Origin of the sequence: Phocaeicola abscessus CCUG 55929 (assembly GCF_000312445.1) — a bacterium.
GTDB lineage: Bacteria > Bacteroidota > Bacteroidia > Bacteroidales > Bacteroidaceae > Phocaeicola > Phocaeicola abscessus.
This window is the reverse complement of sequence record NZ_HE997182.1, coordinates 878,867-936,537: the sequence shown is the minus strand read 5'-3', so window position 1 is coordinate 936,537 and position 57,671 is coordinate 878,867. Positions and strand designations below refer to the sequence as shown.

Sequence of the window (57,671 nt, the reverse complement as noted above, 5' to 3'; positions counted from 1 at the left end):
TCTTCGCTAACGACAAACTCTTCCCGGAACCCATTTCCTCGGGCCGCCTTATTATAGGCCTCCGTCAGATTTCCGACGGTGATCGACTTCGATCCGTGAACGCTTCGAATCCAGTTGGAATTGGGCAGGTTGATTCCTATCGCCGTGGACGGATACAGGTCGCCGCCCAAGATGGCGGCCGTAACGACTTTGGCCGAGACGCCCTTCACCGTCGATTTCCGAAACCGCTTATCCACCGGCGAATGGTCTTCAAACCACTGGGCATTAGCACTCAACACTTCGGTGCGGTGTGTGGCTTCCAGGTCTTTGAAATCGACAATGGCTTCCCAACTGGCCTTCAGGCCCAACGGATCGCCATAAGTCTCGATGAACCCGTTGGTAAAATCGACCCTCGCATGCAATTCGTTCACCCAGCGGATGGCATACGTATCGAACGTTTTCAGATCACCTGTTCGATAGAACGCTATCAGCGTATCGATCACCGTCGCTTGTTCCGCCGTATCGGTTACCTCTTTCGCTTTTTCCAACCAAGAGACAATCTTATCGATAGCCGTTCCGTACAAGCCTCCCGACTTCCAAATCCGTTCGAAAATCTTTCCGTCTCTCTTCACCAGTCTGCTGTTCAGCCCATACATCACGGGCGTTTCATCGGTCGGGTCTTTCAACTGCTTATAAAAATCTTCCGCTTCCTGCTGCGTGACACCTTCGTAATAATTGGCGGCCGAAGTAAGCACCAAATCCGTTCCATCCGCCTGGTTGACCCGTTTAGGCAGAACTGTCGGATCGAAAACGACCGGAAAAATATCATCGCACAACTGATCTACTGTTTGGTCATCGGCCAAAGGCAATTTCGTCCGATCCACGCTTTTCAAGGCGGCACGGAAAAACTCGGGCGAAAAACGAGGAATGAACTTATCTGCGGCATAATGATGATGAATGCCGTTAGCAAACCAAACCCGTTTCAAGTAAACAACGAGTTGGACGAATTCCGAATCTTCGCGATCTCCTCGATAATCCGTATAGACCGCTTCCAACATGCTGCGAATCCGGAGATTATACTTCCCGTTCTGGTCGTAAAGGATATCACGCCCTTCCAAAGCCGCTTCGGAGAGGAAATAGATCAGCTGTTTCTGCCTCAGCGACAAGTTTTCAAAATCCGGTACCTGGTAACGCAATAACTGTATATCCGCAAACCGTTCGTCAGAATGTCGAAAAGAACCGTTGTCCATCACAAATACCCATTTTTTAAAAAAACTCCGTCGATGCTCACAGGAGCTGCCGAAAGACACAAAACAATCCCTCTCAGCAAAGACACCGTCTCCTGATACCTCTTCGTTTTATGAATCGACTTTTTATTTTCTATGCTTTTTCCGGAAACCGTTCGGCGTTTCACCCATATTCTTGTAAAAAGCCGCATAGAAAGACTGACGATTAGCAAAACCCACCATCGATGCAATGTCTTCTATGTTTTTATCTGCGTACCGTTTATCCACCAACATGTGCTGAGCCTCTTTTATTCTGTATTCGTTCAACAAGCAAGAATAATTTTCCCCGAAGCGGGAATTAACCACTGCCGACAAATAACGCGTATTCGTTTTTAACTCTTTTGCCAAATCTTTAGCCGAGAAATTCGGATCCCTGTATTTCTTTTGAACCACGATGAGATTCAAAATCTTATCGTAAAGCGCATCGGCTAACTCCGCCCTTATCAAAGATCTGTATGCAGCACTTTTTTCTTTTTTCTCTCTCAGGTTATAGGGCCTTTTCTTGGGTATTTTCACCTGATTACTTTCTATTCTTTCCTGTTTATCCATTGGTTATATGTTTGTTTGGTTATGTATAAGAGTTTTTCGTGTTGACAAATTTGATAAATGTTTTTATTTTGTGCAACTATTTTTACTTATTTTAAATTTTATATGATTCTAATTTAGATCTGATATCCATCATACCCGAAAGAAAGAATAAACAGATATTATGGAAGGCTTCGAGCATCTCAGCAGGTATCAACACGAACGAAAAGAACGCTTTAACTAACGTAGCAAAGGCAACGGAGAATTCAGCCTTCAACGACTCGCCTTCAATCGGTCTTGGATTTCCGGTCGCGGGATTCCGAAGGTCACGGCTTTTTCAAAGGCGGCGTAGGCATCTTTCTTCCTTTTCAGCCGCAAGAGGATGTCTCCGAGCAACAGGTAAGCGTCAGCATCCTTTCGATCGATCTTCAATACCGACTCCACGTCCAAAAGTGCCATAGCCGGCGTATTCATTTCCAATTCCAAGTTCGCTCGAGCTTTTAGCAGAGCGATGTCGTTCGAATAACTGGTTATCAGCTGGTTGAACTCCTCCAATGCTTCGTGAAGACGTCCTTCTTTTTGGTTAAGAACGGCCAGTCCCATTCGTCCCATCTTGTGATCGGGGTTCTTTTGCAATAAGGTATTGTAATCGATACGAGCCTCTTTATAATTCCGCCTCGTCGCATAGATATAGGCTCTGTACAGCAAGGCCTCCTCATTCTTGCGGTCTACGTCGAGCACGTTGCAATAGTCGATATAAGCCTTTTCGTAACTATTTTTCTCCAAATACAGAGAGGCCCTGTCCAATAAGACGGGTACGGACAAAGGGAGGCTATTCAGAGCCAAGGAATACGCGTCGATGGCCTCGTCCGATTTCCCGAGACGGCGTTCGACGGTTCCGAGGTTTGCAAACAGCATCGCGTTGAGCGGGTTGCTCGGATCTGTTTCCAATGCTTTTTTTAACAGGTATTCGGCCCGCTCGAGGCTATCGCCTCGGGCTGCTTCGATAGCCCTCAGCGCCAATTCCCGATAGGTCTGCGCACTCATCGAGGCGCCGAGAAACAAGAAAACGAGTATGCCGCCGATCCGTTTCATCCGTCTCAGGCTTTTCGGATATAATCGACAATCCACGCTCCCACTTCCTTCGTTCCATAGGTAGCGACGCCTTCCACTTGAATCTCCGGTGTACGGACCCGGGCGTCCAACGAAGCGTCGACCGCTTTCCGAACAAGCAAGCCTTCCGCTTTCAGATCGAAGTATTCGAAAAGCATGGCCACAGAGAGTATCTGTGCCAAAGGATTTGCAATGTTTTGCCCTTTCGCCTGCGGCCACGATCCGTGCACAGGTTCGAATACGGGAGTGCCTTCGCCCGTGGAAGCGGAAGGCAGCAAACCCATCGAGCCACTGATCACGGAACCTTCGTCGGTCAGGATATCACCGAACGTATTCTCGGTAACCATCACGTCGAAGAACGTCGGTTCCTGAATCATACGCATAGCGGCATTATCGACGAACATGAAATCAGTTTTCACCTCCGGATAGTCCGGAACCATTTCCTGGGCGATTTTCCGCCACAGGCGGCTCGATGCCAACACATTCGCCTTATCGACCACCGTGAGATGCCTGCGTCGCTTCATCGCATATTCGAAGCCGACTTTCAGAATACGTTCTATCTCCGGACGCGTGTAGAGGTTGGTATCGTAAGCTTTCTCATTGTCCTGATACTTCGTACCGAAATACATTCCTCCCGTCAATTCACGAATGCAGACGAAGTCGGCATGCTCCACCAATTCGGCGCGAAGCGGAGATTTATGAATCAAACACTTGAAGGTCTGAACCGGACGGATATTGGCAAACAGCCCCAACCTCTTGCGCATGGCCAACAAGCCTTGCTCGGGGCGCACTTTCGCCGTGGGATCATTATCGAATTTCGGATCGCCTACGGCCGAGAACAATACGGCGTCGGCATTTTTACACGTCTGGAAGGTTTCTTCGGGGAAAGGATCCCCCGTCTTGTCGATGGCATCGGCCCCACAAACGGCATACGCATATTCCGGCGTATGTCCGAATTTCTCGCATACGGCACTCATCACCTCCACGCCCTGCGCAGAAATCTCGGGTCCGATACCGTCGCCCGGCAACACTGCTATTTTTAAATTCATACCTAAATCAATTATTTCTTTTTCTCGCAATAATACGCAATAATCCGTAGGATAGCCTTCTTTCAGGCTACTTTTTCATAATCTTTTTCAATCATATTGAGCATTTTAATCGTCGCCTTCATCGCGGCCACCGTCTGGTCAGCATCGAGCCCACGAGTACGGAATATCTTTCCGTCGAAGCTCCACGTAATGATGGTGCGAACGAAAGCATCCGTCCGGCCACCCTTCGGGATATTGACCGTATAGTCCACCAAAACGGGGAATGTCCTGCACAACGAATCTCTATAAACCTTTCGCACCGCCCGGACAAAAGCATCGTATTGCCCATCGCCGTTCGACATGGCTTCGTATTCCTTTCCGGAAATCTCGATCTTGACCGTAGCCGTCGGGCTCAATCCCTGAGCCGAAGAAATGACGTAACTCTTCAAAGAGACGGAATGTTCGGAGGTTCCGAGTCCCGTCACATCGGCAACGATATACGGCAAGTCCTCCTTCGTGACCACTTCTTTCTTATCGCCCAATTCCACGATTCGTTCGGTCACTTTTCGCATCGTTTCTTCATCGAGCTTCATCCCTATATCTTCTATATTGCGCATGATATTGGCTTTGCCACTAGTCTTTCCCAAAGCGTATTCCCGTTTACGTCCGAATCGTTCGGGAACCAAATTATTGCAATACAAATTATCCTTATTATCCCCGTCGGCATGGACGCCTGCCACTTGTGTAAATACATTCTCGCCGACGATAGGTTTGTTTACGGGCACCTGTATGGCCGAATACGATTCGACGACGCGACTCACATCGTACAACCGATCTTCATTGATGTTGGTAATCGCATTGAACTGATCTTTCAAGATAGCCTGCACGCTGGCCAAGGGAGCGTTCCCCGCACGTTCGCCCAGTCCGTTAATGGTAGTGTGAAGGCCGCGCACTCCGCTCAAGACCGCAGCCAAGACGTTGCTCACAGCCAAATCGTAATCATTGTGCGCGTGAAAATCGAAAAAGACGTCCGGATAGCGTTTTTTCATTTTCCGCATGTACTCTATTACCTGCAAGGGGTTAAGTATGCCCAACGTGTCCGGCAACATAAAACGTTTGATATTCGTTCGCTGCAAGGCATCCATCATCTGATAGACAAATTCCGGCGAATCCTTCATACCGCTGCTCCAATCTTCCAGGTAGACATTCACAGCCACTCCTTTTCCTTCGGCATAGCGGAGCACCTCGCAAATATCGCGGATATGCTGTTCGGGCGTTTTTCCCAACTGATAAACACAATGTTTCAAAGAACCCTTGCACAACAAGTTGATGACACGACAACCGGAATCGTAAATCCAATCTACCGACGTATGTCCGTCGACAAATCCCAAAACTTCCACCCGATTCAACAGCTTATGCTGCGAAGCCCATGAGGCGATGATTTTAGCAGCTTCGAATTCGCCTTCGGAAACCCTGGCTGACCCTACTTCGATGCGATCGACGTTCAAGTCTTCAAGCAAATGTCTGGCAATGACTAATTTTTCATGAGGGACGAACGATACGCCGCTGGTCTGCTCTCCGTCGCGCAACGTCGTATCCATAATTTCTATTTGGACACCTGTTTGTTTTCCCATGATTCTATTTTATCTTTATGGCTCAATAAGAAGTCGATATCGTCCAATCCGTTCATTAGGCAATGTTTCTTATAAGCATTGATCTCGAACTTTTCACTCCGTCCCGTCGCCTTGTTTGTAACCGTCTGAGCGGGGAGATTCACTTCCACTTCTGTCTTAGGATCAGCGCTGATCGACCGAAACAACTCCCGCAAGAATTCTTCGCTGACGACTACGGGAAGCACGAAATTGTTCAACTCATTATTTTTATGTATATCGGCGAAGAAACTGGAGATAACCACCCTGAATCCGTAGCCCGCAATGGCCCACGCCGCATGCTCGCGGCTCGATCCTGAACCGAAGTTCTTGCCGGCGACCAAGATTTCTCCCCCGTATGTGGGGTCATTCAATACGAACTTCCTGTTTATCGAACCATCCGGGTGATACCTCCAATCGCGGAATAAATTATCACCGAAAAATTTTTCATCCCGCGTAGTAGCTTTTAAAAAACGTGCCGGTATAATCTGGTCGGTATCTACATTTTCCAAAGGGAGAGGTACGCACGTACTGATTATTACCTCGAATTTTTGCTTCATCACTCTATTTTTTACAACAGATTATATTAAATCTCTCGGATCGGTAATTCTACCGGTAATGGCAGCGGCGGCGGCCACAAGCGGACTGGCCAACATCGTTCTCGATCCGGGTCCCTGTCGGCCTTCGAAATTCCTATTGCTAGTAGAAACGGCATATTTCCCGGCAGGTATTTTGTCGTCGTTCATAGCCAAGCATGCCGAACATCCCGGCTGACGAATTTCGAATCCCGACTCGTGCAGTATTTCATCCAATCCCTCGGCTTCGATCTGTCGTTTGACCATCCACGATCCTGGAACCAACCAGGCCACCACGTCCGCAGCCTTTTTCTTTCCCTTCACCATGGAAGCGAATATGCGGAAATCTTCGATTCTACCATTGGTACATGCACCTAAAAAGACATAATCAATCTTTTTCCCCAATAATTTCTCTCCGGGTTTAAAGCCCATGTAATTCAACGATTTGGCGAAAGAAGCTGAAGTGTTATCCGTCGGGATGGCATCCGTTATCCCGATTCCCATTCCCGGATTCGTGCCGTACGTAATCATGGGCTGAATATCTTCGGCCCGGAAGATCACTTCTTTATCGAAGATCGCATCCTCCGTACTCTTCAACGTTTTCCAATAAGCGACGGCTTTGTCCCAGACTTCGCCTTTGGGAGCGTATTCGCGTCCTTTCAGATAAGCGAAAGTCGTTTCGTCCGGAGCGATCATGCCGCCACGGGCTCCCATCTCAATACTCAAATTACACAGGGTCAACCGACCTTCCATCGTCAAACTGCGGACTGCGGAGCCAGCATATTCGACGAAATAACCGGTAGCACCTCCGGTAGTCATTTTCATCATCATATACAACGCCATATCTTTTGCCGTCACGCCTTTGCCCAATTCGCCGTCAACGGTCATACGCATCGTTCGGGGTTTTGCCTGCAAGATGCATTGGGATGCAAGCACCATTTCCACCTCACTGGTACCGATACCGAAAGCGACAGCCCCTACGGCGCCGTGAGTCGAAGTATGCGAATCGCCGCAAACGATGGTCATTCCCGGTAGCGTCAATCCTTCTTCCGGGCCCACCACATGGATGATGCCGTTCTTAGGGTGCATCATACCGAAATAATTCAATCCGAAATCGCTTGCATTTTTCTCCAACGTATCGACCTGTATTTTAGAAATCGGATCGGCAATGGTTTCATGCTGATCGTGAGTCGGTATATTATGATCGGGTATACAAAAGATTCGTCGAGGACGGAAACATTTCAACCCCCTGGCGCGCAAGCCGGCAAAAGCCTGCGGAGAAGTGACCTCATGACAATACAGCCGATCGATATAAAGTTGCGTAGGGCCATCCTCTATCAGTTGCACGACATGAGCATCCCATATTTTATCAAATAACGTATTGGCCATTTTCTTATCCTTTAAACTTATTGATACAATCGATATAGGCTTCGACCGAGGCCGCTATGATATCCGTATTCGCACCGAAACCGTAATATTCGTGCCCGTCGTACTCTACTTGCATGTGCACCTTCCCCATGTCATCGCTACCCTTGCTGATGGCTTGGATGGTAAATTCTTTCAAAGTCATCTTCCGATCAATGATTTTTTTCAACGCATTAATCGCAGCATCCACCGGCCCGTTCCCCGAGGCTGCGGCCTCAAAATGTTCGCCCGAAATATTTAAACCGAGACTCGCCACGGAATGTACACCGATACCGCTCGTCACCTGAAGATAATCGATCTTGATATGATGGTTGACCGATCTGTCCGCTCCCGCCAACACCAGGATATCATCGTCATTGATCTCTTTCTTCTTATCGGCCAATTTCAGGAATTCCTGATACACTTTATCCAACTTGTCCTGATTCAATTCGACACCAAGCACCTGCAACCGATACTTCAATGCCGCCCGACCACTTCGCGCTGTCAATACGATCGCATTGTCGTCGATCCCCACATCCATCGGATTAATGATCTCGTATGTCTGCACATTCTTCAATACGCCATCCTGGTGAATGCCAGACGAATGAGCAAACGCATTCCGTCCGACAATGGCCTTGTTCGGCTGAACAGGCATATTCATCAAGCTGGAAACCATTCGACTCGTCGGATAGATCTTAGTAGTATTGATATTGGTCTGGATATCTAACCCTTTATGACATTTGAATATGAGGGCTATTTCTTCCAACGACGTATTGCCTGCGCGTTCGCCGATCCCGTTGACAGTCACCTCTACCTGCCTTGCGCCATTTAACACCCCGTTTACCGTATTAGCCGTAGCCATGCCCAAATCGTTATGGCAATGCGTGGAAATTATCGCCTTTTCAATGCCTGCGACATGCTCCATCAAATAGTTGATCTTGGTGCCGTATTCATTAGGTAGACAATAACCGGTAGTATCGGGGATGTTTACGACGGTAGCGCCGGCCTTTATGACAGCCTCGACCACTCTGGCCAAATATTCATTCGCCGTCCGGCCTGCATCCTCCGCATAGAATTCTACATCTTCCACATATCTCTTGGCGTATTTCACCGCGGCGACAGCCCGCTCGATAATCTCTTCGCGCGTAGCATTGAATTTATATTTGATATGGGAATCGGAGGTGCCTATTCCCGTGTGAATACGTTTGCGTTTGGCATATTTCAGGGATTCGGCCGCCACATCGATATCTTTTTCTACCGCACGGGTCAACGCACAAATCACAGGCCAAGTAACGGCTTTCGAAATTTCGACTACCGAATTGAAATCCCCAGGACTCGAAATCGGGAAACCAGCCTCAATGACGTCTACGCCGAGCGCTTCAAGCTGTTTAGCTACCTGAATCTTTTCTACGGTATTCAATTGGCAACCAGGCACTTGTTCCCCATCCCGAAGAGTGGTATCGAAAATAAACAATCTATCATTCATTGTCTTCCATTTATATAATTACAGTCTTGTATCTAATAAAAAACCTCTCGCACAGGGAAGTGAAAGAGGTTCGAACTATCATTTTCAATCTTTATCATGCACGACAATCACTTCCCATCGATCCTCATCAATAGAATAATAATGCCGGTTAGCAACATATTTGAATTTATCGCTTGCATGACTATTTGCTTTTAAAACGACGCAAAGATATGTATAATTTTATAGTCAACAAATAAAATCAAAACTTTTTTCGCGAAAAAAACTAGAAATTAAAACAAATTCTCCCCTATTAAAGGAGAAAACAAAAGTATCTTGCCGATGTCACACGTTTATTTTACTGAGTTTATAAGGAGCGATTAAGTAAAACAAGACGAAGCGGTAACACGTTTGACAATCGGAACATTCATGCTCGTCTTCCTGCCCTTGCTCCTCCTCTCGGGGGAGAGAAAAGCCATAACTCTTTCCCTGGAGGAAAGAGTTATGGCTTTTCATACACCCGCCGGCTTCGTTCCGACTCATATTCCGGTGAAAACATCTAACGAGCAATGTAGTTGGTATAATACTTATCGATGTATCCTTTCAGCATCTTGATACAGGAGGGAACCGCCGTGTCGGGATTTTCTTTTCCTTCAAACTCAAGTGTCAGATAGCCTCTGAATCCTACATCGAAGATCTGCTTGATGATCCGGTCGTAATCCAAATCGAGCGTATACCAAGTACCGCCTCCATTATAAGTCTTCGCAGAGATAAAAATCGCGTCCGGCAAGACTTGGGCCAACTTGTCGTAAGGATCTTCGAGAAAATTGCCTGTATCGACCAATAATTTCAGCCAGTCGGAATGGATATCATTTTTGATACGAAGCATACCTTCGGGCGTACCGGCAATTCCCCAGTGGTTTTCCAAAGCAAGCGTTACCCCACACTCTTCGGCTACCGACAAGCACTTATAAATCGCATCTTCCACCCATCCGAACGCATCGTTTTCGGTATATCCTTCAATCGGTTTTTCCATCCCGCGCGCTTTCATCAGGTTATCGAAAGAACCACTGGTTCCCCACGTTCCCGAATTGATCCGCAAAGCTGGAATACCCATCTTATAAGCCAGATTGATACAACGGATCGTATGATCTACCATCCGCTGACGATACTCTTTATTGGGGTTGACCCATCCCTGATGAATACAAAGGCAAACCAACGCCACTCCATTCCGGTAGGCCAACTGTTTCAGTTTCTGCACATAAGCGTTGTCTTCGTTATCCATCTGACGGTGTAAGACATCCACGCCCTCGATCCCCATCTCGGCAGCCTTCAGGATACAAGACTCTATCGAATCTTTCCGTTCGCGGAACCCCCAATAGGAATAAGTCGAGACCGCTAATTTCAAACGCCCGGCCAAATCATGTTCACTTGCGGTTACCGTATCAGAAGTTCCGAATGCACCCTCTTTCGCCATACCAGACATTCCCATACCGGCCATTATGCCGGCAGCGCTTGTAGTTAAAAAAGAACGACGTGATAATTTCATACGATTTTCTTTTTAATATCCATAGTTTTGCGTCAAATTATTGTTCAAAGAAATTTCGCTATCGGGAATCGGAAGTACATTATCTTTTTTCAAATCATACCCGTTCGGGAATTTCGTTTCCAATTTCTCTCCCAGTGCGCCGTATACGTCACACGGATAATATTCGGGGCCGGCGTTCCATCGTTTGATATCATCCCAGAATTGTCCTTCTAATGCCAGTTCGATGCGACGTTCATGGCGTAGTACTTTCCGGGCTTCGGCCTTGCTCAATCCTTTAGGAACAAGCGGCATTTTCACATCCTCACGTTCCGTACGGATACGGTTAATCAGATCGATGGCGCCGTCGATGTTCTTATCCAGCTCGATCATGGTTTCGGCACGGCATAACAAGACGTCTCCATAGCGAAGAATCATAAAATCCAGTGGAGACTGGGTACCCACCACCGGCATGGTCTCGATCGTGTATTTACGGATTCCGAAACCGACCTTCTGTCCCGTATGGTTCATGATCTCTGTCGGATAGAGCTGTCCTTGAAAGTAAGCTCCCGGACGCAAAACGGTAAAGTCCAAACGCGGGTCCCGGTTCTTATACGGCTCTTCCTTATTGACCAGGCTTCCGTCCAACGTTTCATACTCGTCGACCAACAACTGGGTAGGCGCCACTGAATTAGAACCGTCGATACCGTACTTCAGATTTTGCGGTTGCCAGTACCGGTCGAAGATACTTCCCTGCTTGAATACACCGTCCATAAAACTCAGGGCGAAGAGTGTCTCCGCATTCCCTTCGTTTTCATACTGGAACAAGCCGTGATAGCTTGGGAAAAGTTGATACTTCTTCAATTCGTCTATCTTGTCACAATATGTCAACGCGTTCTCCCATTCGGAGGTATACATGTACGTCTTCATTTTCATCCCCAAGGCCGCTCCCAACGTAGCTCTTCCGTTATCCGGAGAATCTTTCGGCAAACGTTTGATGGCCTCGTCGTAATCCGAACGCACCTGTTTCCAGATATCATCGGCCGAAGCGCGACTTAGGGTCCGCCCCTCTTCCGGAGTTATCGTTTTCAGAATCAAAGGAACTCCTCCGTAAGAGCGTACCAACAAATCGTAGAACAAAGCACGCAAGAAATAAACCTCTCCTAACATCACCTCCTTAGCGGCGGTATTCATATTCGGAATCTTATCCACATTTTCCAGAAAATAATTGGCCCGATAGATTCCTTCAAAACAATACTTCCATCGGTTGGACACAATCCCTCCGATGCCGGATGTGATCGTCCCATTCCCGACTTGTTTCTGCTTACCTTCCCAATGCGCCCACTGATAAGCATTCGGCGTGCAGGCGTCGTAACCGCCTCCGTAGCCGTACACGTAATTATTTCTCAGCACGCTGTATATTCCGTTCAGGGCGAGTGTCGCATCCTCCGGCGACGTCCAGAATGTTTCACTCGTAATCTTATCGTCCGGCAATATATCTAAATAGCTTTCGCATGCGTTCAATCCTGTCAGGACGGCCGCAACCATGATATAGTTCATTATTTTTTTCATTATTCATTCATTTAGCAGATGAAACATCAAAAACTCAAATTAAATCCGAGAGAAAATACCCGAGGGATCGGATAATGATAGTCGCCCCTGTCGAACGTATCCCGTTCGGGGTCGAATCCCTCGTATTGATCGCTTACGATAGTGAACACGTCGGTCGCATTCAAATAGATATACAGCTTTTGCAGAAATAAGCTCTTGGCGATATTTGTCGGTACTTCATAGCCCAACTGCACGTTTTTCAGTTTGAACCAGGACATATTGCACGACCAGAACGAAGATTCCTGACGATGCCAGTCGGCATCGAGCGTAATCATCGGTATTTCGTTGTTCTTATTCTCCGGTGTCCAGGCATTTTCCCATTTCTTGGTAACGACGCCTCCGGAAACTCCCAACGGGACAGTCCAGTCGTTACGGAAATAGCCGTGAACTCCTGCAATGCCGGAAAATTGAAAACTCAAATCGAATCCTTTCCACGCAAGACTGCCATTGATACCATAAGTAAATTTCGGGATGGTATTTCCGATCTCCTGTTTATCCTGATAATCCAATTTCCCGTCGCCGTTCACATCCTTATAACGAATATAACCGGCTTTCGGGGTAAAACTGTTATTCTTCATGTGAGTCGCCGCTTCTTCATCGGTCTGATAAATTCCCTCCTGAATAAAGCCGTACAGTGTTTTATACGAATAACCCTCCCGAATCAGGAACAATTGATCCGGAGACTTTCCTCCTCGGAACTTCGTCACTTTATTATTCACGTACGTCAGATTAGCTCCGATGCTGTACGCCAGTCCCGAGGCCTTATTCCGGTCTTGCCAATTCAGATTCAATTCCAAACCGGTATTCTTCATCTTTCCTACGTTTTCAAACGGTGCTCCCATATTACCCAGAACTGAAGGGATGGGTAATTGCACGATAATATCGGTCGTCAAACGTCGGAAATAGTCGGCTTCGATATTCAGCCGATTATTCAGGAAGCCCATGTCTATTCCTACGTCGGCGGAAGTGGTGGTTTCCCAGGTGATATCGGAATCGACCAGTGCCGTGATCGCTGCTCCCGGAGAAAGAGTGTTGTTAAAATTGTAACTGTTGGCATAGTCCTGCGTAATTACCGTCAGATAAGGAAAATAATCGGCATTACTCGATTTTCCGATATTCTGATTACCCAATTTGCCCCAGGAGGCCCGTACTTTCAGATTATCGAAGAGTCCGGTATTTCTAATGAAAGCCTCTTCCCCCAAACGCCATCCGGCTGAGAAAGACGGGAAAACGCCCCAACGGTGTCCTTTGGCGAAACGCGAAGAGGCATCGGCGCGCAAATTGACTTCGGCCAAGTACTTTCCCTTCAAGGCATAATTGATTCTTCCGAACCAGGAGAGCATCCTCCAGCGATATTTATTACCGTCGGCAAAAGGATTCTTCGTACCGGAAACGACCTGGTGCAAATCTGCCTTCGACGGATCCGTAGTCTTGGCTTTCGTATAACGGCTGGTCATCTCTTCCTGTTGATATCCCAGCAGAACGCTTAAATCGTGCACATCGTTAAATACCCGATCATAATTCAGGTTGGCGAAGAACGTCGAATAATACTCGTCGGTTATTATTCGAGCAATTTCGAGGGTAGAGGGATAATCCAACGGTTTAGTCGGGTTGGATCCGTCCAGATCCGTATAACAAGTCGCCAATTGATTGTAATTATCGATATTCTTGCTCCAATACTGCCCGTTATATTGGGTGCTTAAGGTGAACCCCTCGAACAAACGAAGGGTGGCGTATACGTTTCCTTTCAGGAAGTTCGTCGTCGTTTCGTTCTTTCCGTTATACAAATCGGGGAACGGATTCCGCGTATCGACAATAGGTAATCCCGCTTTCGGACCGGACAGGTACAAAGCCTGCGTACCGCCGTAGGTTTTACCGTCCCGTAAATAAGGAGTAGAAAACGGATGTCCGTTCGAGATCATATAGAAAACCCGTTCGATGCCGGAGTCATAACCGCCATCATAGTCGACGAACGACTGGTTGGAAACCGTTCTCATCACTCGGGCCCTCCCGCCCAATGTCAACCAATCGCTGACTTTAGCCTCGCTGTTTAGCGAGAGGTTATAACGTTCGGAATCGGTATTCTTTATGATTCCGTTATTTTTCAAATATCCCACCGAGATATAGCTGTTCGACTTCTTTCCGCCGAAGGTAGCAGATAAATTGTGCTGAGTGGTAAAAGAGTTGCGAAACACTTCGTCGAAATAATTCGTGCTCGGATATTTATAAGGATCGTTGCCCGAGGCAAACGCATCGATCACCTCTTGCGGGAATAACGGATCGCCACCTTCGTTCGTTACGGCCTTGTTCCAAAGTTGCATATAGTGCGGGCTGTCGGTGATCAGATCGTACCGGCGTCCCAATTGTTGTACGCCGAAATAGCCATTATAATTGATACTGACCGTCTCTCCTCTTCCTTTTTTCGTTTCGATCAGCACTACGCCATTCGCCGCACGAGAACCGTAGATGGCCGCCGATGCCGCATCTTTCAACACCGTCATCGAGGCGATATCATTCGGATTGACGTCCGACATGCGTCCTTCAATTCCGTCGATCAGAATTAAAGGATCGGTATTATTCAACGTGCCGTATCCGCGAATCCGGATGGTAGCCCCGTCGGAACCTGGAGCACCGGAATTCTGACTGGCCCATACGCCGGAGACTTTCCCCGAGAGCGCTTGGGAAGGATCCGTAATCGGCCGGTTCTCCAATTCCTTATTATATTTGACCGTAGACACCGATCCGGTGAGATTGACCTTCTTTTGCGTTCCGTAGCCTACAACCACTACTTCGTCCAACGATTCCGCATCTTCTTTCAGGACGATATCTACGGTTTGCCGGTTTCCGGGTTTGATTTCAACGGTAGTATATCCGATATAAGAAATAACCAGTGTCGGGTTGTCGGAGACATGCAAGGTAAAGTTTCCGTCCACGTCGGTAATAGTCCCGTTCGTGGTTCCTTTTTCGAGGATATTTGCTCCAATGATAGACATTCCCATGGAGTCGACTATTTTTCCGGAAATCTGTCTCTTCGATTGCTGCGGGACCTCAGCGATCACGTCGGCCGGCTTCTTGTAAAGAGAAATATAGTTATTATTGAATACATAGCCGATTTCACTCTCTTGCAAGGCTTTGGCGAGAATACCGGCAACTGTGTTGTTATCTGAATCGATTTTTACTTGCTGATTGAGTTCCACATCATCCTCGTCGTAAATGAACAAATAGTCCGTTTGATCCTCTATCTGCGAAAAAAGTTCGCTTAAGGTAAGCGTAGCATGTTTCAGGGTAATTGTGGAGGCTTGCGAATATATGTTCTCCGCATATACCTGAAATACAAATAAAAAACTAAAAAACAGTGTGAACTTCATGATAAGCAGCTTTTCTTTCATATTTTTGAAATAATAAAATGGTTAACTACTAATTGTTACGCAAATGCTCGTGATTAGGGTGATAGCATGCTATTACAGGAGAATAATTGCTGCTACTCTCCTGTTTTTTGTCATGCATCAATTCTTCCAGAATTATTTAAGGTCGATCTCTATTTTTCATTTTATTAGTAATTAAGATTCATATTCGAGGTTCCCCCTATCTACTATTATTAAATACGAATAAAACAAACATCGCCACCAAAGCAAGACGGAGAAAAACAATTATTTAATGTCCATTAACAGTTATGGCTCCTATCGCGAATTCGAGGTAGGGTTTATCCCCTCGGATAGGTTGCACAACGTAGCTGGATACGTCCACTAACGTGTCTGGATACGTCCACTAACGTAGCTGGATACGTCCTATAACGTGTCCGGATACGTTCCCTAACGTAGCTGGATACGTCCTATAACGTGTCCGGATACGTTCCCTAACGTAGCTGGATACGTCCTATAACGTGTCCGGATACGTTCCCTAACGTAGCTGGATACGTCCTATAACGTGTCCGGATACGTTCCCTAACGTAGCTGGATACGTTCCGAACCCCGTCGGCGAGGTTGTTTATCCCGTCGGATAGGTTGTACAACCTATCCGGATACGTCCCGAACGTCAAATTTGAGGTTATGCAACGTATCCGGCGAGGTCCCGAACGTCGAATTTGGGGTTGTCCAACGTATCCGGCGGGGTCCGGAACGTCGAATTTGGGGTTGTCCAACGTATCCGGCGGGGTTCGGAACGTCAAATTTGGGGTTGTCCAACGTCAACGGACCTATCTTGGACGTCAACGACGGGATCGGGAACCTGAACGGCGCTATATTTTACCATATCGAACGCGTACAAAATCCCTCTAACGAATAAAACCTCAGTAAACCTCGATATGTCGCTCGTCGATAATCTTGAAATCGAATTTACCGGTATAGACCTGTGCGACAATATTCTTCCTTTTGATGGCAAATTTCACATCGTACCACAGCTCAAGTCGTTCCAGAAGTTGACCGAAAAGGATTCCGGTAAAATCGAAAATGCCTTCGTTTTTCAATTGTTTCTGCTTATAGACAGATTCGATTTTCTGCAGCTTCCCCTGCAACTCGAACGCTTTCTCATTCGGTTTCAGCCAGATTCCCTGCCGGTTGCCACAGGAAACGGCTATGCCGTTCCTGCCTTTTTCCCTTTTTCCAATCCTTTAATTTGTACGTGGCATACAAGATATCGCCTTGCTGCTCACTTGCCCGTAAAACGGCAAGAGTGTTCTGCCATTTGACAAACTTTTTTTTGAGTTCCTCATCTCTTTTCATCGCGTGGAAAAGTTCTTTCTTCTCCGCTTCCGTGATGTCCCCAACGAAGAAGTACTTCATTAACAGTCTTTCCATTATCTTCTTATTGTGTCACATGAATAGTACGAATAGGGGCACGCGTACCACCAAACGAGCATTCGATTTAACTTTATTTAATCCCGCTATTCGAACTGAAATTTCAACAGAAAAGGAGCAACAACGGTATATGATCTTTCAATTTCATTCGCAATTTTTTCAATGCGATACTTATCTGGTTTTCCACCGTATTCGGCGATATATTTAGTTTCCTGGCTATTTCCCTGTTGTTCATTCCGTGAATGCGGCTCAAGCGAAAGATCTCTCTACAACGTTCGGGCAGCACTTCGACAGCAAGGGTGACAGCCTTCTGTAATTCGCTGAAAGAAAGTTCGTCCGTATCGAATTCTTCCAACGAATAAAGCTTATAATTCAGTTCTTCGCGCTGAATATCAGAAAGCGAAGTCGAGGAATTCCGCACATTCTTCCGAAGTATATCGATGCATCGGTTCTTCAATATAATAAAGAGATAGGCGGTCACATCGCCGTGAAAAGGAGTTTCCTTCCGGTGTTCCCAAAGAGACATGAACATATCCTGCACCGTATTCTCGGCTTCTTCCCGATTCAACAAATAAGTCTCTGCAAAACGTATCAATCGTGGAAAATATGTCACATATATTTGCTCGAAGGCAATCTCTTCGCTATGCATCCGTCGAATTCTCGCTCTCATCCAATCGTTTTCATATACTTCTGAAATCGAATCGACATCGGCAATACTGAACGGAACCGTTCAATTGACTTTTATCTTGTCGAATCCTTCGCCAAATACCCCGATAACAGCGCTCTGCGAAACGAAAGCATTCGGATCGATATCTTTGATTAATCGAAAGATCGTAGTCGATTCCCGTTTCTTGGCTAAAACGAACATCAATTTCACCCCCTGCCCGGTATAAGCGCCTACGCCGTCCAGAAAGGTCACGCCGCGATGCAAATCTTTATTGATGCGATGCCCTATTTCTTCGTACTTCTTAGAAACGATGAAAAACTGAACCGATTGGCGGGCGCTGTTCACTACCTGATCGACCATAAAGCTGCAGATAAATAACGTAGCATACCCATACACCAGCATTTCCCAATTACGAAGGACAAAATAACTCGAAGAGATGATGATCACGTCGGTGAGCAAGATAACCCGTCCCAACGTTATGTCCCGGTATTTATTCACGATGGCTGCAATGATATCCGTCCCGCCCGAGCTTCCGTTATTGGATAAAGCGATGCCGACGCCGCTGCCGCAAAAAGCGGCTCCGATCACACAAGCCATAAAGGGTTGATCGTGCAAGAGCTGCCACCCTTCTGTGGCACTTTGAATAAAGGGCAAGATGGCGGTCATCCAGAAAACGGCAAAAATAGTCTTCACCACAAACTTCCACCCCAAGATGATCAGGGCGGCAACCAACAACACCCCGTTAATAGCGAAATAAGTATACTGAACATTAATGCCCGTCGCCCAAAAAACAATGGAAGCAATACCCGGCACGCCACCCGTCGTTATATGGTTCGGTAAGAGGAAGACCGTCCAACCTACGCTGTAGACCACCATCGCCAAAGCGATCATCAGGTAGTCTCTTACCTCACGCCACGTACGTTGTGTTTTACTTGTTACGAAGACTGAATCCATGTTCTCTCTCCATTTAAATCATAATCGACAGCAAAAGTACAAAAAGATTGATTCCCATCCTTACTTTTCAATTTTTTATTACGGTTCGAAGGATAAGGAGCCCCCTCCTCAAATTGTCCTTATCCGCTCCCCCTCTCGGCACGGAATTATTCTTTTTTCTCCGCTTTCAGAGCGACTTTTTTCGAGATCGATTTCTTCGTCGTTCTTTTTACCGGCTTTGCAGTCTCTTCGTATTTATCCAACTCGCTTTCGGCCTTTTCCAACTTCTCTTGCAGCTTGGCAATTTCTCTATTCATGGCCGTCAATTCTTCGTCTTGATTCTTGATGGTAGTCAACAACGAATTCAGTTCCTCGTTGTCCATATCGACAGGAAACAGGGAATTCACCCGACTGATGAAATCGCCGAGGATATTCATATAATTGGCAAAGGCGTCGTACGGAGAAGAATAAATGCCTCTATCGATTTCAATGCCCGTATTTTTCGTGGTCATGTATCGGAAATTATTACTTGCCTGAAGATAGTCCCAATCCTGTTTAACCCGATTATCGGTACATAAGCGAACCCTTTCTCCCACGCTGTATAATTTATTAAAAGCCTCCCGTTGCAGCAGATTGCCCAACCATGGACTGATATCGCGTTCCTCGTCGGTCCACGACATGGGATACGGGCAATCGATCTGGTCGACGGACTTCAGCTTCAAAATGATCTCGCTGGGAGTAGAGAAGGTAATGCCGCGATTTTTCGCACAATTCGGGAACGCTTTCAGGAATTCCAGGATATTGGACGATAAGGGTTGCGCCATGCCCAATGCCGATAATTCCATGAAGATGTTGATCACTTGTTCTTCCGCTGGCATTTCCGCAATCCAATCCATGTATTTATCCGCGAAAAGCGGATACTCATTCCATTCGGAGTTCGAAAAGCGCAAACTGATGTCATCCGACAATTTGAAATCGCGCAGCAATAATTTCAATTTCGGCGCTCCTGCACAATGATACAGGTAATGCGGACTCTTCCATCCCAAAATATGTTTGGCACCTTCGGTGAGCATGCCTTTAAATCCCATGCTTGCTACCTGAGCGCCAATCTCGTTGTCGTAAATCAAACTGGAATTACGGAACACCTTGGGAGCTTTGCCGAAGAGTACTTTGATTTTCTCTTGCATCCGCGAAACCTCTTCCCGGAAACATTCCTCGTTCGCCAAAGAAGATAATCCATGCGAATAAGGCTCGCAAAGGAATTCACAGCCGCCCGTATCGTTCAACTCGTGAAGCAACTCGATCACGCGGGGGGAATGAATTTCCAACATTTCCAAGGCCACGCCGGAGACAGAGAGCGCTACTTTAAAAGCCCCTTCGCTGTTTTTCACCATCTCGATCAACGTCGTCAACGCAGGGATATAAGACCGGTCGGCCACTTCGTTGATGGTCTGTTCATTAGCATAGTCGTCATAATAATAATGGTCTCGGCCTATATCGAAAAAACGGTACCGTTTCAAATGAACTTGCTTGTGTATCTCGAAATAAAGACATATTGTTTTCATATCTGTTCTTTTAATGTTAACCCCTATTTTTAACTAACTCATCGTAGTGCTTGCGAATCTTTACGCCCACTTTGCTCCAAGTAATGGCGTCCACTTCTTTTTTCCCTTCCTCCCGTAAAAAATTATACAAGGCCGGATAAGTACAAATGGCATAAATAGCGTCTGCCATGGCATGGATGTCCCAATAATCAGTTTTGATACATTTCGATAAAATCTCCGCACATCCCGACTGATACGAGATGATCGACGGGCACAGGCACTGCATGGCCTCTAAGGGGGAAATGCCGAAAGGTTCGGAAACAGAAGGCATGATGTATACATCGCTCGACTTCAACAACTCATACACCTCTTTTCCTCGCATAAAACCGGGAAAGTGAAAGCGATCGGCAATGCCTCGCTCCGCGACCAAGTTGATCATAGACGTCAGCATATCGCCGCTACCCGCCATGACAAAACGAATGTTCCGCGTACGATGCAAGACTAAGTTCGCCGCTTCCACAAAATATTCAGGTCCTTTCTGCATGGTTATCCGTCCCATGAAGGTAACGATCTTTTCTTTCGGATGAAAAATAGGCGGAATATCTTCTATTTCCTTGGGCAACGGTTCTACGGCATTATGCATGGGAAAGACTTTATGAGGATCCTGATGGTACTGATTAATAACCGTCCGGCGAGTAAGTTCGCTCACGCACAGGATACAATCGGCGTGATCCATCCCGTTCTTCTCGATGGCATAAACCGTAGGATTCACATTCCCGCGGCTACGATCGAAATCAGTAGCGTGGACATGGATCACCAAGGGCTTGCCGCTGATCTGCTTCGCATGAATACCGGCCGGATAAGTCAGCCAATCGTGAGCATGGATAATATCGAACTTTTCTGTCCTCGCCACGACACCGGCCACTATTGAATAATTATTGATCTCTTCCTGCAAATTATTCGGATATCTCCCCGAGAACTCCAAACATCCCAAGTCGTTCAGCGTCATATAATTGAAATCGGCATAAATGTGATCCCGCATAGCATAATACAATTGCGGATCCATCACCTTGCCGATTCTATGCTGCACATAGTCTCTGTCTACATCCCGCCAAGCGATAGGAACGCTATTCATTCCGATAATTTTAACAAAACGTTGATCTTCATCTCCCCACGGCTTCGGAATGCAGAAAGTGATTTCCATATCCGGCTGTACGGCCAGTCCTTGAGTAAGCCCGTAACTGGCGGTTCCAAGGCCTCCCAATATATGAGGAGGGAATTCCCAACCAAACATCAATACTTTCATATCGCCTCCTCGTTCTTATAAATTATACTTGCTTAACATGTACAGACTTCGCAGGATTTCCGCCACATTCATGGCGAAAGAAACGGCGCCGCGACCGCGAAACGGAGGATTCCCGTCGAACACTTCCGGAATGGATCCAATGCAATGCGAAGTCATTTCGTCTTCATAACTCACCAGCTGCCGCCGGATAAACCCCAGCGAGCTCATTTTGTAAATCTTCAGATAAGCTTCGAAATAGAAACCTTCCAGCCACGGCCACGCCGTTCCCTGATGATAGGCGTAATCGCGTTGGATTTGCGAACCGACGTAGTTCGGATTATAGCCTCCGCTCTTCGGACTCAAGGAACGTATGCCTTTGGGAGTAAGCAATTCTCTGGTAACGATATCGATGATGCCTTTACGCTGTTTCATATCCAAAGGGGAATAATCGAAAGCCGCCGTAAAGATCATATTAGGCCGAACGCTCCAATCCATCATGTTCCCATCCACATAATCGAAAAGGTAACCATACTCGTTGAGGAATTTATCGACAAAAGACTTACCGCACCGTTCGGCCACTTCATTATAAATGAGTACGTTCTGATCCCCGACTTCGCTTAACAGATCCGCGACGAAACGCAAATCGTTATACCAAAGGGCATTAAACTCGACGATATATCCCGTTCGCACAATGACAGGTTTTCCGTTGACCGTCGAGTTCATCCACGTAATGGCTTTATCCTTGCCGTCCGCCCGAATCAATCCGTTATCGTCGACGAAGAGATTGGGATGAAAGCCTCCCGCTATATATTGGATGATGCGCTTCAACAGATCGCCATACTTCTCGCGACACTTATTCCGAGAAACCATCTTGGCATATTGCTGGATGCACCAGATGGCCCATAGCAAAACGTCGGGATGTTGCATCTCATAAATTTTCAATTCCGACGGACGCCCTTGCATAAAATCATCCATAGCTTTCCGTGCAGTCTCCATCACCAATTCGTACTTCGTCACTTCCTGATTGGCCAACGTCAATCCCGGTAAGGAAATGAACAGATCGCGAGCTCGGCATTTGAACCACGGATAACCGGCAAGGATGTAATAGTTATCACCCTGTTTATTGAGGAATTGATGAGCCGCATTTACCAGACAATGTTGAAAATTGTCACGGGGGGTACGTTCCTCTTCCTCTTCGTCGAAGATGTGTTTGAGCGTTCTCGTCTTGGCTTCGGAAACGCCGGCCGAAAAGACGACGCTCTCTCCCTTCTTCATATCGAATTCGAAATATCCCGGGACATAGAGATCTTCATTGAAATCGTAGCCTCTCTCCTGTTCTTTCGGGTATTCAATACCCCGATACCAATCCGGTTGAAAGACGAATTCATTCTTTTTGTTCAACTGCATGTACAGATCAGGATAGCCCTGGTACATGCAGGTCTTGATACCGTTATCCACGACGGCATAATCCCGATTCGCTTGCGGATTCTCATGGGTGTATTGCCTGACGCTGCGAAAAGCGAGAAAAGGATGAAGCCGGATCCTGGTGGCCGAATGTGCGTCGACCAACGTGTATCGAATAAGGATTCTGTTTTCGTGATGAACGAAAAGCTTCTCTTTCTTTAAGATCACTCCTCCTACCCGATAGAGCGTGGTAGGCAATTCTTCGCATTCGAACTCGCGAATATACTTATGCCCGCGAGGACTGAAGTTATTCCCCTGATACTTGTGCAACCCCAGGTTGAATTCGGCGCCATGCTGTATCACCGTTTCATCCAAGGAAGATAGTATGACATGATTCTCATCGTCCAATTCCGGAATGGGAATCACCAACAAGCCATGATACTTTCTCGTATTGCAATCGACGATAGTAGTACAGTGATAGGCCCCCGAACGATTGGTGCGAAGAATCTCTTTCGGAAGCGACTCTTCCAGGTTCGTCATAAGAGTCTTATCAAAATGTAAGTAACTCATAGCATTTATTTTTATAAATTAAATACCCATTTATTCCTGAGCAAATCATATCCTCATTACCCACCTTCAAATATAGAGAAATAAAAATAAAGGAAAAATTAAATTGCAACGAAATTTGAAAGAGATGCATTTTTTGATCGATATAAGTATTTTTCGTATCTTTGCTATCGATTTTATCCAGCAGACGATTTATGAAAAAGATTTTCAAATGCGTTTTATCCGGTATGATGGTTTTGATGGGTTATTCTTGCCACTCGAGCAAGAACGCTATCACGCCCCCCGACGAGCCGATCAAACTGATGTATGGCTCGCCCCGTACCATGTATCAGGAAAGTAGAAAAACCGATACGGACGATAAGCAAATGGAATATCGGGAACATAAAAAGGAGGATGAATCGTCCGGAACAGGTTCCGATAAAGAATAAGGCCTTTCACCTCGAATGTTAAAATACGACAGAGCGTGCAGTATTCGGGAGAACGTCGCGTTCTATAAACAATATAAAAAGCATACTGTCATGAAAAAGGTTTTCAAACGTTATCTCACATTCTTTCTCTCGGGAATTCTTTCCCTATTAGGCTATTCCTCCTGTTCCAGTATCGGAAACGGAGAGGATGAATACGGCTGCCCCATCTCCGACTTCATCCTCAAAGGTACCGTTACCGACGAACAAGGAAGTCCTATCGAAGGAATTCAGGTAGTAGGGAAATATCAGAATGAGGGCGGAGCGATGCATCCCGCCGATACGTTATATACCGACAAAAACGGCAATTATTTAAAGAAAACGAAACCGATGGCCCCTCCGAAAGCTATCGCGGTTACTTTCACAGACATAGACGGCGAAGCGCATGGCGGAACGTTCAAAAACGACTCCACGTCGAACGAAAACATCGAAATTGTCAGAACCAAGAAAGGGAAAGGTTGGTATTCCGGAGAATTCACGGTTACGGTAAACAAGGCACTGAAAAAGCAATAAAATCATTTATCCGCTACCCACTCATGAGGCTGACCTTCCGCAAACGACTGGCTTTAGAAATCACCCGCAAACTGCAAAACGACGTCATCGAAGCGCATCCCCTCAAACAACTCTTTTGGGAATGTACGCTTCGCTGCAACCTGCATTGCCGACATTGTGGAAGTGACTGCAAGCATATTGCCGCAACGCCCGACATGCCTAAGGAGGATTTCTTCCAGGTACTTGATTCCGTCGGATCCCGAACGGATCCTCACAAGGTATTCGTCATTCTCACCGGCGGCGAACCTCTGATGCGTCCGGATATCGAAGCATGCGGAGCGATCATTTACGAAAAAGGATTTCCCTGGGGAATGGTAACGAATGGATTGGCGTTGACAGAACGGCGTTACCGCGGATTATTGAACGCCGGCATCCACTCCATGACGATCAGTTTGGACGGCCTGGAAGAGAACCACAATTGGATGAGAGGACATGACAAGAGCTTTCGGCGAGCGTCCGAAGCTATCGAAATGGTAGCGGCATCGAAAGCCATCGCCTTCGACGTGGTAACATGCGTGAACAAAAAGAATTATAAAGAATTACCGACCATCAAACAATTCCTGATCGATAAAGGACTGAAATCATGGCGGCTGTTCACCGTGTTTCCCATGGGCAGGGCGGCTGCCGATCCGATACTTCGGTTATCGCCCGACGAGTTCAAAGGCACGTTCGATTTCATCAGGCAAACCAAGAGGGAAGGGATCCTCGATGCGAACTACGGATGCGAAGGTTTTCTGGGGAATTACGAAGGGGAGGTGCGGAATCATTTCTATTTCTGTCAGGCGGGCGTAACCGTCGGCTCCGTATTGGCCGACGGTTCCATCTCCGCCTGTCCGAGCATCCGCGCCGACTACCGGCAAGGGAACATTTACGAAGAAGATTTCATGGACGTGTGGAATCGTCGTTACGCGGCTTATCGCAACCGCAACTGGATGAAGCGCGACGAATGCGCCAACTGTCGTTACTTCCGTTACTGTCGGGGAAACGGAATGCATCTCCGCGACGGGGAGGGGAAACTGCTGTTTTGCCACTTGAAACGATTGGAGAACGCCTGAATCGGGATCGCCTCATTCGAACTCCAGCACGAAGGTGGTGTTCCAGTCGTTGGTTCCGGCCTTCGACAAGCTGATATTGCCTCGCGAGAGTTTCATGATCTGCCGCGAAAGCGACAAACCTATACCGCTGCCATCCTTTTTCGTGGTAAAGAAAGGCACGAAAATCTCTTCCGCCACGTCTTCCGGTATGGCAGGGCCGTCATTGCTGACAAAGACGTAGACATGCTCGTCCGATGCGCTGTAAGCTCTGACATGGATGCGTCCCTCCGCCCGACCGATTGCCTGGACGGCATTCTTTATCAAATTGATGAACATTTGCCGAATCAGGTTGGGATCGGCATAGATCATCAAATCGTTCGGTTCGATTTGCATCGTAAAACGGATCTGCGGCGGAATCAGTTGCAAACCTGCCAACTGTCGGAGCAATTCCTGCAGATAAAAAGGCTTCGGCGAGGGTTGTTGCAGGGAAGAGAACTTCCGATAACCGTCCACAAACCCGATCAGGCCGGTCGAAGTTTCATGAATAGCCCGGATGCCGTCGTACAGCGAAGTCCCTTTGACATCATCCCGATTCAGAAACGTTTCGCTGATCGACGAAATCGGCGCGATGGAATTCATCATCTCGTGCGTCAGCACCCTCGTCAGCTTGATCCACGAATCCAATTCCTTATCGTCGAGTTCATTCCGGATATCGTTCAGGATGAGGATGCGCACGGGTTGCTTGTTCAGAACGGTCCGAACGGCTCGAAGCGAAAGATGGGCTTCGCCTTTCGAGGTAGAGAAGTGCAGCTGACGGCGTTCGCCCACCCGTAGCGTACGGAACATCTTCCCGATCTCTCCTCCGTAACGGTCTAACTGCTGCAACGTGGCCAACATCGGCAGATCCAAGAGCCGGACGGCGGCGGCATTGGTCTGAACAATCCGATCTTCCTCGTTCAAGACGATCACGCCGGTAGTCACCGCCGAAAGAATCTGTTCGTAATACCGTTCGCGCTGCGCGATCAACTGTTTCTGGTTGCCCATCATCACGCCGAACTCGTTCAGCGTATCTTGCAACACTTTCTCTCCTGCGCTGAAAGCGGATGCCGGCAGACGGAACGCATAGTCGTTGTTCCGAATGGCTTCGAGCATCAGCTCGCATTTCTCTTTCAAGGTGCGCTGCGAAAGGATGTAAGAGATCACATACCCCAAACACAAGACTCCTCCCGTGACCATCAGCAGGGAGTTGGTCAGGGCGATTCCCGCTCCGAGCAAAATGCAGCCGGCCAGCAAAAGGACGAAGAGGACGGCCGACGTTTGAACCCTCTTAGATGCCATACCGTTTCATCTTGTTATACAGCGTTTGCCGGGTGATCCCCAAGGTAGCGGCCGCCTGCGAAAGGTTTCCCTCGCACTGGTCGACAGCCCGCTTCACCAAGTCTTTTTCCATTTCGTCCAACGTTTGAACGGGCGTATGGGGAGCGGCGAAGGATTTGGTCGCAGCAGGTGCCACGGTTGCCGAGAGTTCCAGGTTTGACGCCTGCAGCTCCTCGTCGTCGCAGAGGATCACCGCTTTCTCGAGGGTATGCTGCAGTTCGCGGATGTTGCCGTACCAAGGATGAGCGAGCAATCGATCGCGGGCTTTGTCGGAAATCCCCGACACGTTCCGCCCGTATTGCGCAGCATACAGTTTCAGGAAACGCTCCGCCAAGGGGAGTATATCGTCCTTTCGTTCCCGCAAGGGCGGGATATGCAGGCGAATCGTATTGATTCGGTAGAGAAGGTCTTCCCGAAACGTACCCTGTCGAACCATGTCTTCCAAATTACGGTTTGTGGCGCAGATCAGCCGTATATTCGTGGGCTGGGACACATTGCTTCCCACCTTGACGAAACTTCGTCGCTGTATGGCGGTCAGCAGCTTGGGCTGTAGGTATACGGGCAGGTTGGCAATCTCGTCCAGGAAAAGCGTCCCGCCGTCGGCGGCTTCGAAGCGTCCCGGACGGTCGGCGTGGGCATCGGTAAAGGCACCTTTCACGTGCCCGAAAAGCTCGCTTTCGAAAAGCGATTCCACGACGGCTCCCATGTCGACAGAAACGAAGGGGCCCTCGGCGCGTCCCGAAAGGCGATGCACCTCGTGCGCCAGCATGTCCTTTCCGGTTCCGTTCTCGCCGGTAATCAGGATCGTCGCATCGGTGGCGCTCACCCGTTCGACAGTCAGGTGTAGCGGGCGGATCGCCGGCGAATTCCCCCAATACATTTCTTTATCGTTTTCGGGCGGACGAACCGCCTTGCCTGTTTTCTTCGAATTCGGTTTCGACTTCTCATACGCTTCCTTCAGCGTCTGTACGAGCTTGGCGTTATCCCACGGCTTGACCACGAAATCGGTCGCCCCCTCCTTCAAGCCCGTCACCGCAAGGTTGATATCGGCATAAGCCGTAAACAGGACGACCTGCGTCTGCGGACGGAGGCGTTTGATCTCCCTCAACCAGTACAATCCTTCGTTTCCGGTATTCAGGCCCGACGAAAAATTCATGTCGAGCAATACCACATCGGGCTTCTCCATAGGTAATGCAGTAGGCAAGATCACCGGAGTGATCGAGGTGATGACCCGTGTAAAATGCTCGCCCAACAGGTATTGCAAGGAAGTAAGAATGTTTTTATTGTCGTCTACGACCAATAAGGTTCCTTGTTTTGCCATCTCTTTTTTTATTTACGTAAACAAAATTAATACAAATAATGAAATCGCGAAACAACTCCCTGCAATTCTTAGCGAATCGACGGGAGAGGAAAGCCGAACGAAACGTTAAACGCTATTGCCGAGTTCGATCTCAAGGACAGAAAGTTGAAATGAATTTTACTCCCGCCGAGCGGATCGGCAGCGCCTAAAACGGATTTTAGCTTCCGCCGAGCGAATCAGCAGCGCCTAAAACGGATTTTAGCTCCCGCCGAGCGAATCAGCAGCGCCTAAAACGGATTTTAGCTCCCGCCGAGCGAATCAGCAGTGCCTAAAACGGATTTTAACTCCTGCCGAGCGGATCGGCAGCGCCTAAAACGGATTTTAACTCCTGCCGAGCGGATCGGCAGCGCCTAAAACGGATTTTAGCTCCCGCCGAGCGAATCAGCAACGCCTAAAACGGATTTTAGCTCCCGCCGAGCGGATCAGCAACGCCTAAAACAGATTTTAGCTCCCGCCGAGCGGATCGGCAGCACCTAAAACGAATTTTAACTCCCGTCGAGCGGATCAGCAGCGCCTAAAACGGATTTTAGCTTCCGCCGAGCGGATCAGCAGTACCTAAAACAGATTTTAGCTCCCGCCGAGCGGATCGGCAGCACCTAAAACGAATTTTAGCTCCCGTCGAGCGAATCAGCAGTGCCTAAAACGGAATTGCGCCCTCGCAGTGTGACGCTGCGAAAGTAAAATCATCCATACCATAGCATCGATCTCCATGCGTCTAAAGTTTATACACCCTTTGTCTAAAAATTAGACACGCTTGCAAAGTGGAAGCTTTTATTGCAATATTGATAATCAGCAAATTAAAAATCATGGCACGCGCTTTGCATCTTGAACGGCACAAGCATAAATTATCGGATTAATTGAATGACATGATGAATCGGAACCATTTACATAAAGCTTTGTTTCTGATGCTGGCAAGCACCGCCCTCAGCCTGTATGCCCAGGACGTGTGGGACGTGGATCGCTGCATGGAGTACGCCGTGAACCATAACCATACCGTTCGGCAGCGCGAACTCGAGCTGCAGAATAACCGGTTGGACGAGTTGCAGGCCATAGGCAATTTTCTGCCCGGCACCAGCGGAGGCGTCCAGGCACAGTACAATTATGGGCGCAACATTAATCCCGAAACCAATACCTACAATAACATCAAGACCTTCAACAACCACTATTACCTGGAGAGCTCTCTCCCGCTGTTTCGCGGCGGCAGCCTGATCAATCAGGTACGTCAGACGCGGATCAACGTGCTGATGGGCAAAGCTGCCCTCCAAGAAGAACGGGACCATACGGCGCTGGGCACCTTTCAGGCATTCATCCAAGCCCTGTACTGCCAAGGGACGGTCAGGATGGCCCGACAGAAGCTGGCCGAAAGCGATTCGATGCTCTACAAAACCCGAATTCAGGAAGAGATCGGGCTGAAGGGACAGGCGGACGTAGCACAGATGGAAGCCCAGCAGGCGACGGATGCCTACAACCTGACGAAGCAGCAGAACCTCTATGCGGCCGCCATGCTCGACTTGCGGCAGAAGATGAACTTCCCCGTCGGCGAGGAGTTGGTCCTCGACTCCACCCTCCTCGATTCATCCGTTTTCGCTGACGCGAAACTGCCCGCCGTGGGCAAGGACGAGGCGGTTCGGGCGGCGCTGCAGACCAACCCGACACTCCGAAAGTCGGCGATGAATGCCAAAGCCATGAAGATCGGACAATATATCGCATGGGGGAACGCACTCCCCTCGATCAGCATGTTCGGAGGCATCAGCACCTCGTATTACAAAGAGCTTCATAAAACGACCTATCCGAGTTTCCGCGACCAATGGAAAAACAACTACGGATACTACTTCGGCTTCACGCTGAGAATCCCCGTCCTGAATAATCTGAAGAGTTATACCAATGTGAAGAAAGCCCGATACCATTACCGCATCGCCCGCGAACAATTCGAGGAACAGCAGGCCGAACTCCGCAAGTTGGTGGAACAAGCCGTAGCGGACAGAGAAGGGTATCTGAAAGAAAGCATGCAGATGGAAAAGAAAGCGGCGTCCGACTCGATCGCCTACCGCGTCACCAAGCGCAAATACGAAGAAGGACTGATGACCTCGCTGGATGTGCAAAACAATGCGGCTACGTGGTCGGAAAGCCGGACAAACCTGCTGCAAAGCAAGCTAACCTACTTCCTGAAATGCCGCCTCGTGAATTATTACAGCGGCGAAGAACTGATCAAACGAAAATAAACGAAACACACTATGGATATACAGTTAGAAAAGAAAAAAGGTATTCAAAAGAAACACATCCCCTACCTGATCGGAGGCAGTGTAATCCTGCTTTTATTGACCTGGGTGGTGTTCGGAAATCATGCCTCGACCATGCGGATCGACGGTAAATCGATCAATATCGCCGACGTGTCGTACGGAGAGTTCAACGACTATATCCGTCTTAACGGACAAGTCCAGCCGATTCAGATCGTACAGATCAGTCCGGAGGAAGGAGGCATCGTCCGCGAAAAAGTAGTGGAAGAAGGTGTCCATGTAAACAAGGGAGACGTGATCCTCAGACTGAGCAATTCGAACCTGGACTTGCAAATCCTGAACGCCGAATCGGAAGTGGCCGAAAAACAGAACATGTTGCGCAACACCCAGGTCACCATGCAACAAGACAAGCTGAACAATGAAACGGAAAAAGCCTCCTTGGATATCGATACCCGGCAGAAAGCACGCACCTACCGGCAATATTCCCGCCTGTACGACGAGAAGCTTATCAGCAGGGAAGAGTACATGAAAGCGCAGGAAGACTGGGAACTCTCGCAGAAAAAGCATGAACTCATTACGGAACGACTCAAACAAGATTCCCTCTATCGGTACATTCAGATGGATCAGATGGAAGACAATTTGCAAAACATGCGCCAAAACGTAGCTTTAATCCGCGAACGGAAAGACAAACTGGAAGTCCGGGCGACCATTAGCGGCGAACTCGGGCTCTTGGACGTGGAACTCGGACAGAACATCTCCGCCGGACAAATGGTAGGACAGATCAACGACCTCTCCGATTACAAGGTGGAAGCGCACGTCGACGAACATTATATCGACCGGGTGACTAACGGCCTGCCCGCCACCTTCGAACGGCAGGACAAGAAATTCGGCCTGAAGGTCCGTAAGGTTTACCCAGAAGTACGAGAGGGACGCTTCCGCACCGATTTCGTCTTCGTAGGCGATCGACCGGATAACATTCGCAGCGGACAGACCTATTACATCGACCTGCAACTGGGCGAGCCCACACAAAGCGTACTCGTCCCCAAAGGAACCTTCTTTCAGGTAACGGGCGGAAATTGGATCTTCGTCGTCGACAAGGACGGGAAGAAAGCCTATCGCCGCAATATCCGCATCGGACGGCAGAATCCTCAATACTACGAAGTCGTCGAGGGCTTGGAAAAAGGCGAACAGGTCATCATCTCCGGTTACGAAAGTTTTAGAGATAACGAAGTGTTGATCCTTAATTAAATTAGTTCCGCATACCGGCTTGCAGACAGTTCTCCTCACTCAGGGCAGCCATTTATACAACCAGTACCAAGAAATAAAACCAAATAATAATGAAGACAATTATACGAAACTTCACCTCTACCTTTAAACGCTTCGTGACGGCAAACTTGCTGAATCTGTTCGGGCTAAGCCTCGCTTTCGCCTCTTTCTTCGTCATCATGGCACAAGTGAATTACGATTATACGTACAATCAAACATTCCCGGATTATAAAAACCTGTTTTACGGCTATCTGGAACTGGGACCGGAAAACGAGAACTTCGGCATGACCCTCCCGCGCCCTCTGTGCGAAACCCTCGGGAAGACTTCTCCGCATATCACCGAGTACGCCATCGTACAAGGCGGATCGTACACCTCGAACTTAAAAGACGGCGAAAAAGAAATAACCTTAAAAATACAGACCGGTATCAAAAACTTTACGAAGGCTTTCAAACCGGAAATGATCGTCGGTTCTGCAGACGACATGGACCATACCTCTAACTGCCTGATTCTCCCCGAAAGCGAAGCCTTTCGGATATTCGGGACAACCGACGTGCTCGATAAAATACTGAAGTCGGACAACGGCGACTTTATAGTCAAGGGCGTATACAAAAACTTTGCGGAAAACAGTTTCTTCGCCGATTGCGCCCTTAGCGGCGATAACGGCAATGACGGGAATTGGAATAACTGGAATTATACGTTCTATCTCCGACTGGATAATCCCGCAACGAAAGCGGAAGTCGAGAAACTGTTGACGGATAAGTTCATCGAAATAATGAAACGACGGCAATCCGTAACGGAAGAAGAACTTGCAAAAGTAGCTTTCAACATGGTCAACATCGGCGACGTGTATTTCGCCAAAATAAAAGGACGATCGACCGCCGACAAAACCTCCGTCTATCTGTTAATTTGTTTCTCGTTGCTGATTATCGTCATCGCCGCCGTTAACTTCACGAACTTCTCGCTGGCCGAGACGCCCATGCGCATCCGAAGCATCAACACGCAAAAGGTGTTGGGGGCCGGCGTCGCCGAACTGCGGGGGAGTCTGCTCGTCGAATCTCTTACAATCAGTATCGTTGCTTTCCTCCTCGGTCTCTTATGGATCTATCTGGCCAACGACTTGGGCTTGCAGGAACTGGTTCAGTCGAAGATATCCTTCGCATCCCATCCGGCATTATTGGCATTCACGGGATTACTGAGCGTGACGGTCGGATTGCTGGCCGGCGCTTACCCTTCCTATTACGTCACCTCCTTCCCACCCGCATTGGTATTGAAAGGATCGTTCGGACTTTCTCCGAAAGGGCGCGCCTTACGAACGATTTTGGTCGGCGTTCAGTTCATCATCTCCTTTATGCTCCTTTTAGGTGTCGGCATCATGTATTTGCAAAGCCATTTCATACGGACCTCCGATTATGGCTACGACAAGGATCAAATCGCTTATTCCGGGAATTTGACGAAAGAAGTCGCTAACCAGCCGGATGCCGTGATTGCCGAGCTGACTCAGGTTCCGGGCATAGAAAACGTTTCTTTCTCCAAAGATATTTTAAGCTCGGCCGACGGGTACATGGGCTGGGGACGCGGCGATAACGAACATAAGATGTATTTCGAATGTTTCCCCGTCGATTTTCGTTTCTTAAAGACAATGGGCATCCGGATCACGGAAGGGCGCGATTTCACGGAACACGACCAAGATGTGTATATTTTCAATGAAGCGGCCAAGAAGACATATCCGTGGTTGGAGATGGACAAACCCATACTCCAGAACGACTATCCCGTCGTAGGCATCTGCGAGGATATCCGCTATTCCACGTTTCGCAACGATCAGAAAAAACCGATCGCTTTCATGATCTTCGGCAAAGATGGAATGTACAAAGATTGGTTTTGGCGGGGAGCGATCAATGTCCGTATCGGTAAAGGTGTGGATAAAACGGAAATCATGAAGACTTTGCAGAAAACACTGGAAAAATTTACGCCGCATCACGACTTCAACTTCAAGTTCATGGATCAGGTATTCGACAATACCTATCGGCGGGAGATGCGTTTTACCAAGCAAATCCTGCTCTTCTCGCTGCTCGCCGTTCTGATTAGCATCATCGGCGTATTCGGTCTCACGATGTTCGAAAGCGAATATCGCAGGAAAGAAATCGGCGTAAGAAAGGTTTTCGGCAGCTCGACGAGAGAGATCCTGTACATGTTCAACAAACGGTACCTGATCCTGTTGGGGATCTGCTTCGTCATCGCAGCCCCCATCGGATACATACTCGGCATCGACTGGTTGAAAGGTTTTGCGGAAAAGACTCCCATCTCGCCTCTGCTCTTCCTCCTCGCCTTCCTCCTGATCGCGTTGATTACGATCCTGACCGTCACCTACCAGAGCTGGAAGAACGCCAATGAAAACCCCATCAACAGTATAAAGACGGAATAAGAAAACAATAATGTGAAAGAAACATGAAAGGATTAAAGACCTATTTCTATTTTTTGAATCGTAACAAGCTGTTCACCTTTGTCAACACGCTCGGTTTAAGCATATCGCTGATGTTCGTATTGCTGATCGCCAATATGATCACCCGCCAGCTCAACGTAGACGCGCAGGTGGCGGATGCCGATCGCATCAGCCTGTTTGCCACCGAAGAGTTCGTCGGCGCTCATTACAATCTGGGCGATAAGTTGCAAAGCCGTTACCCGGAGATCGAAGACTGGTGCGGTACGAGCCCGTATCACACGGTAGTGGTCAAGGCAGGCGATGCGAAATATGAACTGAATGCACTGATTGCGCGTAAGAACTTTTTTTCGTTCTTCGGCTATCGATTGGTGGAGGGCCGAGCGGAAGACGTACTGCAGAGCGCTACCAACATCGTGCTCACCCGCAAGGGAGCCCTTAAACTGTTCGGTACCGAACAGGCGATAGGGAAAATGCTCCTCCTGATCCAAGGCTCCAAAAGCATCAATTATGTGGTGAGCGGCATTGCCGAAAATATCGACAATTCGATCTTTCCCGACGAAACGGAAGCCGTTTTCCCCTACGAAGTCATGGAGTACGTGAATTACAGCTCATCCATCAAAGCGGAAATGATGAACAATGCAGCGGGTGCCGAGCTCTTCATAAAGACGCTGCACGGAATCGATTTTAATCGCAAAAGGGAGGAAGTAAAAGAGTATCTGAAAACATTCTTCTGGATATACTCGCAAGAAGCAGTCAACGAAGTACGGTTCATCCCGATGAAAGAGTTCTACTTCTCGGATATCAAGGATTTCAACGGCCTGAATCAGTACGATTTCACCCAAGTGATCATTTACCTGGTCGTAGGCCTTATCATCCTACTGATGGCGATGTTCAACTATATCAGCATGAGCGTCGCTCAAACGAGTTACCGGGCGAAGGAAATGGCGACCCGACGTTTGTTGGGTTCGAACAGGAAAGATATTTTTTGGCGAATGATCGAAGAATCTTTCCTGATGACGCTGGTCGCTTTCCTGTTAGGCTTTCTGTTGGCCAAAGCAGTAGAGCCTGTGGCGATAGACCTTTTCCAAACCAAGATAGACCTGACGGGTGACCTGCATGCGACGACCGTATGGATATATGCATCTTTCATTGCTATGCTGGCTTTTGTTTCGGGACTGTTCCCGGCTTCTATCCTATCGCATTACAACCCGATGGACGTGGTGAAAGGTACATTCCGCCACAAGACGAAAGCCATCTATCTGCGTCTGCTCAACATCGTTCAGAGCGGATTGACTATCGCATTGCTGTCCTGCGCCTTGTTTATGACTTCGATGTTCCACTATTTGCTGCACCTGCCGCTGGGGTACAGCTACGAAAACGTACTCACGTTGGATCCCGTACTCGACAATGCAGGGTATCGCACCTTCAGAAACGAACTCGGGAAATTGCCCTTCGTGAAAGCGGTCTCCTTTTCGAACGGATTGATGATCGAAGGCGGGCATAACAATACGCAGAACATAAAAAATGCCAAAGGAGGCCCCAACAAATCGATGAGTTTCGAGCAATTGAACGTGGACTCCGCCTTTATCAAAATGTTCGGCATTCGCATCACGGAAGACCGAAAATTGCAACCCGACAAACATAATTGGTTTTTCAGCGAAAACACCGTAAAAGTAGCGCACGAATTGGGCTATACCGATTATATCGTGACCGATTACGACGACAAATACGTGATCGGAGGAACGATAGGCGATATCAGCATACGCACGGTATTGTTTCCTTCCTCTGAGTATGTACTGATGAATATCGTGCCGAACGACAGCATCAAATATCCCGGAGGTATCTGTGTACAGGTATACGACGGCGATTTGAAAACCTATAAAGAGCGGATCGACTCCACGTACGCCGGGTTGGCCAACGGCATGCCTTTTAACTCGAAGTGGTACGGAGACCGGGTGGCAGAGGAATACGAATCCGTATATCAACTGAGCAAGACGATCGGGATATTCACTTTCGCCGCCTTGGTCATCTCACTGTTGGGATTGACAGCCATGAGCATCTATTTCATCGCTCAGCGCAGAAGGGATATGGCTATTCGTAAAGTGTTCGGTTCGACCAACCGGATCGAACTGCTCAGCCTGATGAAATTCACGCTCCATTCGCTATGCATCAGCTTGGTAATAGCCATCCCGTTGATGTGGTTCGGAATAAAAAAACTGCACGCCTTGATTCCGGTCGAAGGATTCCATTGTCCCTGGTGGGCGCCGCTGACGGCTATCGCCTTCGTAACGGCTGTATCCTTGGGCTCGGTTTACGTCATCAGCCGCAAAGCTACCAACGAGAACCCGATAAACAGTATAAAAACAGAATAAGAAAAATCCATCATTTTAAAAGAATAAAAACATGATTAAGATTGAAAATTTGACAAAGAAGTTCACAACGACAGAAGTTGAGACCATCGCACTGAACAATGTAAATTTAGATGTGGCCGACAGGGAATTCGTAGCGGTAATGGGACCTTCCGGCTGCGGTAAATCCACCTTGTTGAACATCATGGGATTGCTCGACAATCCGACCTCCGGCAACTACTACCTGAATAAGGAGGAAGTAGGACATCTGAAAGAGAAAGACCGCACCAAAGTCCGCAAAGGAAATATCGGTTTCGTATTCCAAAGCTTCAACCTGATCGACGAATTGAACGTTTACGAAAACGTGGAACTGCCACTGACTTATTTAAACATTCCGGCCGGCGAACGGAAACGCCGTGTGAACGAAATACTGAAACGGATGAACATCAGCCATCGGGCCAAACATTACCCGCAACAACTCTCCGGCGGTCAGCAGCAACGCGTAGCTATCGCCCGCGCCGTAGTTTGCGGGCCGAAAATGATCCTCGCCGACGAGCCGACAGGTAACTTGGACTCCAAAAACGGTCAGGAAGTGATGGAACTGCTGACCGATTTGAACAAGGAGGGAACGACGATCGTCATGGTCACTCACTCTCAACGAGATGCCGCCTTTGCAAGCCGTATCATCAACCTGTTCGACGGTCAGGTCATATCGACAGCGAAAGGATTATAGGATTAATGAATGAAGAATGGGTCATTGAAAATGAAACGAGCAATAAAGTCATTATTTAGAAAGGGACAGTCGAATTTCACCAAGATTCTTTGCCTCAGCATCGGCTTAGCCATTGGGCTGACCATGCTGGCCGAAGTCATCTACGAACGTTCGGCCGACAGTTTTATTCCGCGCCTGGAAGATACCTATCAAATTCAGGAGAACTATAAAATGAAAGGTGAAGGATGGCATAACTTCCCGCAATGTTCCGGTGCTCACGCTCCGGGCATCAAGTCGGTTTGTCCTGAAGTAGAAGCCGCCACCCGCTATACATGGCTCCGCGAATCTGCCACCTTCGTCACCGAAGACAACGAGGAATTGACGGGGAATACATTCCTGTGCGATTCTTCCTTCTTCGACGTCTTCCCCCGCAAAGTCTTTATGGGCGAAGATCCGAAGACGGGGTTAAACAAAACGGGACAGGCGTATATCTCAGAAAAGTTGTTCAAAACGGTCGGGCAAGAGATCATCGGGAAAACGATCAGCCTGAGAGTAAACAAAGCCTTTCGACTAACGGTTATCGGCGTCTTCGAAGACCTGCCCGAGAATACGCACTTGAATAAGATCGACATCATGGTGGCCATGCCGACAGCCCAACAACTATGGGGATGGGACAGCCCAAACAATATAATCGGAAACGACCGGTATCTGGGCTATATCCGTCTTCGGCACGGGACAAATCCCGACGACTTGCAGGGACGGATGGATCAATGGATCGAAGACCGTGTCGGCCAAAAGTTGAAAGAGGCCGGAACCCAAGTCCGATTCAACCTGCAACCGGTGAAAGGAATCTATTTGCAATCCGACAACAACCGTGTCATGAACTTCGTGTTCCTCGGCTTCGGCATCATCATGCTCCTCGTCTCGGTATTCAACTATATCCTGCTGGTTATCTCGTCGATGGTGAACCGTGCCAAGAGCATCGCCACCTACCGCTGCTACGGCGCCGAGAGTAAAGACATCTACAAAATGATCCTGAGCGAATCGTTCCTGCATATATTCTGTATCAGTCTGCCGTTGGCTATCCTTCTCATTTTCGGTTCGCAAAATATCTTGCAGGAACAGATCGGACACAGTTTGAAAAGCCTTTTCCCATTCTCTACCGTTATCGTATGCATACTCATCACCTTGGCCATAATAGGAATTTGCGGATGGCTTCCCGGATATCTGTATACGAAGATTCCCCTTACCTATGCCTACCGCAGATACACGGAGAACAAGCGGCGCTGGAAATTGGCCCTGCTGTTCGTTCAATTCCTAATGACCAGTTTCTTCATCAGCATATTGGTTGTGATCGGGCTGCAATACAACAAACTGACCAACTATAATTTAGGGTTCAATTATAAGAATACCCTGATGATCGACCTCGATGGAGTAAATAAGAACGAACGGGAACGGTGCTATCAGGAATTGAAAAAAGATCTGAACGTATCCGGCGTAACGTGGGCTACCCATAACATGGCAGACATCCCGAGTGGAGATAATGTATGGAATGCAGAGACGAACGAAGAATATACCAACATTTCCAACTTGTTCTCGGTAGGCGACGACTTCTTCCATACGTTCGAGATTCCTGTCGTGGAAGGGAGAACATTCACTCCCGTAGCTGTCGACAGCCTGAGTAAGGAGGTAATGGTCGATCGGGATTTCGTAAAGAAAATGGAGCAAGTAGCTGGCTGGAAAGGATCCGCCATCGGTAAAACGGTACATATCACCAGCCATAGAGGGCCTTATACCATTATCGGCATTTACGATCATATCCAAACCGGATCGTTGACTTCCGGAATGAATCTTCGGCCGACTGTCATGTATTACGGCACAATTAATTCCCCTTGGATCGAGCGTTTTTATGTCCGCCTGAACCGATTCGATTCCGACCATATCCAACGCATTCAGCAGCTTGTAGACAACACGATCAAAGAGAATCCCAAGCAGGTACTAATGCTTCGCATGGAAATCGGTAACAACTACGACCAGTTGAAGCATGTGCGCAATAGTGTCTTATTCGCCGGAATCAGCATCTTGCTCATCGCCCTTGCCGGACTGATCGCCTATATCCTCGATGAAGTCGGTCGCCGCCGGTCGGAAATCGCTATCCGCGCCATCTTTGGAGCGACCTTAAAAGATCTCCAGAAGATTTTCCAAAAGAACCTGATTTACATGGCTGTTCCGGGCATTCTCATCGGTGCGCTGGCCGCCTGGAAAGTCAGCCAATACATCCTTCAAATGTTCAGCGTGAAAATTGACTTGACATGGTACCTATTCGTCGGTTGTATGCTCTTCGTCCTACTCGTCGTGCTCTCCGTAGCATCTATGCTGGTATACCGGGCAGCAAGAGCCAATCCCACCGAAAACCTCAGAACGGAATAACGGAAAAGCAGAAGGGCCAAAAACTTACCGAAACCTGAACCTGGGTTGGGGGAATCTTTAGCAGTCTAAAATGCCTGCCAGAGATTCTTTTCGCTTCTCGTGGTAATCGTAAGTTCGAAAAAGAATATATTTCCTGACATTATGACAAACAAAAGTATCCATCGGAGGTATTTCGGAGGGGAACGTGCAGGTGTTGGTTTGTCAATAAAAGCCTACTAAATACAACGAACATAACGCATATACTTTTAGCGGCTGCATCGACAAAAATCGTGTCAACCGATGTCGCAAGGAAAAAGATCGAAGATGTTACATGGAATTAGGACCTACAAATCCGAACATGCCTGCTTGGTTTTGAAAGTAATTTCGATAGAGCGAACATTTGCCTTAAGGAGGTAAAACAAAAGAGAAACTTATAAAATAACAAATAAAAAGGAAATTACGATTTTAACATTTTTTATGGATAAAAATTTTGTTTACATAAATAAGAATACCGATATTTGTGATCAAGAATAAATTTTAATTGTATAAATACTATTTATTAAATACAAAAACAAACTGATTTGACTCAATTGGTACGTTTTTGGCTAACCTTAAATAACATGAAGGAGCAATTGAACTCTCTGGCATTACTGACAAATGTTATCTTTTGTACATGTAATCATGCAGAGTGTAAACAAGTATCCGATCGAGCGTTGGCTTCAGTGGGAAAGATGCAAATAATAGTCAAACCGATCGAGAGACGTACGAGTCAATTTACGGACTTTTATGCCTTTTTACCATTCATTCCCTTTTACAGAAAGCAAAAACATCATACAAGTCGGCAGCAAGGCTGCTTAACTCAGCCATCCTGTGAAGGAACCTCGTTTAGCAACACCATGATGGAGTAAATATGGATTATGTGATTTTCAACAATCTATTATTCTACTCTAAAAATCATGTAAAAGGCTAAACTTTCAGATAGCTAAACTGTTCTGCGTACACTCCTTTATTTCTTTTATGGAGTGTTTATTAACAAGAGAGGGTGTGTCGGTTTGGCACACCCTCTTTGTGACACAAAAGAATTCTTCGGAAGTATCCCTGATTGCAAACCATAGCATCCGGTTACATATACTCTTAAAATTCGTTTGTAAAAATGCCACATTCACTCGGAGACAATTCATACGACAACATCCGTAAGGAAAAACTAATCCATTATGGAATCGGAAATCTTCGTGTATCGGAATAATACCGATGCAACAGCTCGCCCAGTTCCTCTCTCTTTTTCATCAACACTCGGTGATCCTTGCTGTACTCTTGTTCCGAAACAAATAGTTCCGAACCGAAAGAGAGTGCTTTCTTAGCCCTTTCCACCCAATCTTGCCGGTTAGTCCCTCCCCGTTCGATCGCTTTTTCCAATAATATCATGTAGTCGTAATCCTCCAATCCTTCGCGAAGTATTTCCAACCGCAGCGAAGGAATCGGTTCGCAGATACATTTCGATTTATCTTTATTTGGGTCTCTCCGAGGAGGATAAAAAAAACGGCCGTCTCCATTTCCGAATTCACAAGAGGATCCTCGGGGCAACGGAACGTCATTATAGGCCATCGGATCTTCCCACGGGTTCTGCCAAATTCCCGCCGGAGAGCAATCAGATTCATTCCAGAAATTGGAAGACCACACCAGGATCCCCTTTAAGCGATATCTGTAAGACATCCACAGCCACATCCTCAAGTTGATGGCATCGCTATCGATAAACAGATTATTGTGCGGTGCTTTGGGCCAACACATCAAATAGGTCCACATTTCTCTCCCCTCGTCTATCCATTTTCTCGATTTTTGTAAATCCAATTTTGCCAATACGGGGCATCCTATATCCGTTACGTCCATAATCTCCGGTCCGGGATTATTTTCCGTAATAAAACGTTTCAGTTGGGGAGCCGCTTCGTGAATGGTTTTCATACCTTCCCTCACGAAACCGTAATCTTCCTGTTTCGGTTCATCGATCCAATACAGGTATTCTTTCCCCAACCATCCGTTAATTTCCAGATGATCTTGTAATCCTTTCAGATATAAAGTCATCAGCTTTTTATACTCCGGTGTTCCATTGACAAAACCGTGGAACCATCCGGTCTTCCTCCCGACAAACGGCCCCGGACACAATTCGGGTAGAGAAATGCTGAAACCGTTAAAACCGTATTCGTCAAAATACTTTTTCGCCGTCTTGTCAAAGGCCGAAAAATCGAGCGTAACGTCTAACAAACGAATATCCTGTTCAAAATCACCTTCAGGTAGCAGGTTCTTTCCATCCTGCATATCGATCACCTGTACATTATCAAGCCAGATTGTGTTAGGGACGTTCCCATTTTTTCCAGGAATACAGGGATAAAACCGTACGTCGATATAGCTTGCATTTTCCGGTATGGGCCTGTACATAAGTATATCGTCGACGATGACCGGATTCACAGGATCTAAAAACAGACTGTCGGCATGCCACACTCTATTCCCTGGATAAATTTTTCCCTGCAATTGCCAATCGATAGGCTTTTTATCAGCCGTATAACTTTTGATGGTTACGTAATAAGATTGTCCATCATTCGAATTTTTGGCCATCCATTTCACGAAATAGGGCTTCCCAGGAACGATTTCGACGAGCGAAACCGGAGTTCCCGAAACATCGGAATAAATGCTGTTGTTCGTAATCTGATAAGAATATCTCCCTTCATAAAGCGTGTCTGGATCGTACGTCCCTCCCGTCCATCCGTTGCCGGTCACCGTCTTCGTGATCGATCCGAAGACTTCGGCCGGCGAAATTCGGTAATGTTTGAAAGATCGATAATACCAATCAATCTGTTTCTCAAGTTCATCGGCATTTTCCATACGGTGATAGTCACGGATCATACTCTCATTCAATCCGAAAGAAGATCGCATATACGGGGTATCGGGCAATACGAAATTCCAGACGGTAAGCGCTACCGGAATTGTCGCCCGATAACCTTGGGCTGCTATTTGAATTGTTGCCGAATAGAGTCCCTCCACGGCATCCGCAGGTGTTTTCACGGAAAACCATACCGCCGTATTTCCTCCGCCCTCTACCTGAAAAGCTCCTTGATAAAGAGGAAGGGGATCCGGATACCATCCGGCCCGATGCCGAATCCCTGACGGTTTGGTTACGTGAACATACGCTATATTCCGAATCGTCACATTTTTCGCAGGTATCACATTCCCCGAACGATTTTTGAAATCGCTGACCGTTATCGTGACGTCTTCCATCTCCGAAGCCGGATTGAGCACCAATTGGAAGCCTTCCGATTCATTTTTCGCCGATCGGAGTTCTATCGCTCTTTTTCTTTTAGGGACAGGCGAATCCCGAAACACTTTGTACGTGTTTTCCACCCACCATATTTGGCAGAAATCGTTTTTTACCAATAAGTACCCTTCGTTTATTCGGCTAAAAACCACAGAGGGATTTAATAGATAAATCGACAACAGTATCCAAAATATATTGTATTTCTTCATTGCCATGTTATCAAAAGAGAAGACATGCGACCAATTATTAATCTTTCAAATTCGGATTTTTCAACACCTCATCATCGGGAATCACCGAGAAATAATGTTCTTTCGTAGGTTGATTCACCAGCGGCGGGTCCAACGGAGAACGATGCGAATTGGCTTCCTCCACTCTTTCCAAGCGAACCAAATCGAACCATCGGGCGCAACATTCTGCTCCGGCAAACTCCCATCCTCGTTCTGCAACGACGGAATCTCTAAAAGCTTCTTTGGAGAGTCCAGCCGGCAAATCAGGGAGTCCAGCCCGTTTTCGAATCCTGTTTACGGCGCTGTAGGCGGTAACATCGGGACCAGAAGACATGGCTTGCGCCTCAGCGTAGGTCAATAACACTTCAGCATAGCGGATGGCCATCACCGTCCTGCTCGATTGCCAGTCGACATACACCCACAAGCGATCCCAATCCAATCCGTCAATATCCCACATCTTTTTATAGCAGGGATGCTTGGCGATCGTTTCCTCCCAATCTATTTCGACCACCTTGTCATCTTTAGGAATCTTGAGTTTTGTTGCAAAGGTAGCCTCTTTCCGCGAGCCTTCGGGGAATGCATTGAAAAACGTGATTTCCGGGAAATAGCAATACCAGCCGGTATATTCTATCGGCATACTGGCAAAAGGTGCATGCTGATTCCCCCCACCGAGGATTACACTGTAATATATTCCGAAAACAGTTTCGTCATTAATTCGCTTACGAGTCCATAAATCAGCACAGTCATCCAATAACCGATAACCGTATACCGCCTCGTTGTCAATCACTTCCTTTGCCTTCTGGGCAGCCAATGCATATTTGGATACGTCTTTAAGAGGATATCCGGCCATAGTGAGATAAACTGAAGCCAAAAGAGATTTAGCGGCGCCAGCGTTGACAACGATTCCTTTGCGAGTATCGCTCCAACTGTCGGGAAGCATTTTCTCCGCTTTTAACAAGTCGTCGACAATCACTTTATAAATTTCCTCCGGTCCTGACTTTCCGACATTAAAATCAATCCCTAAATCCATTATTAAAGGTAAACGGTTATAGATTCGAACCAAATAAAAATACATAAAAGCTCGAACAAAATATGCTTGCCCCACACCTTCGTTTTTCACTTTTTCCGATGCATTTACTCGTTCATAGTTAAGTATCACATTATTTGCAGCTTGGATGGCTTTATACGACTCTTTCCAAAAACGGGTAATTTCAGGATTGGCTCCCGACCGGATAAACACATCGTGCTGTTGAAGGGCCGGCCTTTCACTCATCATGTCGTCTCCTCCCATCAACGGTTCAATATGATATATCATGAAAAAAGTTTCGTTAAGCCAACTGTACATTCCGGTCAGCGCCATATTCAATTCGACCTCGTTGCTGAAAAATGCTTCCGGGGCCACCCGGCCTTTCGGGTCTTCTTCCAAGTCTACACACGAAGAAAACAATCCAACGATTAAAAGTAGATAACATATTTTTTTCATATTCACGATCATTTAGCATTAAAAAAGAAAAGAAATACCCATCGTAATACTCCTCGGTGAGGGGTATACCCCGAAATCCAGACTTAAATCTGTATCACTGTGTCCTGTAGAGGAAATTTCCGGATCAAAACCTTTATATCGGGTCAATGTCAGCAGATTTTGTCCACTAAGCGATAATCTCACCTCCCCGAATTTGATTACTTTTTTAGGGATGTTATACCAGATACTGACATTCCTCAATTTGATAAAACTTCCGTTCTGTATCCATTTGGAGGAGTTCATGTAATTGACATTCGACGAACTGTGTATCGGCCAAATCGAATGTTGGTTGGAAGGAGACCAGATATTTTCAACCGGTTCTTTCAACGTGATTGTCCTAGCATCTCCTGTAATGGCAGCAGTCGTGGCATAAGTCAGATTGAATACATCCTGTCCGTGAACGCCTTCCAATAAAATATTCAACCCTATATTCTTATAAGAAACGGAATTGTTGAATCCCCACGAAAATGTAGGGTAGCCGTTTCCGATAATCTGGTAATCATCTGCCGTAATTTTGTTATCGTGATTGACATCTTCATACTTCGAATCCCCCGGTTTATTTCCGAATTTCTCAGCTTCGGCAATCTCGTCGGTCCCCCATACCCCAAGGAATTTCACCCCCCAAAAAGTACCCATGGACTCTCCGGGAATAAGGACGAATGGACTCGAATTCAACGTGCCTACAGCATATCTACTTCCGTAAATTTTTTTATCTCCTCCCAAAGAAATAATTTTATTTTTCACGGTAGAAAAATTCATGCTGAAATTCCAATTCCAGTCTTTTTGCTCTATCGGGTAACAGGTCAAACTTGTTTCAAAGCCTTTATTTCGCATCTCTCCGATATTCACGGTGGTGCTTCCTCCTCCATTGTAATAAGGGAGTTGTTTGGGCATCAGCAAATCTTTGGTTTGCTTTACGAAATAATCGACTGTCAAATTGATTTTACCTGACCAAATACTAATATCGATCCCTATGTCTTTTTGAGTAGTGGTTTCCCATTTCAAGTCTTTGTTGGCAGGTGAAGAGGGGTAATACCCCGGGTGCTGCACATCGGTGCCGTACCCATAGGTAGTATAAGAGAGAGAAGACAGCGTAGAGTATGCGGAAACGGCTTGGTTCCCGGTTTGTCCCCAACTGAAACGCACTTTAAACTGGTCGAAAATATTCCAATTTTTGACGAATGGCTCTTGGGCGGCATCCCAACTTAATGCAAAAGAAGGAAAATATCCGTATCTGTTTTTGTCCCGGAACTTAGAAGAGCCGTCAGCCCGATAGGTACCTGTGAAGAAGTATCTCGACTTATAATCATAATTGATGCGTCCAAAGAAAGACCGCAAAGAGCCCTCTCCCCAATAAGATGAATTCGAATGTACGTTCCCTAAAGACAAATTGTCATATCCTACCGATTCGATAGCAAGGTCAGATGCTCTTGCCGAAAAGCCGTCCCACGAAGAATAAGATTCTTCATAACCGGCCAGCGCCGATAAATGATGCATGTCTCTAAAACTTTTCGTATAATTCAATAAATGATGCACCTCCCATGACGAACCGTGCGATGTGCTTTTTCCGGCAGACGAGACAGACGAAAGGTAAGTACTCGTAAAATCCTGCCCCATGCTGACAGATTCGTGAATGCCGAAACCGAAAGAATATAGCAGATCGTCGAACAACTTGTATTGCATATCCCCGTTGGCTGCATAGAAATAGGAGCTCGGTTTGTTTCTCGATTCCATAGCATACATATATGGATTCAACATGGTAGAGCCCACCGGATCGTTTCGATTGTATTTGCCCTCTTCGTTGTAGATCGAAACGGTGGGAGAAAAGATCAAACTGTTCCAAATCGGATGATCTTTGCTTCCGCCAGTACTTAAGTTTCCATTGGTATTAGAACTCTTCCCGGCGGTTACGACGAGCGAAGTATGCAAACGCTTATTAAACTCAGTAGTTACGTTCGTCCTGACATGGTATGAATGGCTGTCGGTATTGATTAAAATTCCTTTCGCGTCCGACACGTATGTCGATACGTAATATCTCGATTTGTTCAGACTGCCGGAAAGAGAAGCTTGCACCGTATTCTTATGACCGGTTCTGAATATGATATCCTGCCAATCAGTACCTCCCTCTTTCTTAAATCGAGACAAATCCGCCTCTGAAAAGTAATTCGTTCCAGTGGATTTATTATAATAAACGGCATAATCATAGGCATCCAAAAGGTCGTATTTTTTAGGTACGCGATCATATTGATGGTTATAGGAAATCTCTATTTGAGGCGTACCCCATTTTCCCTTTTTGGAGGTGATGATAATGACTCCGTTAGCCCCTCTCGATCCGTAAATCGCTGTAGCGGAAGCGTCCTTCAGCACTTCTATCGATTCGATATCGTTCGGTGCAGGAGTAGAGCTGGTGGTTACCCCGTCGACCACAAACAAGGGGGAATTCCCGCCATTGATGGAATTGGCGCCCCGAATTCGGATCTTCGCTCCCGCATTGGGAGAACCGTTTACATTCGAGACGGAAAGCCCAGGCGCACGTCCTTGCAGAATTTGACTCAATTCCGTCACAGGTTGATTCTTAAAACTGTTGGGAGAAATAGACGATACCGATCCCGTCAAATCTCTCTTTCTCACCGTACCGTATCCTACCACCACCACTTCATCCAACGCTTTCGTATCTTCCTGAAGCACAATATGAAAATTCGTTTTCCCGATCGTATTCAATTTCTGTTCCACATAACCGATATACGAGATCCGGATGGAGGCATCGGGAGCGATAGACAAGAAGAAATTACCGTCGAGGTCGGTTACCGTTCCGTTTGCCGGAGTACCCTCTTCCACGATATTAGCTCCTATGATAGCCTCTCCCTTCGCATCTTTTACCGAGCCGGAAATTCGCTTTTTTTGCAGTAAATTTTCTTTTTGTTTCGACGAAAGTAGAATGTGTCTCTCCTTCACTTGATACGTGATATTCTTCCCCGCGAATAATTTATTTAGCGTTCCCTCTACGGTTTCATTTTTCACATTGATGGATACCTGTTGTTTTAAGTCGACATCGTTGTCATAAATAAATAAAAATTTACTCTGACGCTCGATATCGCCTAATACTTCTTCTAAGGTTATATTCGTCTTTTTGAGTGTAATTTTCATGGATCGACTGAAAGTTCTCTGTGCCTTCACCTGAAAAGGAATACAAACCAAAAGGATGACGAAGACATAAATAAACTTAAAATTATGCTTATATCGCACACGCTCTGTTTCAATCTTATAATTATGCATATCTTTGCTGAGTTAAATATTAATACGCTTTAAGTAATGTAGTTGTGTTAGTTTTAGCATTACCGACGAGTGCCACGACACTTGTCGGTATTTCATATTTTCGAATCATCTTGTCTCTCGCATAGGCTATCTCCTCCATCTTTTATAAAACATAAATAATCTGCTACCGATCATCTCGTTCATAACGAGATTTCATTTTTTCCTACAGTATACGTAAAGCATGCTCGATGCCGTCCAAGTGATAGAATTTACCGGCATGTGCATGTTTGTCCGTCAATCGTGTTTTATCTTTGAGCACAATGGGAATATCATAATAATTTTTCAACAATTTTTTATCGACGATCATCTTTCACAGTAAAAGAATTTCGTTAATCTTTCATGTGAATAAGGCAATTCAGAATAAAAAAACCCTAAAAGATACTTCGCATTTTAACAAAACGCCTCATTCATCCATGAGTGTCCGATACAATCGTCGGATTTTCGCAATGGAATGTGTCGACATGGGAGGTACTTCCACAAACAAGGTTTCCTACAGTTTTTGTCGACCAATAAAACTTATCGGCTAATATCGCATCGATTTTTATTAAATCGGAAGCTTTTTATTCCATATTTTTCAGTGTTTTGAGAGGTTTGAAACATCGTGTTGTAGCACAGTCATTCATTTCGACCGGACAACAATGGTATTCATCCTCAAACTTGCGAGCTGGGACATAAAATGCTCTCCTGCCTGATCGATAAATCAGACTATGATACAGGAAGAGGTATAGAAAGATCTTTTCAGGTTTTCATCAATCGGGGCGTATTTATTTCATTTTCCGGCTTTACTCAAGACACACCGTTTCTTCCCTCGCGCTTATCCTCCACGCGGGTATGCCTTTTACAGGGCAGGGATCCCGCCGGATACGTTGGGTAACCTGTCCGTCTACGTTCCGAATCCCGCCGGACACGTTAGACGACCTCAAATTCGACGTTCCGAATCCCGCCGGATACGTTGGGTAACCTGCCGTCTACGTTCCGAATCCCGCCGGACACGTTAGACGACCTCAAATTCGACGTCCCGAATCCCGCCGGACACGTTAGACGACCTCAAATTTGACGTTCCGGACATATCCGGATAGGTGGTACCACCTGTCCGACGGGATAAACAATCTCGCCGACGGGGTCCGGGACGTATCCAGACACGTTATGGGACGTATCCGGCCACGTTTTCGATGAACTTCTTTTCCTTCCTCAAAAGAAACAAAACACAAAGACCAAAGACTATGACGTCCATATTAATCGTAGAAGATAATATTACTTACAGCATGGGTGCAAGTATTGACATAAGTCTAATAGCCACACTTTTAAGTCAGCGACAGGTATAGATATAACCATAAATAGGTATCGTTCTCCTCGATTCTTGACCGTAAGCCTGCCATCCGCAGTCAAGAAATACCTATTTATAGCGATTGACCATCCTTTTATATTTACATAATTTTGCATCCGCCAATTATATAAATACACAATGTCGAGAAAGTTCTCACTGATAAGTCTTCTGTCATTCATCTGTATCCTCTGTTCGGCACAATCATCCCATAATTTCAGCGGTCGTGTTTTCGATGCTCAAAGCAAGGATGTATTGCCTTTCGCCACGATACGGCTGAAGTCCGATGCAGGCAAGTTCTACGGAACCACCAGCGATGCGGACGGCAAGTTCGGCATTCGGGGTCTGGGGACGGGAGATTACTTGCTCATCATCTCTTACATAGGATACGAAACACAGGAAAAACGTATCCGGATAGACGGAGACATCCATCGAGACTTCCGGCTGCTGCCTTCGTCCACCACGCTGAACGAGGTGGTAGTCACCGCCTCCGAATCGAAAGGCATCACCAGCGCTTCGAAGATAGACCGCACGGCCATGGAGCACCTGCAACCCTCCAGCTTCACCGACCTGCTGGCGTTGCTGCCGGGCGGAAGCACAAGCACGCCGAACATGGGCGGGGCCAACATCATCCACCTGCGCGAAGTGGGAACAGGCGATTCGGACTACAGCACCGGGTCTTTGGGCACACAATTCGTGATGGACGGCATACCCGTCAGTACCGCCTCCAACATGCAACGCGTCGCCTCGGACATCACGACCTCTTTCGACGGATACAATGCCGTGAACGCCGGCGTGGATATGCGTAACATCCCCACCGACAATATAGAAAGCGTGGAAATCGTCCGTGGCATTCCCTCCGTGCAATACAACAACCTGACAAACGGAGTGGTCATCATCAAACGCAAGCAGAAAGCCACCCCGCTGGAGGTGCGCTTCAAGGCCGACCAAAGCAGCAAACTCTTTTCGGCCAACAAAGGCATGGAATGGAAAAACAAGGACATGGGGCTTTCGGTCGATATCGACTTTCTGAATGCGCAGAACGACCCGCGCGACCGTTACGACTTGTATAAACGAATCACTACCTCCGCACGCTTCCATAAGAAATGGACATTGCACGACGGGCATGCCTTGAAGTGGGAAACCGGCGTAAGCTATTCCGGAAACATCGACCATGTGAAGAACGACCCCGACATAGAGAGGCTGAAAGAAGAGAGTTACCGTTCCGGCTTCCATAGCGGGAAATGGCACAGCCTGCTGGAATGGATGGCGTCCAAAGGGAAAGCCTTCCGGAAATTGGAGTTGGACCTCTCTGCCGGCATGTCGTGGGACGAAATAAAGCGCGCCCGATTCATCCAGCTGGACCGTGATTGGGCAGTGCCCACCCACATGAAAGCGGGTGAACATGATGCGGAAATACTGCCCTACAAATACACTGCTTATACCATAGTGGACGGCAAGCCGCTGAACTTATACGTCAAGTTGGCTGCGGAGTTCGGGATGCAGACCGGTTTGGCGGGTCACAAACTGTTGGTCGGAAGCACCTTCAGGTACGACAAGAATTTCGGAGGCGGACAAATCTACGACCCGGCACGTCCGCTCGACCCCGGAAGCAGCTTCCTGCGTCCGCGCAAATACAGCGACATTCCTGCCTCCGAATTGTGGCATGTGTACGTAGAGGACAATGTCAACATCCCCATAGGAGACCATTCATTGGAAGTGCAAGCCGGGATAAACGGCAACATGATGCTAAATCTCGACAAGCAGTACGCCTTAGGCGGAAAGATGTTCCTCGATCCGCGTATCAACGTGCAATGGCGATTTCCGAGCATTAGCCTCGGATGTAAAAGGCTGGTAATAAGACTGGGCGGAGGAATGGGACGGCTGCTGTTGATGCCTACCCTCTCGCAACTCCATCCGAACAACATCTACATGGACTTCACGCAGCTGAACTATTGGCATGCCAACCCCGCATACAAGCGCATCAACTTGCGTACCTACATCGTGAACCCTACTAACTACGACCTGAAGCCGGCTCGCAACTTCAAGCAGGAGGTGCGTCTGAGTCTGGAATACGGCAAGAACATGCTTTCCGTCACTTACTTCCACGAACGGATGAATTCCGGCTTCCGCCATATCCCGACCTATTCTCCGTACGAATACAAGGTGTACGACTCCAGCCAGATAGACGGCTCTACACTGACCGGCCCGCCGGCTCTGGAAGACCTGCCTTATGAGATGAGAACCATCTTGAGAGGCTACTCTTACACTGGAAACGGCAGCCGGACACAGAAAGAAGGAGTGGAGTTCCAACTTTCCACCGAACGCTTCAAGGCACTCAACACCCGCTTCACCGTGAACGGAGCATGGCTGTACACCATCTACGAGAACAGTCAGCCCATAGCCAAAAGCGTTTCCGCGGTAGTAAACGGCGTAGCTCTGAGCGACAAGTACGTGGGCATCTACGAAACAGACGACAGTTCTCACTACGGGCAGTTCAACACCAACTTCACGGTAGATACCTATCTAAAGGAATTAGGCCTGACCCTTTCCGCCACTTCGGAGTGCATGTGGTTTCAAAGCAGGCAGAGCCCCAGAGCAAGCGGCACTCCCATCGCCTACATGGATGCCGCCACAGGAAAGGTATCGCCCTACACCGAGGAAGACAAAAAGGATACTTACAAGCAGCACTTGGTCATTGCTCGTTCCTCGGCCTTGTTCGAGAAGATGATCACGCCTTTCTATATGTACGTCAACTTCAAAGCCACCAAAGAGTTCGGCAAGAATATGTCCATCGCACTCTTCGCCAACCGTATTCTGGACTATGTGCCCGACTACACGCGAAACGGATACCTCATACGAAGAACAGCAGCGAGTCCCTATTTCGGGATGGAGCTGAAACTAAAACTATAATAATCCTAATCAAACAGAAAATCAAAAGAAGATGAAAATGAAAAGAGTATTTTATGTAATCTGCATGACAGTGATTGCAGGTTTGGCGTTCACCGCTTGTAGCAGTGACGATGACAACAGTGTAAAGATGGCCAATGTGACCATGCAGTTCAACGCGCCTGCCGAGTTGCAGAATCAGAATCCCGTTATCGGCATTCAGGAACTGGTATTGAAGAACATCAATACGGGAGAGAAGACCACCGTCGTGAAACCCGCTACTCGTGCCAATGTTCTTTCTTCTTCTACTGTAAGCATCGCCGTGAGTGTGCCGGAAGGGCTATACACCATCAGCATGGAAGGTTCTCTGACCTACCGCCTGAATGGAGAGACCATCCATTCCAAGATACGGGCCTATAAAGAGTCGGTAACTCTGACCGAAGCCTCTGCCGCTACCCCGCTCAACCTTACGGGCTATGTATATAACGACAGCAAAGAGGGAGGAAGCTTCGTCATTGCCGAAATCTTCTTCACCGGAACAGAAACCCCGGAGAATAAGCAATACAACGGCGACAAATACATACGTATCTACAACAACTCGGGCGATACGCTCTGCGCAGACGGACTCACCATCGCCGAGTCTGCATTCCTCACGGTAAGCAAGTATGCCTATTCTCCGGACATTATGAACGAAGCCTTCACCACCGACGCTATCTACCGCGTCCCGCTGGGAGGTAAAATCATGGTTGCCCCGGGAAAGTCTCTGTTGCTGTGTGACATCGGTAAGGATCATACTACCGTCAACTCCAATTCTTTCGACCTGACGAAAGCCGACTTCGAATGGTATGACGAAAGTACCAACCCGAAATTCACAGATACTGATACCCCTGTACCCAACATGGAAAAGATTTATTGCTACACGCGCACCATCTGGGGCCCTCACAACCGCGGCTTCAAGGCGTTCGTGCTGGCACGTCTGGGCGACGACGAGAACAACCAGCTCTCTGCCGAGCAGTATCTGAAAGACTATGTTTACGAATACAAGTACAACATGATTATCAACGGAAACGTGTACGAAATGGGACCTTCCAAAGGCTACAAGATTCCTAACAAATGGGTGTTGGATGCCGTCAACCTCAGTGTAGAAAGCGAATACGAATGGAACGTAACATCGCCTGCTTTGGACAGAGGCTGGACGTACTGCGGAAAAGTTAACAGCGACAAGACCCGCTACGGCAAGAGCGTGCGTCGCAAGGTGCTTTCAGGCATCACCCTGCAGGACACCAACGACTCGTCCGCGGACTTCCTGCCTGAGCAGAAAGCGGATCCTTATTTCAAGTTCCACGAATAAATTATTCTCCGAAGGCAAAATGAAGAAAGGGCTCATATCTTCACTTCTATTCCTATCGATGACCGTATCCTCCTCTTGGGCTCAAGGGGAGGACACGGTTTTCATACAGAAAAGGGCATTTATGCACTCCGCGGCCAAACGGGAGTTCCTTACACGTCCTTTCCTTAATCCGGCCTTGAATTATTATCGGCAATCTTATTCGCTCTCCACCCTCGGGGCAACGGGCGAGTGGAACGGACAAAGCCGAGCGACAAAGGCGGAACTGGGAGACGGATGGAAAGGATTCCTTGTGGCGGGCGACTCGTACGTATGCACGTCCGAGAAATCGCGTATATGGGGAGATGCCTACTACCGGAACGGCACGCGCCGGAATGTGCAGTGGAACGAAAGTTCGGACTATGAACTGCTCTACCCGTACGTTGCCGCCGACACCATAGGCGGAGATATGAAGTCGGAAATCTACTTCTTCAGAGGCGGATATGCCGCTGCAACCGGACGGTGGACATTCGGAGGGGAATTCTCGTACCGGGCGGTGCAAGAGTTTCGCGACATAGACCCTCGCCCCAACAATAAGGCGGCCGACCTGCAGGCCAAAGTCGGCGCTTCTTACGGCATCCGGGCCCCGTATGCGGTGGCTCTGTCCGCCGAAGCGCGCAAATACAAGCAAAACGGCTCTCTGGCCTACTACAACGAACTGGGGGTATCGAAGACGTTCCACCTTACGGGATTGGGGAACAGCTACACCCGCTTCGACGGTACGCGCACAAACGTGCGTTATCAAGGACACAGCTACGGTGCAGGAATCAACCTGCTGCCCGTACAAGCCGATGGCAGATGGAGCGGTAGCTTCCATTATCGTCATTCTTTCTACGAGAAGATGCTGCCCGAGTCTAACGACCTCACGCTAAACGAGCTGAAAGAAAACAACCTGCAAGGCGAGGTAACCCGGACTTTCTTACGGCATGCCCGCCGGTTTTTCGGCCTTAAGGCATCGGTAGCCTACAACGAGCGGAAAGGGACGGAAAACCTCTACGGCGACGCAGTGAACCACATCTATCCGCATATTTCCGCCGTAGAGCAGTTCGGCAGCAAGGCGCTGCACGGAACGGCAAGCGGCAGTTATGAGCAGGAACAGACGGAGAAGTGGCGATGGAGCCTGCAACCTGCCATCGGGTATCTGCAACGGGAAGACACCTACCACACGCCTGCCAAGAGCATGAAGTACAGTCTGTGGAGCGCTTCGCTGGACTTTGCTTCGACCCATAAATGGAGCAAAAGCCTGCTGTACGCACGTGTTTACGGCATTTACCAAGAAAAGATAGACGCCTCGCTGAACATCGCCGGGCAAACGGCGCACCCGTATGCCCTGACCGTCTTGCAACAGAACCTCGAGATGCTGAGCGGCAGCCGTACGACATACGGCTTCTCTCTGCGATGGTCTCGATACATCGGAAAGAATTTGGGCTACGCGGAAGTCGGGTGGCAACATACGCTATACGCCAACCACGAGAAGAACCGTTCATTCCAAGCAGGCATCGGAGTGTATCTGTAGGCCTGTTTAACCATTTGCAAACAACATTTTTATACTAACTAATAACAAAAGAACAATGAAAACCAAGAACATTCTCATCGCAGCCATTGCTGCAACAGCACTCACATTCACCGCATGTGGCAACAAGCAAGTCAAGAATGCGGACAGTTCTACAACCGCCGAACAAACTTCGGACGTACTCGGAATAGACAGCTTGCTGGCCGATGCCGAGGTACTGACCAATAAGGAAGTGACCGTCGAAGGGGTGTGTACACATGCCTGCAAGCACGGCGCCACCAAGATTTTCCTGATGGGCAGCGACGATACGCAGACCATTCGCGTGGAAGCCGGCGAACTGGGTTCGTTCGACACGAAATGCGTCAACAGCATCGTCCGTGTGAAAGGCACGCTCATGGAGCAGCGTGTGGACGAAGCCTACCTGCAACAATGGGAATCTCAACTGAAAGAAGCTTCTGCCCAAAAGCACAGCGAAGAGGGTGAAGGCGGATGCAGCACCGAGAAGAAAGCACGCAACGAAACGGCCAACACACCCGAAGCGCGCATCGCCGACTTCCGTGCCAAGATAGCCGACCGTCAGGCAAAGGAGGGGAAAGCCTATCTGTCTTTCTACTACATACAGGCCACCGGCTATGAGATTCAGTAAGCCGTCGGTGGAAGAGAACATGCCGGAAGCAAAGGGTGGGCGGCAACGCAACAACCAAGGCAAAGCCGGCACGCTCCTGCGCAAGTGGTGCCGCCTGGTGCACCGCGACGTGTCGTTCTTCTTCTCGGGGATGGTGCTGATATATGCCGTTTCGGGCATTGCGATGAACCACCGCGGCAGCTTCAACCCTCACTACTCGATAGAACGGCAGGAATACAAGTTGACCGAAGCCTTGCCAGCACAAGCCGACATCCGCAAAGAAGATGTGTTGAAGTTGCTGGAACCCATCAACGAAGCAGACAACTACACCAAGCATTACTTCCCCAAAGAGGGAGAGATGAAGGTGTTTCTGAAAGGAGGCTCCAACGTGATGATAGACCTTGCCGGCCACCATGTGGTGTATGAGAAACTGACACGTCGCCCATTGCTGAGCACCCTGACCAAGCTGCACTATAACCCCGGCAGCTGGTGGACACACTTCTCCGACTTGTTCGCGGTAGGGCTTATTCTCATCACGTTTACAGGCCTCATCATGCTGAAGGGCCCGAAAGGGTTGTGGGGACGCGGAGGAATAGAGTTGGCGGCGGGGATATTGATTCCGCTGTTGTTTCTCTTTCTCTAAAACCTCTCCCACCGTCCCCTGTCCCATAGGGAGGGGAGGAGGGAGTTTGGGCTGTTTAATCCCTGCAAGGAGCATTTTATACTTGCAAGGGCAATATGTATAATATGTAATATGAACTTTTTTATTTCATCTCCTTTCTACTCTTTCCCCTCTCCCCTCCCTATGGGCCGGGGGAGAGGCTTGATGGATTTCTTATAATAATCAATGGAAAATATCATTGAATGCAATAACCTGACGCACTACTACGGCAAACGGTTGATATACGAAAATCTTAGCTTCAGCGTTCCGCAAGGGCGCATATTGGGGCTGTTGGGAAAGAACGGGACGGGCAAGACCACCACCATCAACATCTTGAGCGGCTACCTGACACCCCGTTCGGGACAATGTTTCATCTTCGGAGAGAACATACAGACCATGCCGCCGGCCTTGCGCCGAAATATCGGACTGCTCATCGAGGGACATGTGCAATACCAGTTCATGACCATCCGCGAGATTGAGCGGTTTTATGCCGCCTTCTATCCCGGGCAGTGGCGGAAAGAGGCCTACTACGACTTGATGAACAAGCTGAAAGTAGCCCCCGGACAACGCATTTCGCGTATGTCGTGCGGACAGCGGTCGCAAGTGGCACTGGGGCTCATTCTGGCACAGAACCCGGCACTGCTGGTGCTGGACGACTTCTCGTTAGGGCTCGACCCCGGCTACCGCCGTCTCTTCGTAGATTACCTGCGCGACTATGCCCGCTCGGAGAACAAAACCGTCTTCCTGACCTCGCACATCATTCAAGACATGGAACGCCTGATAGACGACTGCATCATCATGGACTACGGCAGCATCCTGATTCAACAACCCGTCAGGGAACTGCTCGACACGATACGCTGCTACACCTGCACCGTGCCCGAAGGCTATACCTTGCCGGAGGATGCGGACTTCCATCATCCCGCCGTGATACGCAACACGCTGGAGACATTCTCCTTCCTCACTCGGCAAGAAGTGGAAGCTCGGTTCGCCGCCCTGCAAGTGCCCTACAGTCAACTGAAATGTGAAACCGTCAATCTGGAAGACGCCTTCATCGGCCTCACCGGGAAATATTAAGAAAGAAATGAACGCTATATTTTATAAAGAATGGATTAAGACGCGTTGGTACCTGCTGCTCGCTTTCTTCGTCACCACGGGCTTTGCCGGATACTGCATGCTGCGCGTCAATCGCGTGGTCGAACTGAAAGGCGCCGCCCACGTCTGGGAAGTGATGCTGATGCGCGACGCCATCTTCGTGGACTTGCTGCAATACATCCCCCTGCTGGCGGGCATCTTGCTGGCATTGGTGCAGTTCATCCCCGAGATGTATCACAAATGCCTGAAACTGACG

General features: G+C 47.8%; 40 protein-coding genes (2 of these 40 running past the window's edge). 16 read left to right on the top strand and 24 right to left on the bottom strand.

Features of this window, described 5'->3' with window-relative positions; all coding sequences use genetic code 11:
* From BN102_RS03740 to BN102_RS03650, 18 genes are all read right to left on the bottom strand, one after another.
* Positions 1–1,229, bottom strand: the 5' portion of a protein-coding gene (locus BN102_RS03740) for a dipeptidyl-peptidase 3 family protein (protein WP_019207749.1). 745 nt of this gene lie to the left of the window's left edge; 1,229 of the gene's 1,974 nt are visible here — the first part of the coding sequence; its start codon is at positions 1,227–1,229; the stop codon falls past the left edge of the window.
* Between the two features lie 123 nt (positions 1,230–1,352).
* On the bottom strand, positions 1,353–1,814 hold the full coding sequence (locus tag BN102_RS03735; RefSeq protein ID WP_019207748.1) for a helix-turn-helix domain-containing protein: 462 nt from the start codon (positions 1,812–1,814) through the stop codon (positions 1,353–1,355).
* A 249-nt stretch (positions 1,815–2,063) separates the two neighbouring features.
* Positions 2,064–2,885, bottom strand: coding sequence for a tetratricopeptide repeat protein (locus BN102_RS03730; RefSeq protein WP_019207747.1), 822 nt, complete (start codon positions 2,883–2,885; stop codon positions 2,064–2,066).
* Positions 2,886–2,890: 5 nt separating this feature from the next.
* Entirely contained in the window at positions 2,891–3,952 is a 1,062-nt protein-coding gene (gene leuB, locus BN102_RS03725) for a 3-isopropylmalate dehydrogenase (protein WP_019207746.1), read from the bottom strand.
* A 62-nt stretch (positions 3,953–4,014) separates the two neighbouring features.
* Complete coding sequence (locus tag BN102_RS03720) at positions 4,015–5,565, bottom strand: hydroxymethylglutaryl-CoA lyase-like TIM-barrel protein (protein WP_019207745.1); 1,551 nt, start codon at positions 5,563–5,565, stop codon at positions 4,015–4,017.
* Positions 5,538–6,140, bottom strand: coding sequence for a 3-isopropylmalate dehydratase small subunit (gene leuD, locus BN102_RS03715; RefSeq protein ID WP_019207744.1), 603 nt, complete (start codon positions 6,138–6,140; stop codon positions 5,538–5,540). The genes BN102_RS03720 and leuD overlap by 28 nt, the downstream gene beginning before the upstream one ends.
* Positions 6,141–6,161: 21 nt before the next feature.
* Positions 6,162–7,544 (bottom strand): 3-isopropylmalate dehydratase large subunit, encoded by a 1,383-nt coding sequence (gene leuC / locus BN102_RS03710; protein WP_019207743.1) that lies wholly within the window; start codon positions 7,542–7,544, stop codon positions 6,162–6,164.
* Positions 7,545–7,548: 4 nt separating this feature from the next.
* The gene (locus BN102_RS03705) at positions 7,549–9,045 is read right to left on the bottom strand and encodes a 2-isopropylmalate synthase (RefSeq protein ID WP_021312224.1); all 1,497 of its coding nucleotides are present in this window, start codon (positions 9,043–9,045) and stop codon (positions 7,549–7,551) included.
* A 535-nt stretch (positions 9,046–9,580) separates the two neighbouring features.
* Positions 9,581–10,570, bottom strand: a complete 990-nt coding sequence (locus BN102_RS03695) for a sugar phosphate isomerase/epimerase family protein (RefSeq protein WP_021312262.1) — start codon at positions 10,568–10,570, stop codon at positions 9,581–9,583.
* Between the two features lie 12 nt (positions 10,571–10,582).
* Positions 10,583–12,118, bottom strand: a complete 1,536-nt coding sequence (locus BN102_RS03690; protein ID WP_019207739.1) for a RagB/SusD family nutrient uptake outer membrane protein — start codon at positions 12,116–12,118, stop codon at positions 10,583–10,585.
* Between the two features lie 26 nt (positions 12,119–12,144).
* On the bottom strand, positions 12,145–15,525 hold the full coding sequence (locus tag BN102_RS03685; protein WP_036787202.1) for a TonB-dependent receptor: 3,381 nt from the start codon (positions 15,523–15,525) through the stop codon (positions 12,145–12,147).
* Between the two features lie 920 nt (positions 15,526–16,445).
* Positions 16,446–16,622: a FecR domain-containing protein gene (locus BN102_RS11000; RefSeq protein WP_198006543.1), complete on the bottom strand. Its 177-nt coding sequence runs from the start codon at positions 16,620–16,622 to the stop codon at positions 16,446–16,448.
* Between the two features lie 61 nt (positions 16,623–16,683).
* Positions 16,684–16,953: a hypothetical protein gene (locus BN102_RS03675; protein WP_019207735.1), complete on the bottom strand. Its 270-nt coding sequence runs from the start codon at positions 16,951–16,953 to the stop codon at positions 16,684–16,686.
* A 103-nt stretch (positions 16,954–17,056) separates the two neighbouring features.
* Complete coding sequence (locus BN102_RS03670) at positions 17,057–17,623, bottom strand: RNA polymerase sigma-70 factor (protein WP_083867180.1); 567 nt, start codon at positions 17,621–17,623, stop codon at positions 17,057–17,059.
* A gap of 60 nt (positions 17,624–17,683) precedes the next feature.
* Entirely contained in the window at positions 17,684–18,574 is an 891-nt protein-coding gene (locus BN102_RS03665) for a YitT family protein (RefSeq protein WP_019207733.1), read from the bottom strand.
* 146 nt (positions 18,575–18,720) lie between these two features.
* Positions 18,721–20,118, bottom strand: a complete 1,398-nt coding sequence (locus BN102_RS03660; protein WP_021312132.1) for a glycoside hydrolase family 57 — start codon at positions 20,116–20,118, stop codon at positions 18,721–18,723.
* Between the two features lie 16 nt (positions 20,119–20,134).
* Positions 20,135–21,403: a glycosyltransferase gene (locus BN102_RS03655; RefSeq protein ID WP_019207731.1), complete on the bottom strand. Its 1,269-nt coding sequence runs from the start codon at positions 21,401–21,403 to the stop codon at positions 20,135–20,137.
* A 15-nt stretch (positions 21,404–21,418) separates the two neighbouring features.
* Positions 21,419–23,356, bottom strand: coding sequence for a glycogen debranching enzyme N-terminal domain-containing protein (locus BN102_RS03650; RefSeq protein ID WP_021312134.1), 1,938 nt, complete (start codon positions 23,354–23,356; stop codon positions 21,419–21,421).
* Positions 23,357–23,547: 191 nt separating this feature from the next.
* Between BN102_RS03650 and BN102_RS03645 the strand changes: the two genes are divergently transcribed.
* The 3 genes from BN102_RS03645 (at position 23,548) to BN102_RS03635 (ending at position 25,424) form a co-directional block, all read left to right on the top strand.
* Positions 23,548–23,781 carry a hypothetical protein gene (locus BN102_RS03645; RefSeq protein ID WP_019207729.1) on the top strand — a complete coding sequence of 78 codons (234 nt, stop codon included), beginning with the start codon at positions 23,548–23,550 and terminating at the stop codon, positions 23,779–23,781.
* A gap of 90 nt (positions 23,782–23,871) precedes the next feature.
* On the top strand, positions 23,872–24,330 hold the full coding sequence (locus BN102_RS03640; protein WP_021312174.1) for a radical SAM-associated putative lipoprotein: 459 nt from the start codon (positions 23,872–23,874) through the stop codon (positions 24,328–24,330).
* A gap of 23 nt (positions 24,331–24,353) precedes the next feature.
* A complete protein-coding gene (locus tag BN102_RS03635; protein WP_019207727.1) occupies positions 24,354–25,424 on the top strand; it encodes a TIGR04133 family radical SAM/SPASM protein in 1,071 nt (356 codons plus the stop codon).
* A gap of 12 nt (positions 25,425–25,436) precedes the next feature.
* On the opposite strand, the gene BN102_RS03630 is transcribed toward BN102_RS03635, so the two are convergent.
* Together BN102_RS03630 and BN102_RS03625 are read right to left on the bottom strand one after the other, a co-directional pair.
* Positions 25,437–26,741 (bottom strand): sensor histidine kinase, encoded by a 1,305-nt coding sequence (locus tag BN102_RS03630; RefSeq protein WP_019207726.1) that lies wholly within the window; start codon positions 26,739–26,741, stop codon positions 25,437–25,439.
* Positions 26,731–28,101 carry a sigma-54-dependent transcriptional regulator gene (locus BN102_RS03625; protein WP_019207725.1) on the bottom strand — a complete coding sequence of 457 codons (1,371 nt, stop codon included), beginning with the start codon at positions 28,099–28,101 and terminating at the stop codon, positions 26,731–26,733. Before BN102_RS03625 ends, BN102_RS03630 begins: the two co-directional genes overlap by 11 nt.
* A gap of 905 nt (positions 28,102–29,006) precedes the next feature.
* On the opposite strand from BN102_RS03625, the gene BN102_RS03620 reads away from it, so the two are divergent.
* The 6 genes from BN102_RS03620 to BN102_RS03595 all read left to right on the top strand — a co-directional run bounded on the left by BN102_RS03620 (position 29,007) and on the right by BN102_RS03595 (position 39,574).
* The gene (locus tag BN102_RS03620; protein ID WP_021312286.1) at positions 29,007–30,362 is read left to right on the top strand and encodes a TolC family protein; all 1,356 of its coding nucleotides are present in this window, start codon (positions 29,007–29,009) and stop codon (positions 30,360–30,362) included.
* A gap of 12 nt (positions 30,363–30,374) precedes the next feature.
* Positions 30,375–31,625: an efflux RND transporter periplasmic adaptor subunit gene (locus BN102_RS03615; RefSeq protein ID WP_019207722.1), complete on the top strand. Its 1,251-nt coding sequence runs from the start codon at positions 30,375–30,377 to the stop codon at positions 31,623–31,625.
* Between the two features lie 89 nt (positions 31,626–31,714).
* On the top strand, positions 31,715–34,066 hold the full coding sequence (locus BN102_RS03610) for an ABC transporter permease (protein ID WP_019207721.1): 2,352 nt from the start codon (positions 31,715–31,717) through the stop codon (positions 34,064–34,066).
* A 23-nt stretch (positions 34,067–34,089) separates the two neighbouring features.
* On the top strand, positions 34,090–36,456 hold the full coding sequence (locus BN102_RS03605; RefSeq protein ID WP_036786994.1) for an FtsX-like permease family protein: 2,367 nt from the start codon (positions 34,090–34,092) through the stop codon (positions 36,454–36,456).
* Between the two features lie 31 nt (positions 36,457–36,487).
* Positions 36,488–37,165 carry an ABC transporter ATP-binding protein gene (locus BN102_RS03600; protein WP_019207719.1) on the top strand — a complete coding sequence of 226 codons (678 nt, stop codon included), beginning with the start codon at positions 36,488–36,490 and terminating at the stop codon, positions 37,163–37,165.
* Positions 37,166–37,195: 30 nt separating this feature from the next.
* The gene (locus BN102_RS03595; protein ID WP_035456786.1) at positions 37,196–39,574 is read left to right on the top strand and encodes an ABC transporter permease; all 2,379 of its coding nucleotides are present in this window, start codon (positions 37,196–37,198) and stop codon (positions 39,572–39,574) included.
* A 1,191-nt stretch (positions 39,575–40,765) separates the two neighbouring features.
* Here the strand turns inward: BN102_RS03595 and BN102_RS03590 are convergent.
* The 4 genes from BN102_RS03590 to BN102_RS10835 all read right to left on the bottom strand — a co-directional run bounded on the left by BN102_RS03590 (position 40,766) and on the right by BN102_RS10835 (position 48,231).
* On the bottom strand, positions 40,766–43,069 hold the full coding sequence (locus tag BN102_RS03590; RefSeq protein WP_036786991.1) for a DUF4091 domain-containing protein: 2,304 nt from the start codon (positions 43,067–43,069) through the stop codon (positions 40,766–40,768).
* Positions 43,070–43,106: 37 nt separating this feature from the next.
* Positions 43,107–44,570: a RagB/SusD family nutrient uptake outer membrane protein gene (locus tag BN102_RS03585; protein WP_036787200.1), complete on the bottom strand. Its 1,464-nt coding sequence runs from the start codon at positions 44,568–44,570 to the stop codon at positions 43,107–43,109.
* Between the two features lie 18 nt (positions 44,571–44,588).
* Positions 44,589–47,756, bottom strand: coding sequence for a TonB-dependent receptor (locus tag BN102_RS03580; RefSeq protein WP_019207715.1), 3,168 nt, complete (start codon positions 47,754–47,756; stop codon positions 44,589–44,591).
* Positions 47,757–48,087: 331 nt separating this feature from the next.
* Complete coding sequence (locus tag BN102_RS10835) at positions 48,088–48,231, bottom strand: hypothetical protein (protein ID WP_019207714.1); 144 nt, start codon at positions 48,229–48,231, stop codon at positions 48,088–48,090.
* Positions 48,232–49,389: 1,158 nt separating this feature from the next.
* On the opposite strand from BN102_RS10835, the gene BN102_RS03575 reads away from it, so the two are divergent.
* The 7 genes from BN102_RS03575 to BN102_RS03545 all read left to right on the top strand — a co-directional run.
* Positions 49,390–52,161: a TonB-dependent receptor gene (locus tag BN102_RS03575; RefSeq protein ID WP_019207713.1), complete on the top strand. Its 2,772-nt coding sequence runs from the start codon at positions 49,390–49,392 to the stop codon at positions 52,159–52,161.
* A 37-nt stretch (positions 52,162–52,198) separates the two neighbouring features.
* Complete coding sequence (locus BN102_RS03570; protein ID WP_021312107.1) at positions 52,199–53,488, top strand: DUF4876 domain-containing protein; 1,290 nt, start codon at positions 52,199–52,201, stop codon at positions 53,486–53,488.
* 121 nt (positions 53,489–53,609) lie between these two features.
* Positions 53,610–55,040: a DUF6850 family outer membrane beta-barrel protein gene (locus BN102_RS03565; protein ID WP_156810921.1), complete on the top strand. Its 1,431-nt coding sequence runs from the start codon at positions 53,610–53,612 to the stop codon at positions 55,038–55,040.
* A gap of 55 nt (positions 55,041–55,095) precedes the next feature.
* A complete protein-coding gene (locus BN102_RS03560; protein ID WP_019207710.1) occupies positions 55,096–55,683 on the top strand; it encodes a hypothetical protein in 588 nt (195 codons plus the stop codon).
* Positions 55,684–55,702: 19 nt separating this feature from the next.
* The gene (locus BN102_RS03555; protein ID WP_051007707.1) at positions 55,703–56,305 is read left to right on the top strand and encodes a PepSY-associated TM helix domain-containing protein; all 603 of its coding nucleotides are present in this window, start codon (positions 55,703–55,705) and stop codon (positions 56,303–56,305) included.
* 204 nt (positions 56,306–56,509) lie between these two features.
* Positions 56,510–57,397 carry an ABC transporter ATP-binding protein gene (locus BN102_RS03550; RefSeq protein ID WP_019207708.1) on the top strand — a complete coding sequence of 296 codons (888 nt, stop codon included), beginning with the start codon at positions 56,510–56,512 and terminating at the stop codon, positions 57,395–57,397.
* A 7-nt stretch (positions 57,398–57,404) separates the two neighbouring features.
* Positions 57,405–57,671: the start of a hypothetical protein gene (locus BN102_RS03545; RefSeq protein ID WP_019207707.1), read on the top strand. It continues 402 nt past the right edge of the window; the window shows 267 of its 669 coding nt (coding positions 1–267); the start codon lies at positions 57,405–57,407; its stop codon lies beyond the right edge, outside the window.

Bases quoted from the DNA above. Each gene is read 5' to 3' on its own strand.
- BN102_RS03735 (WP_019207748.1), bottom strand. From the start codon at position 1,814: ATGGATAAACAGGAAAGAATAGAAAGTAATCAGGTGAAAATACCCAAG.
- BN102_RS03730 (WP_019207747.1), bottom strand. From the start codon at position 2,885: ATGAAACGGATCGGCGGCATACTCGTTTTCTTGTTTCTCGGCGCCTCG.
- leuB (WP_019207746.1), bottom strand. From the start codon at position 3,952: ATGAATTTAAAAATAGCAGTGTTGCCGGGCGACGGTATCGGACCCGAG.
- BN102_RS03720 (WP_019207745.1), bottom strand. From the start codon at position 5,565: ATGGGAAAACAAACAGGTGTCCAAATAGAAATTATGGATACGACGTTG.
- leuD (WP_019207744.1), bottom strand. From the start codon at position 6,140: ATGAAGCAAAAATTCGAGGTAATAATCAGTACGTGCGTACCTCTCCCT.
- leuC (WP_019207743.1), bottom strand. From the start codon at position 7,544: ATGGCCAATACGTTATTTGATAAAATATGGGATGCTCATGTCGTGCAA.
- BN102_RS03705 (WP_021312224.1), bottom strand. From the start codon at position 9,045: ATGAATGATAGATTGTTTATTTTCGATACCACTCTTCGGGATGGGGAA.
- BN102_RS03695 (WP_021312262.1), bottom strand. From the start codon at position 10,570: ATGAAATTATCACGTCGTTCTTTTTTAACTACAAGCGCTGCCGGCATA.
- BN102_RS03690 (WP_019207739.1), bottom strand. From the start codon at position 12,118: ATGAAAAAAATAATGAACTATATCATGGTTGCGGCCGTCCTGACAGGA.
- BN102_RS03685 (WP_036787202.1), bottom strand. From the start codon at position 15,525: ATGAAGTTCACACTGTTTTTTAGTTTTTTATTTGTATTTCAGGTATAT.
- BN102_RS03675 (WP_019207735.1), bottom strand. From the start codon at position 16,953: ATGGAAAGACTGTTAATGAAGTACTTCTTCGTTGGGGACATCACGGAA.
- BN102_RS03670 (WP_083867180.1), bottom strand. From the start codon at position 17,623: ATGAGAGCGAGAATTCGACGGATGCATAGCGAAGAGATTGCCTTCGAG.
- BN102_RS03665 (WP_019207733.1), bottom strand. From the start codon at position 18,574: ATGGATTCAGTCTTCGTAACAAGTAAAACACAACGTACGTGGCGTGAG.
- BN102_RS03660 (WP_021312132.1), bottom strand. From the start codon at position 20,118: ATGAAAACAATATGTCTTTATTTCGAGATACACAAGCAAGTTCATTTG.
- BN102_RS03655 (WP_019207731.1), bottom strand. From the start codon at position 21,403: ATGAAAGTATTGATGTTTGGTTGGGAATTCCCTCCTCATATATTGGGA.
- BN102_RS03650 (WP_021312134.1), bottom strand. From the start codon at position 23,356: ATGAGTTACTTACATTTTGATAAGACTCTTATGACGAACCTGGAAGAG.
- BN102_RS03645 (WP_019207729.1), top strand. From the start codon at position 23,548: ATGAAAAAGATTTTCAAATGCGTTTTATCCGGTATGATGGTTTTGATG.
- BN102_RS03640 (WP_021312174.1), top strand. From the start codon at position 23,872: ATGAAAAAGGTTTTCAAACGTTATCTCACATTCTTTCTCTCGGGAATT.
- BN102_RS03635 (WP_019207727.1), top strand. From the start codon at position 24,354: ATGAGGCTGACCTTCCGCAAACGACTGGCTTTAGAAATCACCCGCAAA.
- BN102_RS03630 (WP_019207726.1), bottom strand. From the start codon at position 26,741: ATGGCATCTAAGAGGGTTCAAACGTCGGCCGTCCTCTTCGTCCTTTTG.
- BN102_RS03625 (WP_019207725.1), bottom strand. From the start codon at position 28,101: ATGGCAAAACAAGGAACCTTATTGGTCGTAGACGACAATAAAAACATT.
- BN102_RS03620 (WP_021312286.1), top strand. From the start codon at position 29,007: ATGATGAATCGGAACCATTTACATAAAGCTTTGTTTCTGATGCTGGCA.
- BN102_RS03615 (WP_019207722.1), top strand. From the start codon at position 30,375: ATGGATATACAGTTAGAAAAGAAAAAAGGTATTCAAAAGAAACACATC.
- BN102_RS03610 (WP_019207721.1), top strand. From the start codon at position 31,715: ATGAAGACAATTATACGAAACTTCACCTCTACCTTTAAACGCTTCGTG.
- BN102_RS03605 (WP_036786994.1), top strand. From the start codon at position 34,090: ATGAAAGGATTAAAGACCTATTTCTATTTTTTGAATCGTAACAAGCTG.
- BN102_RS03600 (WP_019207719.1), top strand. From the start codon at position 36,488: ATGATTAAGATTGAAAATTTGACAAAGAAGTTCACAACGACAGAAGTT.
- BN102_RS03595 (WP_035456786.1), top strand. From the start codon at position 37,196: ATGAAACGAGCAATAAAGTCATTATTTAGAAAGGGACAGTCGAATTTC.
- BN102_RS03590 (WP_036786991.1), bottom strand. From the start codon at position 43,069: ATGAAGAAATACAATATATTTTGGATACTGTTGTCGATTTATCTATTA.
- BN102_RS03585 (WP_036787200.1), bottom strand. From the start codon at position 44,570: ATGAAAAAAATATGTTATCTACTTTTAATCGTTGGATTGTTTTCTTCG.
- BN102_RS03580 (WP_019207715.1), bottom strand. From the start codon at position 47,756: ATGAAAATTACACTCAAAAAGACGAATATAACCTTAGAAGAAGTATTA.
- BN102_RS10835 (WP_019207714.1), bottom strand. From the start codon at position 48,231: ATGATCGTCGATAAAAAATTGTTGAAAAATTATTATGATATTCCCATT.
- BN102_RS03575 (WP_019207713.1), top strand. From the start codon at position 49,390: ATGTCGAGAAAGTTCTCACTGATAAGTCTTCTGTCATTCATCTGTATC.
- BN102_RS03570 (WP_021312107.1), top strand. From the start codon at position 52,199: ATGAAAAGAGTATTTTATGTAATCTGCATGACAGTGATTGCAGGTTTG.
- BN102_RS03565 (WP_156810921.1), top strand. From the start codon at position 53,610: ATGCACTCCGCGGCCAAACGGGAGTTCCTTACACGTCCTTTCCTTAAT.
- BN102_RS03560 (WP_019207710.1), top strand. From the start codon at position 55,096: ATGAAAACCAAGAACATTCTCATCGCAGCCATTGCTGCAACAGCACTC.
- BN102_RS03555 (WP_051007707.1), top strand. From the start codon at position 55,703: ATGCCGGAAGCAAAGGGTGGGCGGCAACGCAACAACCAAGGCAAAGCC.
- BN102_RS03550 (WP_019207708.1), top strand. From the start codon at position 56,510: ATGGAAAATATCATTGAATGCAATAACCTGACGCACTACTACGGCAAA.